The organism is Agathobaculum sp. LCP25S3_E8, from assembly GCF_052117165.1.
Lineage (GTDB): Bacteria > Bacillota > Clostridia > Oscillospirales > Butyricicoccaceae > Agathobaculum.
Window position 1 is genome coordinate 115,343 of the sequence record NZ_JBQKJR010000002.1, and the last position, 56,357, is coordinate 171,699.

The 56,357-nt window shown below is 56.5% G+C and carries 60 protein-coding genes (2 of these 60 running past the window's edge); 31 read left to right on the forward strand and 29 right to left on the reverse strand.

What is annotated here, in order from left to right:
• On the reverse strand, positions 1 to 623 hold the start of the coding sequence (locus ACTQ34_RS01685) for a stalk domain-containing protein (protein ID WP_441362200.1). 1,117 nt of this gene lie to the left of the window's left edge; 623 of the gene's 1,740 nt are visible here — the first part of the coding sequence; the start codon lies at positions 621 to 623; its stop codon lies off the left edge, out of view.
• Positions 624 to 784: 161 nt separating this feature from the next.
• Here ACTQ34_RS01685 and ACTQ34_RS01690 point away from each other — a divergent pair, with 161 nt between their 5' ends.
• Positions 785 to 1,627, forward strand: coding sequence for a polysaccharide deacetylase family protein (locus ACTQ34_RS01690; RefSeq protein WP_441362201.1), 843 nt, complete (start codon positions 785 to 787; stop codon positions 1,625 to 1,627).
• On the opposite strand, the gene ACTQ34_RS01695 is transcribed toward ACTQ34_RS01690, so the two are convergent.
• On the reverse strand, positions 1,624 to 1,821 hold the full coding sequence (locus tag ACTQ34_RS01695) for a hypothetical protein (RefSeq protein WP_441362202.1): 198 nt from the start codon (positions 1,819 to 1,821) through the stop codon (positions 1,624 to 1,626). The two genes, ACTQ34_RS01690 and ACTQ34_RS01695, sit on opposite strands and share 4 nt — an antisense overlap.
• Positions 1,822 to 1,913: 92 nt before the next feature.
• Here ACTQ34_RS01695 and ACTQ34_RS01700 point away from each other — a divergent pair, with 92 nt between their 5' ends.
• Positions 1,914 to 2,129 (forward strand): helix-turn-helix domain-containing protein, encoded by a 216-nt coding sequence (locus ACTQ34_RS01700; protein ID WP_441362203.1) that lies wholly within the window; start codon positions 1,914 to 1,916, stop codon positions 2,127 to 2,129.
• A 116-nt stretch (positions 2,130 to 2,245) separates the two neighbouring features.
• Positions 2,246 to 3,367, forward strand: coding sequence for a DUF362 domain-containing protein (locus ACTQ34_RS01705; RefSeq protein WP_441362204.1), 1,122 nt, complete (start codon positions 2,246 to 2,248; stop codon positions 3,365 to 3,367).
• A gap of 46 nt (positions 3,368 to 3,413) precedes the next feature.
• Here the strand turns inward: ACTQ34_RS01705 and aroF are convergent, their stop codons facing one another.
• On the reverse strand, positions 3,414 to 4,430 hold the full coding sequence (aroF, locus tag ACTQ34_RS01710; RefSeq protein ID WP_441362205.1) for a 3-deoxy-7-phosphoheptulonate synthase: 1,017 nt from the start codon (positions 4,428 to 4,430) through the stop codon (positions 3,414 to 3,416).
• Positions 4,431 to 4,561: 131 nt separating this feature from the next.
• Positions 4,562 to 5,257 carry a peptidoglycan recognition protein family protein gene (locus ACTQ34_RS01715; RefSeq protein ID WP_441362206.1) on the reverse strand — a complete coding sequence of 232 codons (696 nt, stop codon included), beginning with the start codon at positions 5,255 to 5,257 and terminating at the stop codon, positions 4,562 to 4,564.
• A gap of 538 nt (positions 5,258 to 5,795) precedes the next feature.
• Here ACTQ34_RS01715 and speD point away from each other — a divergent pair.
• The 5 genes from speD to nspC all read left to right on the forward strand — a co-directional run bounded on the left by speD (position 5,796) and on the right by nspC (position 11,502).
• A complete protein-coding gene (gene speD / locus ACTQ34_RS01720; protein WP_302665084.1) occupies positions 5,796 to 6,560 on the forward strand; it encodes an adenosylmethionine decarboxylase in 765 nt (254 codons plus the stop codon).
• 211 nt (positions 6,561 to 6,771) lie between these two features.
• On the forward strand, positions 6,772 to 8,232 hold the full coding sequence (locus tag ACTQ34_RS01725) for an aminotransferase class I/II-fold pyridoxal phosphate-dependent enzyme (protein ID WP_441362207.1): 1,461 nt from the start codon (positions 6,772 to 6,774) through the stop codon (positions 8,230 to 8,232).
• A gap of 17 nt (positions 8,233 to 8,249) precedes the next feature.
• A complete protein-coding gene (gene speE, locus ACTQ34_RS01730; RefSeq protein WP_441362208.1) occupies positions 8,250 to 9,107 on the forward strand; it encodes a polyamine aminopropyltransferase in 858 nt (285 codons plus the stop codon).
• Between the two features lie 3 nt (positions 9,108 to 9,110).
• On the forward strand, positions 9,111 to 10,370 hold the full coding sequence (locus ACTQ34_RS01735) for a saccharopine dehydrogenase family protein (protein WP_441362209.1): 1,260 nt from the start codon (positions 9,111 to 9,113) through the stop codon (positions 10,368 to 10,370).
• Between the two features lies 1 nt (position 10,371).
• Positions 10,372 to 11,502 (forward strand): carboxynorspermidine decarboxylase, encoded by a 1,131-nt coding sequence (gene nspC, locus ACTQ34_RS01740; RefSeq protein ID WP_441362210.1) that lies wholly within the window; start codon positions 10,372 to 10,374, stop codon positions 11,500 to 11,502.
• Between the two features lie 42 nt (positions 11,503 to 11,544).
• On the opposite strand, the gene ACTQ34_RS01745 is transcribed toward nspC, so the two are convergent.
• The 14 genes from ACTQ34_RS01745 to ACTQ34_RS01810 all read right to left on the reverse strand — a co-directional run bounded on the left by ACTQ34_RS01745 (position 11,545) and on the right by ACTQ34_RS01810 (position 24,704).
• Positions 11,545 to 13,200 (reverse strand): ATP-binding protein, encoded by a 1,656-nt coding sequence (locus ACTQ34_RS01745; protein ID WP_441362211.1) that lies wholly within the window; start codon positions 13,198 to 13,200, stop codon positions 11,545 to 11,547.
• The gene (locus ACTQ34_RS01750) at positions 13,197 to 13,883 is read right to left on the reverse strand and encodes a response regulator transcription factor (protein ID WP_441362212.1); all 687 of its coding nucleotides are present in this window, start codon (positions 13,881 to 13,883) and stop codon (positions 13,197 to 13,199) included. The genes ACTQ34_RS01745 and ACTQ34_RS01750 overlap by 4 nt, the downstream gene beginning before the upstream one ends.
• Positions 13,884 to 13,951: 68 nt before the next feature.
• The gene (gene phoU / locus ACTQ34_RS01755; RefSeq protein WP_441362213.1) at positions 13,952 to 14,599 is read right to left on the reverse strand and encodes a phosphate signaling complex protein PhoU; all 648 of its coding nucleotides are present in this window, start codon (positions 14,597 to 14,599) and stop codon (positions 13,952 to 13,954) included.
• A complete protein-coding gene (gene pstB, locus ACTQ34_RS01760; RefSeq protein ID WP_441362214.1) occupies positions 14,599 to 15,354 on the reverse strand; it encodes a phosphate ABC transporter ATP-binding protein PstB in 756 nt (251 codons plus the stop codon). Before pstB ends, phoU begins: the two co-directional genes overlap by 1 nt.
• Positions 15,355 to 15,366: 12 nt before the next feature.
• Positions 15,367 to 16,251, reverse strand: a complete 885-nt coding sequence (pstA, locus tag ACTQ34_RS01765) for a phosphate ABC transporter permease PstA (protein WP_441362215.1) — start codon at positions 16,249 to 16,251, stop codon at positions 15,367 to 15,369.
• The gene (gene pstC, locus ACTQ34_RS01770) at positions 16,248 to 17,117 is read right to left on the reverse strand and encodes a phosphate ABC transporter permease subunit PstC (protein WP_441362264.1); all 870 of its coding nucleotides are present in this window, start codon (positions 17,115 to 17,117) and stop codon (positions 16,248 to 16,250) included. The genes pstA and pstC overlap by 4 nt, the downstream gene beginning before the upstream one ends.
• 102 nt (positions 17,118 to 17,219) lie before the next feature.
• Positions 17,220 to 18,113 carry a substrate-binding domain-containing protein gene (locus tag ACTQ34_RS01775; RefSeq protein ID WP_441362216.1) on the reverse strand — a complete coding sequence of 298 codons (894 nt, stop codon included), beginning with the start codon at positions 18,111 to 18,113 and terminating at the stop codon, positions 17,220 to 17,222.
• A gap of 200 nt (positions 18,114 to 18,313) precedes the next feature.
• The gene (locus ACTQ34_RS01780; RefSeq protein WP_441362217.1) at positions 18,314 to 19,918 is read right to left on the reverse strand and encodes an O-antigen ligase family protein; all 1,605 of its coding nucleotides are present in this window, start codon (positions 19,916 to 19,918) and stop codon (positions 18,314 to 18,316) included.
• A gap of 4 nt (positions 19,919 to 19,922) precedes the next feature.
• Positions 19,923 to 20,435, reverse strand: a complete 513-nt coding sequence (locus ACTQ34_RS01785) for a DUF4330 domain-containing protein (RefSeq protein WP_441362218.1) — start codon at positions 20,433 to 20,435, stop codon at positions 19,923 to 19,925.
• A gap of 99 nt (positions 20,436 to 20,534) precedes the next feature.
• Positions 20,535 to 20,747 carry a hypothetical protein gene (locus tag ACTQ34_RS01790; protein WP_441362219.1) on the reverse strand — a complete coding sequence of 71 codons (213 nt, stop codon included), beginning with the start codon at positions 20,745 to 20,747 and terminating at the stop codon, positions 20,535 to 20,537.
• Positions 20,748 to 20,802: 55 nt separating this feature from the next.
• Positions 20,803 to 21,702: a 4-(cytidine 5'-diphospho)-2-C-methyl-D-erythritol kinase gene (ispE, locus tag ACTQ34_RS01795; RefSeq protein WP_441362220.1), complete on the reverse strand. Its 900-nt coding sequence runs from the start codon at positions 21,700 to 21,702 to the stop codon at positions 20,803 to 20,805.
• A gap of 17 nt (positions 21,703 to 21,719) precedes the next feature.
• Positions 21,720 to 22,517, reverse strand: coding sequence for a histidinol-phosphatase HisJ family protein (locus ACTQ34_RS01800; protein ID WP_441362221.1), 798 nt, complete (start codon positions 22,515 to 22,517; stop codon positions 21,720 to 21,722).
• 17 nt (positions 22,518 to 22,534) lie between these two features.
• Entirely contained in the window at positions 22,535 to 23,428 is an 894-nt protein-coding gene (locus ACTQ34_RS01805; RefSeq protein WP_441362222.1) for a CPBP family intramembrane glutamic endopeptidase, read from the reverse strand.
• Positions 23,429 to 23,498: 70 nt separating this feature from the next.
• Positions 23,499 to 24,704 carry an acetate/propionate family kinase gene (locus ACTQ34_RS01810; protein WP_373164137.1) on the reverse strand — a complete coding sequence of 402 codons (1,206 nt, stop codon included), beginning with the start codon at positions 24,702 to 24,704 and terminating at the stop codon, positions 23,499 to 23,501.
• Between the two features lie 156 nt (positions 24,705 to 24,860).
• On the opposite strand from ACTQ34_RS01810, the gene ACTQ34_RS01815 reads away from it, so the two are divergent.
• The 5 genes from ACTQ34_RS01815 to ACTQ34_RS01835 all read left to right on the forward strand — a co-directional run bounded on the left by ACTQ34_RS01815 (position 24,861) and on the right by ACTQ34_RS01835 (position 28,320).
• Positions 24,861 to 26,066 (forward strand): tRNA(Met) cytidine acetate ligase, encoded by a 1,206-nt coding sequence (locus tag ACTQ34_RS01815; RefSeq protein ID WP_441362223.1) that lies wholly within the window; start codon positions 24,861 to 24,863, stop codon positions 26,064 to 26,066.
• Between the two features lie 41 nt (positions 26,067 to 26,107).
• Complete coding sequence (locus ACTQ34_RS01820; protein ID WP_441362224.1) at positions 26,108 to 26,329, forward strand: PF20097 family protein; 222 nt, start codon at positions 26,108 to 26,110, stop codon at positions 26,327 to 26,329.
• A 126-nt stretch (positions 26,330 to 26,455) separates the two neighbouring features.
• Complete coding sequence (locus ACTQ34_RS01825; protein WP_441362225.1) at positions 26,456 to 26,803, forward strand: PadR family transcriptional regulator; 348 nt, start codon at positions 26,456 to 26,458, stop codon at positions 26,801 to 26,803.
• The gene (locus tag ACTQ34_RS01830) at positions 26,787 to 27,488 is read left to right on the forward strand and encodes a permease prefix domain 1-containing protein (protein WP_441362226.1); all 702 of its coding nucleotides are present in this window, start codon (positions 26,787 to 26,789) and stop codon (positions 27,486 to 27,488) included. The genes ACTQ34_RS01825 and ACTQ34_RS01830 overlap by 17 nt, the downstream gene beginning before the upstream one ends.
• An 85-nt stretch (positions 27,489 to 27,573) precedes the next feature.
• Positions 27,574 to 28,320, forward strand: a complete 747-nt coding sequence (locus ACTQ34_RS01835) for a DUF554 domain-containing protein (RefSeq protein ID WP_441362227.1) — start codon at positions 27,574 to 27,576, stop codon at positions 28,318 to 28,320.
• Between the two features lie 35 nt (positions 28,321 to 28,355).
• On the opposite strand, the gene ACTQ34_RS01840 is transcribed toward ACTQ34_RS01835, so the two are convergent.
• Positions 28,356 to 29,444, reverse strand: a complete 1,089-nt coding sequence (locus tag ACTQ34_RS01840; protein WP_441362228.1) for a PTS transporter subunit IIC — start codon at positions 29,442 to 29,444, stop codon at positions 28,356 to 28,358.
• 219 nt (positions 29,445 to 29,663) lie between these two features.
• Between ACTQ34_RS01840 and ACTQ34_RS01845 the strand changes: the two genes are divergently transcribed.
• Complete coding sequence (locus ACTQ34_RS01845) at positions 29,664 to 30,071, forward strand: hypothetical protein (protein WP_441362229.1); 408 nt, start codon at positions 29,664 to 29,666, stop codon at positions 30,069 to 30,071.
• A gap of 46 nt (positions 30,072 to 30,117) precedes the next feature.
• Here the strand turns inward: ACTQ34_RS01845 and ACTQ34_RS01850 are convergent, their stop codons facing one another.
• On the reverse strand, positions 30,118 to 31,479 hold the full coding sequence (locus tag ACTQ34_RS01850; protein ID WP_441362265.1) for an MATE family efflux transporter: 1,362 nt from the start codon (positions 31,477 to 31,479) through the stop codon (positions 30,118 to 30,120).
• Positions 31,480 to 31,669: 190 nt separating this feature from the next.
• Here ACTQ34_RS01850 and ACTQ34_RS01855 point away from each other — a divergent pair, with 190 nt between their 5' ends.
• Both ACTQ34_RS01855 and ACTQ34_RS01860 read left to right on the forward strand, forming a co-directional pair.
• Positions 31,670 to 32,368 (forward strand): response regulator transcription factor, encoded by a 699-nt coding sequence (locus tag ACTQ34_RS01855; protein ID WP_441362230.1) that lies wholly within the window; start codon positions 31,670 to 31,672, stop codon positions 32,366 to 32,368.
• Complete coding sequence (locus ACTQ34_RS01860) at positions 32,355 to 33,965, forward strand: sensor histidine kinase (protein ID WP_441362231.1); 1,611 nt, start codon at positions 32,355 to 32,357, stop codon at positions 33,963 to 33,965. The genes ACTQ34_RS01855 and ACTQ34_RS01860 overlap by 14 nt, the downstream gene beginning before the upstream one ends.
• Before the next feature lie 43 nt (positions 33,966 to 34,008).
• Here ACTQ34_RS01860 and ACTQ34_RS01865 read toward each other — a convergent pair whose 3' ends face one another.
• Positions 34,009 to 34,806 (reverse strand): DeoR/GlpR family DNA-binding transcription regulator, encoded by a 798-nt coding sequence (locus ACTQ34_RS01865; protein ID WP_441362232.1) that lies wholly within the window; start codon positions 34,804 to 34,806, stop codon positions 34,009 to 34,011.
• A 414-nt stretch (positions 34,807 to 35,220) separates the two neighbouring features.
• On the opposite strand from ACTQ34_RS01865, the gene ACTQ34_RS01870 reads away from it, so the two are divergent.
• The 14 genes from ACTQ34_RS01870 (at position 35,221) to ACTQ34_RS01935 (ending at position 48,941) form a co-directional block, all read left to right on the forward strand.
• On the forward strand, positions 35,221 to 36,219 hold the full coding sequence (locus ACTQ34_RS01870; RefSeq protein ID WP_441362233.1) for a Bug family tripartite tricarboxylate transporter substrate binding protein: 999 nt from the start codon (positions 35,221 to 35,223) through the stop codon (positions 36,217 to 36,219).
• 93 nt (positions 36,220 to 36,312) lie between these two features.
• Positions 36,313 to 36,780, forward strand: coding sequence for a tripartite tricarboxylate transporter TctB family protein (locus ACTQ34_RS01875; RefSeq protein WP_441362234.1), 468 nt, complete (start codon positions 36,313 to 36,315; stop codon positions 36,778 to 36,780).
• A gap of 12 nt (positions 36,781 to 36,792) precedes the next feature.
• On the forward strand, positions 36,793 to 38,304 hold the full coding sequence (locus ACTQ34_RS01880; protein ID WP_441362235.1) for a tripartite tricarboxylate transporter permease: 1,512 nt from the start codon (positions 36,793 to 36,795) through the stop codon (positions 38,302 to 38,304).
• A 24-nt stretch (positions 38,305 to 38,328) separates the two neighbouring features.
• Entirely contained in the window at positions 38,329 to 39,252 is a 924-nt protein-coding gene (locus ACTQ34_RS01885) for a DMT family transporter (RefSeq protein ID WP_441362236.1), read from the forward strand.
• A 30-nt stretch (positions 39,253 to 39,282) separates the two neighbouring features.
• Entirely contained in the window at positions 39,283 to 40,407 is a 1,125-nt protein-coding gene (locus ACTQ34_RS01890) for an iron-containing alcohol dehydrogenase family protein (RefSeq protein ID WP_441362237.1), read from the forward strand.
• A gap of 12 nt (positions 40,408 to 40,419) precedes the next feature.
• Positions 40,420 to 41,256 (forward strand): transketolase, encoded by an 837-nt coding sequence (locus ACTQ34_RS01895; protein ID WP_441362238.1) that lies wholly within the window; start codon positions 40,420 to 40,422, stop codon positions 41,254 to 41,256.
• Positions 41,256 to 42,206: a transketolase family protein gene (locus tag ACTQ34_RS01900; RefSeq protein WP_441362239.1), complete on the forward strand. Its 951-nt coding sequence runs from the start codon at positions 41,256 to 41,258 to the stop codon at positions 42,204 to 42,206. Before ACTQ34_RS01895 ends, ACTQ34_RS01900 begins: the two co-directional genes overlap by 1 nt.
• Before the next feature lie 48 nt (positions 42,207 to 42,254).
• On the forward strand, positions 42,255 to 42,734 hold the full coding sequence (locus ACTQ34_RS01905; protein WP_441362240.1) for an RpiB/LacA/LacB family sugar-phosphate isomerase: 480 nt from the start codon (positions 42,255 to 42,257) through the stop codon (positions 42,732 to 42,734).
• Between the two features lie 195 nt (positions 42,735 to 42,929).
• Positions 42,930 to 43,394: a hypothetical protein gene (locus tag ACTQ34_RS01910; RefSeq protein WP_441362241.1), complete on the forward strand. Its 465-nt coding sequence runs from the start codon at positions 42,930 to 42,932 to the stop codon at positions 43,392 to 43,394.
• A gap of 42 nt (positions 43,395 to 43,436) precedes the next feature.
• Complete coding sequence (locus ACTQ34_RS01915; RefSeq protein WP_441362242.1) at positions 43,437 to 44,954, forward strand: amino acid adenylation domain-containing protein; 1,518 nt, start codon at positions 43,437 to 43,439, stop codon at positions 44,952 to 44,954.
• Positions 44,951 to 46,276 (forward strand): diaminopimelate decarboxylase family protein, encoded by a 1,326-nt coding sequence (locus tag ACTQ34_RS01920; protein ID WP_441362243.1) that lies wholly within the window; start codon positions 44,951 to 44,953, stop codon positions 46,274 to 46,276. Before ACTQ34_RS01915 ends, ACTQ34_RS01920 begins: the two co-directional genes overlap by 4 nt.
• The gene (locus ACTQ34_RS01925; protein ID WP_441362266.1) at positions 46,209 to 46,370 is read left to right on the forward strand and encodes a phosphopantetheine-binding protein; all 162 of its coding nucleotides are present in this window, start codon (positions 46,209 to 46,211) and stop codon (positions 46,368 to 46,370) included. The genes ACTQ34_RS01920 and ACTQ34_RS01925 overlap by 68 nt, the downstream gene beginning before the upstream one ends.
• Positions 46,371 to 46,373: 3 nt before the next feature.
• Positions 46,374 to 47,966, forward strand: coding sequence for an MBOAT family O-acyltransferase (locus ACTQ34_RS01930; RefSeq protein WP_441362244.1), 1,593 nt, complete (start codon positions 46,374 to 46,376; stop codon positions 47,964 to 47,966).
• A 15-nt stretch (positions 47,967 to 47,981) separates the two neighbouring features.
• Positions 47,982 to 48,941: a hypothetical protein gene (locus ACTQ34_RS01935; RefSeq protein WP_441362245.1), complete on the forward strand. Its 960-nt coding sequence runs from the start codon at positions 47,982 to 47,984 to the stop codon at positions 48,939 to 48,941.
• Positions 48,942 to 49,001: 60 nt separating this feature from the next.
• Here the strand turns inward: ACTQ34_RS01935 and ACTQ34_RS01940 are convergent, their stop codons facing one another.
• The gene (locus ACTQ34_RS01940) at positions 49,002 to 49,763 is read right to left on the reverse strand and encodes a 4Fe-4S binding protein (RefSeq protein WP_441362246.1); all 762 of its coding nucleotides are present in this window, start codon (positions 49,761 to 49,763) and stop codon (positions 49,002 to 49,004) included.
• Positions 49,764 to 49,920: 157 nt separating this feature from the next.
• Here ACTQ34_RS01940 and ACTQ34_RS01945 point away from each other — a divergent pair, with 157 nt between their 5' ends.
• Entirely contained in the window at positions 49,921 to 50,955 is a 1,035-nt protein-coding gene (locus ACTQ34_RS01945) for an alcohol dehydrogenase (RefSeq protein WP_441362247.1), read from the forward strand.
• A gap of 80 nt (positions 50,956 to 51,035) precedes the next feature.
• Here ACTQ34_RS01945 and ACTQ34_RS01950 read toward each other — a convergent pair whose 3' ends face one another.
• The 7 genes from ACTQ34_RS01950 to rpiA all read right to left on the reverse strand — a co-directional run.
• Positions 51,036 to 52,559, reverse strand: coding sequence for a 4Fe-4S dicluster domain-containing protein (locus ACTQ34_RS01950; RefSeq protein ID WP_441362267.1), 1,524 nt, complete (start codon positions 52,557 to 52,559; stop codon positions 51,036 to 51,038).
• A 198-nt stretch (positions 52,560 to 52,757) separates the two neighbouring features.
• Entirely contained in the window at positions 52,758 to 54,032 is a 1,275-nt protein-coding gene (gene obgE, locus ACTQ34_RS01955) for a GTPase ObgE (protein WP_441362248.1), read from the reverse strand.
• 77 nt (positions 54,033 to 54,109) lie between these two features.
• Positions 54,110 to 54,388 (reverse strand): 50S ribosomal protein L27, encoded by a 279-nt coding sequence (rpmA, locus tag ACTQ34_RS01960; RefSeq protein WP_031476960.1) that lies wholly within the window; start codon positions 54,386 to 54,388, stop codon positions 54,110 to 54,112.
• Entirely contained in the window at positions 54,375 to 54,713 is a 339-nt protein-coding gene (locus tag ACTQ34_RS01965; RefSeq protein WP_441362249.1) for a ribosomal-processing cysteine protease Prp, read from the reverse strand. The genes rpmA and ACTQ34_RS01965 overlap by 14 nt, the downstream gene beginning before the upstream one ends.
• A gap of 4 nt (positions 54,714 to 54,717) precedes the next feature.
• Positions 54,718 to 55,029: a 50S ribosomal protein L21 gene (gene rplU, locus ACTQ34_RS01970; RefSeq protein WP_297283272.1), complete on the reverse strand. Its 312-nt coding sequence runs from the start codon at positions 55,027 to 55,029 to the stop codon at positions 54,718 to 54,720.
• A 157-nt stretch (positions 55,030 to 55,186) separates the two neighbouring features.
• Complete coding sequence (locus ACTQ34_RS01975; RefSeq protein WP_441362250.1) at positions 55,187 to 55,789, reverse strand: bZIP transcription factor; 603 nt, start codon at positions 55,787 to 55,789, stop codon at positions 55,187 to 55,189.
• Between the two features lie 56 nt (positions 55,790 to 55,845).
• Positions 55,846 to 56,357 carry the 3' portion of a ribose-5-phosphate isomerase RpiA gene (rpiA, locus tag ACTQ34_RS01980; protein WP_441362251.1) on the reverse strand. Its footprint extends 166 nt past the window's final position, so 512 of the gene's 678 nt are visible here — the last part of the coding sequence; its start codon lies beyond the right edge, outside the window; its stop codon occupies positions 55,846 to 55,848.

Below are 56,357 nucleotides of genomic sequence, written 5' to 3' on the forward strand. Positions count from 1 at the left end.
TCCTTTTCATAGGGCTCGGCATCCAACGTTACCGTTTCCAGCACCGCGCCGGTCGCATTGTCGGACAGCGTCAGCGTATCGCCGCCGAGCGCAAAATCACAGCGAGTGCCGTCCTTCACAGCCGTAATCGCGCCGCTGTCGTAATCGACTGCCGTGCCCAGCGTCTCCGCAATCGCGCGGAACGGCACCATGGTGCGGTCATGGACCATTTCCGGCTGCGCGTCCGGAAAAGCGACCGTCTCTCCGTTCAGCTGCACGGAAACCGGCGGGACATACTCATAAGTATCGAGCTGCACCAGCTGCATGGCGGCATCGCGCAAGAACGCTTCTCGGCTGTCGTAATACTCGTCCACCATCGCCCAGTCCCAGCCATAATAGGCCTGCTCGAACGCCTTTTCCGGGTCGGCTGCGAGTTGAGCCAGATGTGCTTCATACCGTGCGCAGACCCAGTCGTAATCGACCCGGTCAAAATACCAGTCCTGCATGAATGCATCCGCCGATTCGTAGCCCATCTGCTCATAGAGCGGCGTTCCCGTCTCAGCCGCGAACGCCACGGGCAGTGTGCCGCACAGCAGCACCATCGCCAAAACGAGCGAAAGCCAGCATTTCATTTTCCGTTTCATGTTTCATGCCCCCTTCCCTGTCCTTATTCTTATTGTACTCCTGTAACCGCACACGGTCTATTTGTGTTTTCTCCATTTTTGGGGCGAAAAAGCTGTCATTTTGTCCAGAGGCATACGCCGGACGCATGCCGCATACCGTATCATCAAGGGGGCGTTTACTTATGTTCATCACCATCACCCGTGATACCTTGTACCGCATCGGTGCGGCAGCGGGCGTATGCGCGCTGCTTGCCGCGCTGTTTTTCCTTGTGCCGCAGGACGACAGAGGCACGACGGCGCAAACCGCCGCCGACACGGAGCAGGCCGTGCCCACGTCCATCAGCGACTGGGGGCTGTCCTTCCAGACCGAGGGCCAGCCGCCGATCGGCAACGTGCCCGCCGACACGCTGCTGCAATGGAACGCTTACTATGTGGGCGACACCAGCAAGAACACCATCTATCTCACCTTTGACGCGGGCTACGAAAACGGCTGCACAGGTGCGATACTGGATGCGCTGAAAAAGCACAACGCGCCTGCATGCTTCTTTGTCGTGGGCAACTTCATCGACTCCGCGCCCGAACTGGTGCAGCGCATGGTGGATGAGGGGCACATCGTCGGCAATCACACGCTGCATCACCCGGATATGTCCTCGATTTCCGATAAGGAAGCCTTTGCCGCCGAACTGAACGGACTGGAGGAAAAATTCACCGCGCTGACCGGTCAGCCGATGCAGAAATTTTATCGTCCGCCGCAGGGCAAATTCAGCGAGGAAAACCTCAAACAGGCACAGGAGCTGGGCTATACGACCGTGTTCTGGTCGCTGGCATATGTCGACTGGTACACCGACAACCAGCCGACCGACGAGCAGGCGTTCGCCAAACTCCTGCCGCGCATCCATAACGGCGCCATTGTGCTGCTGCACTCGACGAGTGAAACCAACGCGCGCATCCTCGACGAGCTGCTCACCCGCTGGGAGAACGAGGGCTATACCTTCGGCAGCCTGACCGACCTGACAGCCGCTTAATCCGCGCAGGCTGCATCCTCCGCATCGCGCAGCGCCTGTTCGAGTGAGCCGCGGACATCTGCAAGACTCATGCCGCTGTCCGCGGCTTCGATGCGCTCAGCCAAACCGGCTATCGCGCCGAACAGATGCAGATAAGCGGCTTTGTAGTGCAGCTCGGACGCGGATTCCGACGGTTTTTCATGGATTACATTCATTTTTATCACCTCACCTCTATTTTGTGTCATTTTGACACAAAATGCAAGTGTATCTTTTCTGAAAAGTATACTGATACATACGAGGTGGTAACATGAAGCTGCGAATCAAAGATATGCGCGAAGATCGCGATTTAAGCCAAGAAACTGTCGCACAGGCGCTGCATATCCCGCGTGCCACCTACTGTAATTACGAAGCCGGCCGCCGAAATATCCCCAATGATGTACTATGCAGTCTTGCCGACTTTTATAATGTCAGTCTGGACTACCTGCTCGGCCGTTCGGACGACGGTACGCCCTTCCGCAAATAACCGCACCGGAAATCCGGTGCGGCTCTTTTTTGTCCGGCCGCATTCTCACTTGTTTTACCATATTTTCCTGTGCTATACTACTATTACAAGGCAAGACAAGAAAGGAAGGAACCTCCATGGACAAATCCAAGGTTTATTTTGCGGATTTCCGCACCACGCTGACCGAGAATTTGCAGCAGAAGCTGACCCGCCTGATGAAAGCGGCGGGCATGGACAGCATCGACTTTGACAAGAAATTCACCGCCATCAAAATCCACTTCGGCGAGCCGGGCAACCTTGCATTCCTGCGTCCGAACTGGGCCAAAACGGTCGCGGACTTCGTCAAGGAGCGCGGCGGCAAGCCGTTCCTGACCGACTGCAACACGCTGTACGTCGGCGGACGCAAGAACGCACTCGACCACCTGGATTCCGCTTATCTTAACGGCTTTTCGCCGTTCTCCACCGGTTGCCATGTCATCATCGCAGACGGTCTGAAGGGCACGGACGAAGCGTATGTGCCGGTCGAGGGCGGCGAATACGTCAAGGAGGCTAAAATCGGACAGGCCATCATGGACGCGGATGTGTTCATTTCTCTGACCCATTTCAAGGGCCACGAGGCAAGCGGCTTCGGCGGCACGCTCAAGAACATCGGCATGGGCTGCGGCTCACGCGCCGGCAAGATGGAACAGCACAACGCCGGCAAGCCGCAGGTGGACCAGAATCCCTGCGTTGGATGCGGCATGTGCACACGTATCTGCGCGCACAGCGCCATCACCATCACGAATAAAAAAGCACATATCGACCACGATAAGTGTGTCGGCTGCGGTCGTTGCATCGGCGTGTGCCCGACCGACGCGATCGGCTGCGGCTACGATGAATCCAACATCGTTCTCAACCGCAAAATCGCGGAATATACCAAGGCGGTAGTGGACGGCCGCCCGTGCTTCCACATTTCGCTGGTTATCGACGTGTCGCCCAACTGCGACTGCCACGCGGAAAACGACGTGGCTATCGTGCCGAATATCGGTATGTTTGCATCGTTTGACCCGGTTGCGCTCGATCAGGCATGCGCAGATGCGGTTAACGCCGCGCCGGTCAATCCGGCAAGCCTGCTGTGCGACGAGCACGAGCGTCACCACATCCACGACCCGAATGACCACTTCCATGCCGTCCATCCGGACACCAACTGGCAGTCCGCGCTTGAGCATGCGGAAAAGCTGGGGCTGGGCACGCGCGAATACGAACTGGTTAAGATTTAACACACGGACAAAACAAAAAGAGGGGCCAAAGCCCCTCTTTTTATATTTATCCCTGAATTTCGCGGCCTTCAAATTCCGCACGGCGCTTGATATCCGACATCACCGTTTCAAACTGCGGAATGTCGAGCGACTGCGCGCCGTCGCACAATGCGTTCTTAGGATCGTTGTGCACCTCGATAATCAGGCCGTCTGCGCCCGCGGCGATCGCCGCACGCGAAAGCGGCTGCACCATATCGCGCCGTCCGGCGGCGTGGCTCGGGTCGATGACGATCGGCAGATGGCTGAACATCTTGACCAGCGGCACGGCGGAAATATCCAGATTGTTGCGAATCAGGTTTTCGAACGTGCGGATACCGCGCTCACACAGGATAACGTTGGTATTGCCGCCCGCGAAGATGTATTCCGCCGCCATGAGGAACTCCTCCATCGTGGCGGACAGGCCGCGCTTGAGCAAAATGGGCTTGTTTGAGCGGCCCAGCTCCTTGAGCAGCATGAAATTCTGCATATTGCGCGCGCCGAGCTGGATGATATCCACATCCGCAAACAGATCCAGATGCTTTTCGCTCATAATTTCGGTCACGATCGGCAGACCGGTCTGGCGCTTGGCCTCGAGCAGCAGTTTGAGGCCCTCAGCTTCGAGTCCCTGGAAGGAGTAGGGCGAGGTACGCGGCTTAAACGCGCCGCCGCGCAGGAAGGATGCGCCCGCCTTTTTGACCGCCTCGGCCACCTCCACGATCTGCGCCTCGCTCTCGACCGAGCAGGGACCTGCCATGACGTTAAAATATCCCGCGCCGATTTTGCGTCCCGCGACCTCGATGATCGTGTCCTCAGGATGGAATTTGCGGTTGACGGCCTTGAACGGCTCGGTCACGCGCTGCACGCGCTCGACCACGTCATAGGCCATAATATCCCCTTCATCGAGCTTGGTGGTGTCGCCCATCAGACCAAGAATGGTCGTATTGGCGCCCTCGGAATAGTTGATTCGCAGCCCCATATCCGTAAAATGCTGCATCAGACGTTCAACACGTTCCTTGTCGCTGTTCTGTTTGAGTACAACGATCACGATAATTCACTCCTTTATCAGTTGAAAATGTAAGCTCTGCCAGTATACCACCAAATTACCCAAAAGAAAAGAGCGATTTACCACAAATCGCCCTTTCTTTTTGGTTTGTTTTCGCACGCAGTTGCACAGCACTAACCGTTTGCCTGCGCCGCTTTGAGTTCTTCGTACTTCTGCTTGACCGCCGCGCAGAACTCATCCCATCGGCCGTCGTTTATCAGTTTTGCCGGACAGACCTTACCGGAAAAGTCCTGATGCTTTTTCAGCGCCTTATCCGGATTGAGGTCGTACTCGAGCAGCAATCGCGCGCACAGTTTTTCGGTGTTGATGAGCGTCTGCTCATAGTTGCCGTCCTCGTTGACGCACATCTCGATGCCCACGCCGTTCATATTGCCGCCATTCTTCTCCATCTGATCGCCCGCGTGGTAGGCGGTTTCGTTGTCCGGCAGATGATGGTAGATCTCATGATCGTCAACCGTATAGTGCCACGAAACAATGCCGGTTTCCGCATTGGCATTCTGATGAATAAAGGAATTATGCGCGGCGGCGTCCGCCCCGGCGGAAAAATTATCCGTTTCATGGACGACCAGATATTTGATTTCGCGGATTTCCCCGGGCCGCGCCCGGCTGCCCTCAGGCAGATAATCCGTGTAAACCGGGATATCCTCAATATAGGACAGACCTGCGTCCGGCTGCGGCGGCCGGCTGATTGCGCTGTGGGTGAACATGCCTGCCAGAAATGAGACGATCACCAGCCCCACCACTACCAGTACACGTCCGCCGCCTGTGCGTTTTCCCTTTCGTTTTGTATGAAACCCTGTTATCTTCACGGTGCATAGACTCCCCATTATGAACTGTGTTTGTTTTATTGTACTACGTTTCGCGCTTTTTTTCAAAGGTTCGACTGTAAACTTTTTGTTTCCACGCAAAATGCATGCCTGTGGCATGTAAAACCTGCAAGAAAGCCTTGCAATCCGGCGTTCTGTACGATATAATAATATTCACTCGGAGAGGCAAAGCCTTTCAGCAGAATTCTTTGACCGCCCTTCCTGTCGGGAAGGTGCCAAGGCCATACGGACAGCCGGGTCAAATGCCGCACTTGGCAACTTTGTTGCCTTATTGAATTTTATAAGTTGGCTGACTAAAAGCCGTGTGCCGCGGGCGCATCACACTTGTGAAACAATCAATAAGAGTAGTAAAAGTAGATTCTTGCTATATAGACTCTTTCCTCTTCCAGATACAGACTGTCCGGAACAGTCCGGATAAAGAGAGAGATTGCCTTCCTCAAGTGGAAAAGTACGTCCCGTCATTCGCGGGGCTTTTCTTTTGCTTGAGGATTTTTTATTTTTATTGTGAGGATAATCAGATATGCAGAACAAACTCAGACTCTACGGCTTTAACAACCTGACCAAGGCACTTTCCTTCAACATCTATGACGTGTGCTACGCCAAAACCGAGCGCGAACAGCGGGATTATATTGCCTATATCGATCAGCAGTACAATTCCGAGCGTCTGACCGGCATTCTGGAGCGCGTTACCGAAATGATCGGCGCGCATGTGCTGCATATCTCCAAGCAGGATTACGACCCGCAGGGCGCATCGGTCACGTTCCTTATCGCGGAAGAGCACATGAAGCCCGCCCTGGAACCGGACACCATTGTGGCACATCTGGACAAGAGCCATGTCACCGTCCACACCTATCCTGAGTATCATCCGGATACCTGCCTTGCGACCTTCCGCGTAGACATCGATGTGGCGACCTGCGGCGAGATTACGCCGCTGTCCACGCTCGACTATCTCATCGGATCGTTCGACTCGGATATCATTACCATGGACTACCGCGTACGCGGCTTCACCCGCGATATTGAAGGCAAAAAGTTGTTTATGGATCACCATATCACCTCGATTCAGGACTTTATCGACCCCGCAACCCTCGACCGCTACGACGCATACGACATTAACGTCTATCAGTCCAACCTGTTTCACACGCGCATGCTGCTCAAAGAGGTCGATTTGCAGAACTACCTGTTCAACACCGATATCTACGAACTGCCGCCCAAAACACGCCTTAAAATCCACTCTGATCTGCGGCGCGAAATGATCGAGATTTTCTCGGGCAAGAACGTCTATTAAAGTATAGGGGACTTCGCAAGTCCCCTATATACGAAAGCCGGTTCCGAAGAAACCGCCTTTTCGATACCCGAACAACGCGGCCCAAGGCCGCTGGGTCGGGGTATCAAAAGCACGGGCAAAGCTCGCGCTTTTGATGGAAATACCGCATTGCGGCATTTCCAGTCAAATACGCGCTGTGCGCGCAATATTCCCGCCGAAAGAAGGCATGACTATGGATCAGTCCCGTGCGCCCATCAAGGAGGCGCTCGAACACTTTAAAGATATGCGCATCGTGCCGTTTGATGTCCCCGGACACAAACGCGGACGCGGCAATCCCGAACTGACGCGCTTTCTGGGCGAGCAGTGCATGACCGTGGATGTCAACTCCATGAAACCGCTCGACAATCTATGTCATCCCACAAGCGTCATCCGCGAAGCGGAAGAGCTGGCCGCCGAAGCCTTTGGCGCAGCGCACGCTTTCCTGATGGTCGGCGGCACGACCTCGTCGGTGCAATCGATGGTTTTAAGCGTCGTTGCCCGCGGGGATGAAATCATCCTGCCGCGAAACGTGCACCGCAGCGTCATCAACGCGCTGGTGCTGACGGGCGCCATTCCGGTTTACGTCAACCCGCAGATGAACGACCGTCTCGGCATTTCGCTGGGCATGTCGGTAGCGGATGTGAAAGCCGCCATCGAAAAACACCCGTCTGCCAAGGCCGTGCTGGTCAACAACCCGACCTATTACGGCATCTGCTCGGATATCAAGGAAATCGTGCGGCTCGCGCACGAAAAGGGCATGAAGGTGCTGGCTGACGAAGCGCACGGCACGCATTTCTACTTCGGCGAAAACATGCCGGTGTCCGCCATGGCCGCGGGCGCCGATATGGCGTCGGTTTCCATGCACAAATCGGGCGGCAGCCTGACGCAGTCGAGCTTTCTGCTGTGCGGTCCGTCCATGAACGCCGAATATGTTCGCCAAATCATCAACCTGACGCAAACCACGTCCGGCTCGTACCTTTTGATGGTCAGCCTGGACATTTCACGCAAAAATCTCGCGCTCTACGGCAAGGAGATTTTCCGCAAGGTGACGCATCTGACCGAATACGCCCGCGACGAAATCAACCAGATAGGCGATTATTATGCCTATGGCCGCGAACTGATCAACGGCGACACGGTCTACGACTTCGACGTGACCAAGCTCGCTGTCAACACGCTGGATGTCGGCCTTGCCGGCATCGAAGTATACGACGTGCTGCGCGACTTTTATGATATCCAAACCGAGTTTGGCGATTTGGGCAACCTGCTCGCCTATGTCTCGGTCGGCGACCGCGAGCGCGACCTCGAACGGCTGGTGGCCGCGCTGGCGGACATCCGCCGCCGCTATAAGCGGGACAAGGCTACGCTCATGCGGCAGGAATACATCTCGCCGCAGGTGGTTGCCGCCCCGCAGGAAGCCTTCTATGCGGACAAGCAGACGATTGCGCTGGATAACTCGGTCGGGCGCATCTGCGCCGAGTTTGTCATGTGCTATCCGCCCGGTATTCCAATTCTTGCGCCGGGTGAGCGCATCACGCGCGAAATTCTCGACTATATCCGCTATGCCAAAGAGAAAAACTGCATGCTGCTCGGCACCGAGGACCCGGATGTGAACAACCTGCAGGTGATTCGGGGCGTTATCAGCCCCTGCGACTAACGCAAGGAGTCTTATTCATGCGATTAACCTTTACCGAAATGCACACGCCGACCGTCGGCCTGCAAATTCAGGTCGACCGGCAGCTTTACACCGAGCAGAGCGACTTTCAGCGCATCGACGTATTCGAGTGCGAGGAGTTCGGCCGGTTTCTGACGCTCGACGGCTACATGATGCTGACCGAGCGCGACGAATTCATCTATCACGAAATGATGGTGCACGTCCCGCTTGCCGTACGGGGAGATGCCATCAAAAAAGTGCTTGTCATCGGCGGCGGCGACGGCGGCTGTGTACGTGAGCTATGCCGCTATCCGCACATCGAGCACATCGACCTGGTCGAAATCGACGAGCGCGTGGTCGCGGTGTGCAAGGAATTTCTGCCAACTGTGGCGTGCAGTCTGGACGATGCGCGCGTGCATATTCTCTATCAGGACGGACTGAAATATATCCGCCGCATTGAGGACGAGTACGACCTCATCATCATCGACTCGACCGACCCGTTCGGTCCGGGCGAGGGCCTGTTCACGATGGAGTTTTACGGCAACTGCTACAAGGCACTCCATGCGGACGGCATTCTGGTCAACCAGCACGAAAGCCCGTTCTACAAGGGCGACGCGCTTGCCTGCCAGCGTGCGCACCGCAATATCGTGCACTCGTTCGAGCTGTCCCGTCTGTTTCAGGCGCATATCCCGACCTATCCGTCCGGGCACTGGCTGTTCGGCTTCTCGTCGCGCGGCGTGCATCCGGTTCACGACCTCGACGCGGACACATGGAACGCCCGCGGCATCGAAACCAAATACTACAACACCAATCTGCACAAAGGCGCGTTTTATTTACCGAATTACGTTCAAAAACTACTGGAAAAAGTGGAGGAATGATTTATGGGAAAAGCACTCATTATTGGCTGCGGCGGTGTGGCCTCGGTTGTCATTCACAAATGCTGCCAGAACAGCAGCGTATTTGAGGAAATCATGATTGCCTCGCGCACCAAGTCCAAGTGCGACGCAATCAAGGAAAAGCTGGAGGGCACCACGCCCGCCAAAATCCGCACCGCGAAGGTCGATGCGGATAACGTGGACGAGCTGGTGGCACTCATCGACGAATACAAACCAGATATCGTCATGAATATCGCCCTGCCCTATCAGGACCTGACCATCATGGACGCATGCCTCAAGTGCGGCGTCAACTATATGGATACGGCAAACTATGAGCCGGAGGACACCGACGACCCCAAGTGGCGCGAAATCTACGAAAAGCGCTGCAAGGAAGAGGGCTTCACCGCCTACTTCGACTATTCGTGGCAGTGGGCGTATAAAGAGAAGTTTGAAAAGGCCGGCCTGACCGCGCTTCTCGGCTCGGGCTTTGACCCGGGCGTCACGCAGGCCTACTGCGCGTATGCTCAGAAGCACCTGTTTGACCAGATCGACACCATCGACATTCTCGACTGCAACGGCGGCGACCACGGTTATCCGTTTGCCACCAACTTTAACCCCGAAATCAACCTGCGCGAGGTTTCCGCCCCCGGCTCGTACTGGGAGAACGGCCACTGGGTCGAAATCCCGGCCATGTCCATCAAGCGTGAATACGACTTTGATCAGGTTGGCCACAAGGACATGTACCTGCTGCATCATGAAGAGATCGAATCGCTGGCGAAGAACATCCCCGGCGTTAAGCGCATCCGCTTCTTCATGACCTTCGGCCAGAGCTATCTCACCCACATGAAGTGTCTGGAAAACGTCGGCATGCTGTCCACCACCCCGATTGAGTTCGAGGGGCATCAGATTGTGCCGATTCAGTTCCTCAAGGCGCTGCTGCCCGACCCCGCAACCCTCGGTCCGCGCACCAAGGGCAAGACCAACATCGGCTGCATTTTCACCGGTAAGAAGGACGGCAAGGAAAAGACTGCCTATATCTACAACGTCTGCGACCATGAAGAATGCTATCGCGAGGTCGGATCGCAGGCCATCAGCTACACAACGGGCGTGCCCGCCATGATCGGCGCTGCCATGCTGATGACCGGCAAGTGGAACAAGCCCGGCGTATATACGGTCGAGGAGTTCGATCCCGATCCGTACATGGAGGCCCTGAACAAGTGGGGCCTGCCGTGGCAAATCAACGAAAATCCGGTATTGGTGGACTGATATGAAATTTACCGAACTGCCCACCCCCTGCTTTCTTGTAGACGAAAACCGTCTGGTGCAGAATCTGGCCGTCCTGCGCGACGTTGCCGACCGCACGGGCGCAAAAATTCTGCTGGCGCAAAAGGCGTTTTCCATGTTCTCGGTCTATCCGCTGCTGCGCGAATATCTGGCCGGGACAACCGCGTCCGGTTTGTATGAGGCGCGCCTCGGTCACGAGGAATTCGGCGGCGAGACGCACGTCTACTCTCCCGCCTATGCCGAGGGCGAATTTCAGGAAATTCTGCACTATGCCGACCATATCGTGTTTAACTCGTTCCATCAGTGGAAGGCGTACGGCAGCCTTGCGCGTGCGGCGGGCAAAAGCTGCGGCCTGCGCGTCAACCCCGAGTGCTCTACCCAGCCCGCTGAGCATGCTATTTATGATCCCTGCGGTCCGGCTTCACGCCTGGGCATCACGGAGGAGAACTTCCAGCCCGAGCTGCTCACCGGCATCGACGGTCTGCACTTCCATACCCTGTGTGAGCAGAACGCGGACGATCTGGTACGCACCGTCGAGGCGTTCGAAGAGCGCTTCGGCAAGTATATGGAAGGTATGAAGTGGCTCAACCTCGGCGGCGGCCACCACATCACGCGTGACGATTACGACGTAGAAACGCTGGTACAGTGCGTCAACTATCTGCGCGAAAAGTACAATGTGCAGATTTATCTGGAACCGGGCGAGGCTGTTGTTCTCAACGCAGGGTATCTGGTTTCCACCGTGCTCGAAGTGATGAAAAACGGCAAGGAGATCGCCATTCTTGACACATCTGCGGCCTGCCACATGCCGGATGTGCTGGAAATGCCCTACCGTCCGCCGGTGTCTCGTGCGGACGAACCGGGCAAAAAGGCGTTTACCTATCTGCTCACCGGCCGCTCCTGTCTCGCGGGCGACGTGATCGGGGAATATTCCTTCGACAACACGCTGCGTCCGGGCGATCAGGTTATGTTTGAGGACATGGCGCTGTACACCATGGTCAAAACCAATACCTTTAACGGTGTGCCGCTGCCGCTCATCGCGATTCGCCGCGCGGACGGCACGGACGAAGCCGTGCGCATGTTTGACTACGACGACTTCAAAAACCGTTTATCTTAACAAAAAAAGCATCCCGCAGGGAAATTCCCTGCGGGATTTCTTTTATTCTGCTTTGGGAAAACGCAGCGTAATTTGAGTGCCCTCACCCAGTGTGCTGTGCAGGTCGATCTGCGCGTGATGCAGCGCCGCGCCGTGCTTGACAATCGACAGGCCAAGGCCGGTACCGCCGGTCTGCTTGCTGTGGCTCTTATCCACGCGGTAAAACCGCTCAAACACGCGCGGCTGATCGGCAGGCGCAATACCGATACCGGTATCCGACACGCATACAAACGGCACGCCGTTTTCCTCGCCTGTTTGGAGCGTCACCGAGCCATGCGGCTTATTGTACGCGATAGCATTATCCGCCAGATTAAAAACCATCTGTTCGAGCGTACGCCGCTCACCGGACACCGTAACCGGCTTACCCGTCAGATGCAAGGTTATCTTGTGCTCTGCTGCCTTGTGCGCGAGACGATCGCGCACCGTACCGCACAGTGCGGACAATTCCACCGGCTCGAACGGTACGGACGACCCCTCGTCCAGCTGGGACAGGCGGATAATATCCTCGATAAGTGTCAGCAGACGCATGGCTTCGCTTCGAATTTTACCGGCAAAGCGGCCGATATCCTCCGGCCGAACGATACCGTTCTCCATAATCTCTGCAAAACCCATGATGCTGGTCAGCGGCGTTTTCAGCTCGTGCGAAACGTTCGCCGTAAATTCCTGCCGCTGACGCTCAGCCTGCTCGCGCTCAGTGATATCCACCACGAACAACACCGCCGCATGACTTTGCCCCTCTCCAGCGACCGAACTTGCCGTCAGCGAGTACACGCGCCCATCTTTTCCCATCCGTCCGTGCGCGCTTTCGCCGCCAAGCGCCTTTTCCACCACGCGGATATACTCTGCATCGCGGCACAGCGTCATGTATCCTCCGGTCGCACTGTCCTTGGGAAACAGTACCCGCACCGCACGATTGGCAAACAAAATATCGCCCTCGGCAGAAAACAGCACCAACCCTTCATCCATGCGGGCGGTGATGTCGTCAAATTCCGCCTGCCGCCGTTTGAGTTCGCACAGCTGCGACTCTATCTTGCGGTTTTGCTTATCCATCCGGTGCAGCAGCGGCGACAACTCATCATACGCATCATTTTTGAGCGGCTCACGCAGATCGAGCGTCACAATCGGCGCCAGAAACACATGGGTCAGCCAGCTTGCCAGCAGTGCGGCCACCAGCAGCGCCAGCAGCACGACGAGCACAATCCACGGCGACGCGGATGATAACGCGCCGAACGCACTGTCCGCCGTCGAAGAGACCCGCAGCACCGTGCCGTCTGCCAGCCGGATTGCATAGTAATAGGTCTGCTCCGCCAGCGTATCGGACAGACGGCTGGACTCGCCCACGCCTTTTTCCTGCGCCTGGGCAATTTCGGGACGCGAAGCATGGTTTTCCATCTGTGCTGCGTCGCTCTTGTTATCATATAGCACGGTGCCGTCCGTGTCGACCAGCGTAATACGGTCGGCATACACATTGCCGATACGCTGCAGCTCCTGTTCCTCTCCAGAGGCAGCCGCTGCGGCAATGTAGTTGCACTCCTCGCTCAGACGCTCCCGCAAATCCTGCGACAGCCCGGAATGCACCGCCACCAGCAGCAGGGATACCGTAACAATCAGCGTGACCAGCGCGGTGAGAAAAATGCTGCCGAAAACGCGCTTTCTCATGCATGTTCCCCCATGCGATAGCCAACGCCGCGCACGGTTTCAATCATCGAACCCGCCGCGCCCAGCTTTTGCCGCAGGGTGCGAATGTGCACATCCACCGTCCGGGTTTCACTCTCGTTGCCATAGCCCCAGATATTCTCGAGCAGCACGTCGCGTGTGAGTACCGCACCGCGGTTTTTCATCAGCAGGCACAGCAGTTGGTACTCCTTGAGCGTCAGCTGCACCTCCTGCTCACCGACAAACACGCTGTGCGCACGCTCGTCTACACAGATATCCCCCGCGACCAGCAGCCGTGCTTCCTCTCCGCCGCCCGGCTCGGTCTGCGTGCGGCGCAGCACCGCGCGGATGCGCGCCACCAGCTCCATCATGCCGAAGGGCTTGGCGACATAATCGTCCGCACCGCTGTCCAGCCCAACCACCTTGTCATATTCCGTATTTTTTGCCGTCAGCAAAATGACCGGGATAGCCGCCGTATCCTGTGTTTCGCGCAGCCGGCGCAGGATGGTGATGCCATCCTCCCCCGGCAACATGATATCGAGCAGAATCAACTGCGGCTTTTTCTCACGCAGCGCCGCAAACAGCGCGCTGCCATCCTCCAACCCACGGGCTTCCATACCCGTGTTTTGCAGTGTATAGACGACCAGTTCCCGGATGCCTGCATCGTCCTCCACGCAATAGATCATTGCGTTTCCTCCTCAAAGCTGCCTGGAGCAGCTGCATTTCCAAACCTTTTTAACGATGATACCGCACCTCAGTCGGCCGGTGTCTTGTGTGTGCCGGTGATGGAGAACTCCACCCACTCGGCGATGTTGGTTGCGTGATCCCCGATGCGCTCCAGATACTTGGCAATCATCAGGATATCCAGCACACGTTCGCCGTCGTCCGTATTCTGTGCAATTTCCGCAATCAAATCCTTCTTGCACTCGGCAAACAGATTATCGACCACGTCATCGTACTCAATTACGCTCCACGCGAGCGTCAGGTCTCGGCGCACAAAGGCATCCAGACTGTCGGTCACCATTTTGATGGTCGCCTGCGCCATCTCCTCGATATGCTGGTTGTGACCGCACGCGCCGGACAAATAAGTGACAATCTCTGCGATATCGCTTGCCTGATCGCCGATGCGCTCAATATCCGTAATCATCTTAAGGACAGATGAAATCAGGCGCAGATCACTTGCCACCGGCTGCTGCTGCAGCAGGAGCTTGAGACACATGGACTCAATCTCACGCTCCTTGCGGTCGATTTCCTGATCGATGCGGATGGCGGACGCGGCCAACTGGGTATCGCCGCCGAGCAGCGCCTTGACCGAACTTGCAATGGCGTTCTCGCACAGTGCCCCCATGGCAATCAACTCGTTGTTCAGCTCCAAAAGCTGCGAATCAAAACGGTTTCTCATCAGCCAAACCTCCCCGTAATGTAGTCTTCAGTGCGCTTGTCCTTTGGCATAGAGAACAGCTTTTCGGTGTCCCCGACTTCAATCATATCGCCAAGCAGGAAGAACGCGGTGGTATCGGATACGCGGGTGGCCTGCTGCATATTGTGCGTGACCATAACGATAGTATAATCTTTTTTCAGCTCGAGTACAAGGTCTTCAATCTTCGCGGTGGAAATCGGGTCGAGTGCGGAGGTCGGCTCGTCCATCAGCAGCACTTCCGGGTTTGCCGCGAGCGCGCGGGCAATGCAGATACGCTGCTGCTGTCCACCCGACATGGACAGTGCGGACTTTTTCAGACAATCCTTGGTTTCGTCCCAGATGGCGGCATGACGCAGTGAAGTTTCGACAATCTCGTCCAGCTTAACACGGCTCTTAATGCCGTGCGTGCGCGGACCGTAAGCAATATTGTCGTAAATGGACATCGGGAACGGATTGGGCTTCTGGAACACCATGCCCACGCGGCGGCGCAAAATATTCACATCACAGTCGTGATAGATGTCCTCTCCATCCAGACGGATATCACCCGTAATCTTGCAGCCCTCGACCAAATCGTTCATGCGGTTGAGCGAGCGCAAAAGCGTTGACTTGCCACAGCCGGAAGGCCCAATGAACGCTGTAATCTCATTGGCCTTGATATCCAAATCAATATCATGCAGGGCATGAAAATCCCCGTAATAGAGGTTCATGTCCCGAATCTCAATTTTATTCTGCTCCATAGCTTCCTCCGATTACTTTTTGGTCAGCTTTTTGGCAACAATCGCCGAAATCGTGTTCATCAGCAGCACAACCACCAGCAGAACCACCGCGGTGGCATAGGCTTCATTCATATTCAGGCCCTCGCCGGACAAAACATACATATGAATGGCAAGCGTACGGCCGGACTGGAACAAGCCCGGAATCTGCGCCATCGTACCGGCCGTGAAAATCAGCGCTGCGGTTTCGCCCACGATGCGGCCAATTGCCAGAATGATACCCGACAGGATGCCCGGCATCGCACTGGGCAGTACGATGCGGAACACCGTGCGCAAACGCCCCGCGCCCAAACCAAGCGAGCCTTCGCGATAGGTATCCGGCACCGAGATGAGCGCCTCTTCCGCCGTGCGCATGATAAGCGGCAGAATCATAATGGCCAGTGTCATTGCGCCTGCGAGCAGCGAGTATCCCCAGTGCAGCTGGGTGACGAAAAACAGCATGCCGAACAGACCGTAAACGATGGATGGAATACCGGACAGCGTCTCGGTGGTGATGCGGATGATGTTCACCAGCTTATTACCGCGGGAGGCATATTCGTTCAAATACACGGCGGTGAACAGGCCGAACGGCACCGCCAGCAGCAGCGCAAGCAGTGTCATCTCCACGGTTGTGATGATGGCCGGCATCATGGATACATTGTCTGAATTATAGGTCCACTCAAACAGCGACGGTTTAAGATGTGGCACGCCGTTAATCAGAATATATGCAATCAGGAAAATCAGCACGGCAAAGGTCAGGATTGCCGCACCGTACACCAGCCCTTTTTGCAGGCGTGCTTTGCCGCGGCCATATACCCGCGGTCGCTTTTCCGCCGTTTGGACTGCGGTTTTCTTGACAGCAGTCGTCGCTTCGCTTGTCATGCGTCCTTCCTCCTTTTCAGCACCGAGAAGGTGAGGTTAATCAGCAAGATGAACACGAACAAAACCACACCCGTGGCAATCAGCGCCTCGCGGTGCAGGCCGGTCGCGTACCCCATTTCGATGACGATGTTTGCCGTCATCGTGCGGATGCCCTTGAGCATGCTGCCTGTCAGTCTCGGCTGGTTGCCCGCGACCATGATAACCGCCATCGTCTCACCGATGGCGCGGCCGATGCCGAGCACGATACCGGCCAGCACGCCGGACTTCGCAGCCGGCAGCATGACCGAGAAAATCGCGCGCTCATGGGTGGCGCCCATGGCGACCGCACCCTCATAATAGGCGTTCGGCACCGCGCGCAGCGCCGCTTCGGATACGCCGATAATGGTCGGCAGTATCATGATGCCAAGCAGAATGGATGCAGATAGGATGGTTGACCCAGAGGATATCTTTGAGCCGCAGAATTTGGCTACATCGAGTACCACCGGCGCGATAACCACCATGCCGAAAAAGCCGTACACGATGGACGGAATGCCCGCCAGCAGCTCGGTGCAGGGTTTGAGCACACCGTAGATGCGCTTCGGGCAATAAAATGCCATAAAAATCGCGGTCAGCAGGCCGATCGGCACGCCGATGACAATAGCACCGGCTGTGATGTAAATGCTGCCGACAATCATCGGCAGGATGCCGTAAATGTCGTTGCCCGGCTTCCAGGTTGTACCGGTCAGAAAGTCCAGCACACCAATTTCGCGGATGGCGGGAATGCCGTTGGCAAACAGAAAAATGCAGATCAGGGCTACCGCAAGAATGGACGCGAGCGCGCAGACAAAAAACACGCCGTGCATCACCTTTTCAAGCAGGTTTCTCATGCCGCCCTTCTGCCGGGTTGCGGATTCGTTCATGTTTTCACCCCATAGACAGTGGGAAAGGGCGAAACGGATTTCGCCCTGATTTCCCGTGTTCGGTTATTCTTACGCGGCTACGTCGGCCCAGTCAGTGGTCTCGCCGGTGTAGATGCTCTTAATCTGGTCCATCGTCAGGCCCGTGATCGTGTTAGCCGGGTTCACAACAACTGCGATGCCGTCCAGTGCGATGGAGGTGGGGGTCAGTTCCGCCTTCTCCTCATCCTTCAGCTCACGGGAAGCCATGCCGATGGCAAAGGTGCCGTCCATTGCGCCGGTCATACCGGAGGTGGAGTCCGAGGTCTGCAGCTCAATCTTAGCCTTGGGGTTGACCGCCTGATAAGCCTCAATCAGCTTTTCCATTACCGGAGAAACCGAAGAGGAACCGCCAACTGCAATCTGACCTTCCGAACCGTCCGTGGTGAAGGCTTCCGCTGCATCGTTGACCTTAATGTAGCCTTCTTCTTCCACAATTGCCTGACCGTCAGCGCTCAGAATGAAGTTAATGAAGTCCTTGGCAACGCCGGTCGGCTCACCCTTGGTGGCAATGTTGAACGGACGGGACAGCGTGTAGTCGCCGCTCTTGACGTTCTCAACCGTAGCATCTACGCCGTCTACCTGAATCGCCTTGACGGTATCATTCAGAGAGCCGAGCGATACATAGCCGATGGCGCTCTCGTTGCCGGCCACACTGGTCAGCACCACATCGGTCTTGTTGGCGATTTCCGCGTCAACCGTGGTGTTATCGCCGTTGTCGTCCTCCACGCCGGTCAGCTCAACAAATGCGCTGCGCGTGCCCGAACCGTCCTCACGGGAAATAACCGTAATCACACCGGACATGCCGGTAGAGGCGCTGTCATCCGTACCGCTTTCGCTTGCACCATTGGAGCCATTGCCGCCGCAGCCGGCCAGCGCGCCGCACAGCATCAGACCTGCCAGAAGCAGGGATACACTCTTTTTCATAATTTGAATTTCTCCTTTTCATTCAGATCTTGTTTTTCGTTACAAGCATATCTTACGGGGACAATGTAAAATCCAAAAGTCCGTGTTTGTAAAATCCGTGTAAAGCAGAAAGGATTGTGTAAAGTGCGCAAAAAAGGACGGCAAAACCGCAGTTTTGTCGTCCTTTTTATAGATTATGCTGTTTTCTTTGCAAAAGTCGGTCAACGTTTCCCCGACGGATCCTGTTTGCGTTTACGGAAATATCCCAGATACAATATCGCCGCCGCCATACTCCAGAAGTAGGCCATCATGTACGGCACTTCGAAGATATTCTCGAAATAGCAGTGCACCAATACGCCGCACATGCCCGCAAACATCGACACCGCAAGCACGCGGGTGCGGTCGGTCTGGTTAAAATTCGTCCGACCGATTGCGCGCAGACACCAGAGTATCATACCGATCAGCAGAATGATGAAGAAAATCAAGCCGAGGTAGCCCATCTCCACCAGCGTTTTCAGATAATAGTTGTCCATGTAGAAATACTCGAAGGTGTCCGTCTCTTCGATGATTTTATTCTGCATGGCAACCGCGCCGCCGAAGCGGCCCAGTCCGAAGCCCAGCCATGAATTGGACTCATGCAGCAGGTTAAGACCGGTCTCCCAGCGCACCATACGTCCCGCCCGTTGGCTGGCCTCCATATAATCCGCCGTGAACATATAGGTGATGCGGCTGGCAATCGATGGGATGGCCAGCAGTGCACCCGCACCGGCCACGGCCATCAGTGCAATCAGGCGGCGGTCCAGGAAGATGGCGAACACAATCACCGCAACCGCCAAGCCGCCCCACGCGCCCTTGGAGAAGGTGAAGATGCAGCACAGGCACATCATACCGGTCACGCCGATAGCCAGCACCTTGACCCACATCTTTTTGCAGTAATACGCCAGGCCTGCCGCCATGGGCGCGAACAGCACCAGCAGACTGCCCATGATATTCGGGCTGCCGGTCAGCGAATAGACGCGCGTGCGCACGCTTTCCTCGGTCTGGGACACCCAGCCCGCCGGAATGGGCGCGGCGACAATATACTGATAAATGCCGTGCAGCGTAATCGGGATCGCCATGGCAAGCAGCGCGCCGTAAAAAATGGCAAAATCGCGGTCATCCTCAATCAGTCGTGTGACGAGGAAGAACCAGAACAGGTACTGCACCACCGCGCGCAAGCCAGCCACCGCAATAGACGGATAGGGTGACACTGCGCACATCAGGAAAAAGCCCACGCCGATGAACAGCAGCAGATAAGCGTCCACAGGCGTTGCACGCGACTGCAGCGGCGCACGACGCATCGCGGTGTGCCACAGAATGTAGGCAAACGCCGCAAGCATCAGGCATTCATCCCATACCGAACCGATAACGGCAATCGGGATAAAGTTGCGGATAAAATAATCCAGCGGCAGATACATGGCCAAACATACGAGCAGCAAACCGCGCACGCCGAAAAACCGGCATACCCGACCGACCACGCCGCCGCCGAGAAAGTTCGAAACCGGCTTCCAGATGGCAAGGCAGATTCGGTAAATCAGGCTTTGCGCCGCCGCATCGCCCAGATGTTCGACAAAACGCCGCAGCGCAGCAATGATGCGCGCATAACGGCTGTTAGCCGCCGTACAGATGGGCGCGGCACAAAAACCGTCCCACATCCGGCGAAACCGGGAATCCGGATACGCGTCCGCGACCTTCCGGAAAAATCCCGCGATTGCGCCCTCGTGATACCATTCACGCAAGCGCAGCGCTGCCCGTACCAGCAGGCTGTTTTGAAAAATCGCTTTCATAGGCTTATTCCGCTGAATCCGCGATATCGACCATGTCGATGTTGCCGGTCGTCTCAAAGTCGTTGGTCTTTACAATAAACGTACGGCCCGCGCGCACCTCCTGCGTGCCGATGGCAGGCGCCGCCGTTCCTTCTGCTACTGTGGTTTCAATCGTGAACACCAAATCACGCTTATCCGGGTCGCGCGCGGTAACAATCTGACCGTCCGCCGTGGTTACCTGCTGGTCGTACGGCTCAATCTGCATGTCCGTAATCACCGCATCGGTATACGAGCTGCCGCTGACGATTTTCTTGCCAATCTGACTGTTGCGCTGCACTTCTTGCACCAGGAAGGGCGTTGCGCCGCGCACACGAACGGTGACGGTCATAGGGACCTGTTTTGCAGCTGCATTGGCAATCTGCGGCGCAAACAGCTTATAGCCTACGCCCGCAATCACAGCGATAGCCGCCACCAGCACAAGCAGGTCGACGATGTTGATGATGCCGAACAGCTTGCCCTTTTCATTGATAATCTTCATGTTTTTCCTCCGTTGGTAGGTTTGCGGCCGGTTTTCCGATACGAAACAGGAATGCCGCTTTGCGGCTATTATACCACAGAGGGACAGGGGCGGCAAGTTTTATCCCGTGATCTCGTACCACCAATCGACCAATTTGCATCGAAATGTAACCGAATTTCCATTTTCAGACGGTGCCGCCGCCTCATCACAGGTGACGGCAAACGCTGTGCACCACCATGCGCTGCGTATCTGCTGCGGCGCAAACGCCCCTGTCAGCAGGATACTACACGCGGTCACCACCGCGATTACCGCCTGTTTGGTCTGTTGTGTCATAAAAATACCGCCTTCCGTCATCTGGTGTCCCCAGTATGCCCGGAAGGCAGGTTCATTATACCGTTTCGGTCAGGAAAGTGTCCGCAAAGCGGCGAGACAGCATTTTCGCCGCAGTCTTGGCGCGGCCCTCATCCGAAAATAGGCCGAATACCGTCGGTCCGGAGCCGCTCATCAGCGTACCGTTCGCGCCGTTTTCCTCGAGGCACGCCTTGATTTCTCCAATCTGGCGGCGCTTGGTGGCCGTCACCAATTCCATGACATTGCTCAGACGTTTGCATACACCTGCAAAGTCGCCGTTTTCCAGCGCGCGAATCATGCCCGACGCATCCGGCCGGTTTTTCAGCTCCACCGAGTCGATTTCGGCATAAACCTCCTTAGTGGAAACCCCAAACGGCGGCTTGCATAGCACAACCCAGCAATGCGGCATGGGCGGCAGTGCGGTCAGCTCCTCGCCAATACCCTCAGCCAGCATCGTGCCGCCGCGCAGGCAGTACGGCACATCCGCGCCGAGTTTCAATCCCATCTCGCACAGCTCGTCGTCGCTCAGTCCGGTCTCATGCAGCGTATTGAGCGCGCGCAGCACCGCTGCCGCGTCAGTCGAACCACCAGCCAGCCCCGCGGCCACCGGAATGCGCTTTTCAATATGAATTTCGCACGTTTCCAGCAGTGTTCCCGTCTTTTGATAGAACAGATCCGCCGCGCGATACGCCAGATTGCGCTCGTCCAACGGCAGATAGGGCAGGTTGCAGCTCAGTACAATGCCGCGCGGCTTTTTTTCGCCGTGGGTCACAACAACCTGCACATCGTCATGCAATTCGACCGACTGCATCACCATTTTGACCGTATGATAGCCGTCGTCCCGGCGGCCGGTCACATCCAGCGTCAGATTGATTTTTGCGTGACCCTGCACGGTGGTTTCGGCGTGCGTAATTTCGTTTTTATTATGAAATAACATGATTTCTCCCTGCTTATTTATATTAATGACACCTGTTCCGGCTTGCGTCCACGGAACACGGTAACGGTTGTGAACCCTGCGTCCAGCGCGTTCGCTGTACAGTCCGCCACACCGCGGCCGACCGTGTCCAGCGTGTGGGAATCCGATCCGATCGAGATGCGTTCGCCGCCCATGCGGCGGTATTCATACAGGATATTCTGTGGCGGGCCGACTTTTTTCTGCCAGCCAGCCAGTCCTGCAGCGTTCAGCTCGAGCGCATAACCATGGTCGATGCAGGCGCGCAGCACCTGCTGCACGCGATCCATATACTGATCGAACGACGGCACATAGTCGCCGTGCTTCATCACGCGCAACGGATAGTCGATGTGCGCCAGCACGTCAAAGCCGCCGTGCGCCTCCATTTCCAACACCTGATCAAAATATTCCTGCAAAAACGCATCGCAGTCCAGATGCTCGTAATCGTGAAAATAGATGTCCAGATCATTGGGCATCGCGTGCAGCGAGCCAATTACCATGTCCAACTGGTGCCCACGCACAAACGCATCCGCCGCGGTATCGGCATGAATCTGTCCGATTTCAATCCCAACCAGCACCTCAATTCCTTCCGCCGTTTCCTTAGCCGCCCGCACGTCGCGCAGGCAGGCTTCCGCGTCCCGGTTTTCCGCCGGGCCATGGGTACGGTAAAAATCCAGATGGTCGGTAATGCCGATGATGTCCAGCCCTGCCGCGCGGCAGGCGCGCACTTTATCCGCCACCGTCTGCGGGGAAGCAGCATCCGCCGAATACCCCGTATGCATATGCAAATCCACTCGCATTGCTGATTTCCGCCTTTCTAGTAAACATACATGGTTGCCGCCTGCACAAAACAGAGGATAATAGCCAGAGCCATACCGACACTGCCGAATACCGTCCGCATAGACGGCGCGCACGGACCATGCGCCCACAACTGCCGCTTTCTGCCGCGCACCAGCAGCACCGCGCCCACAATGGTCAGCACCGGCCAGCTCAGCCCGTACAGCACGGGCAAGACCCCGTCCTCGGGCAGCAGATAGATGACAAACGACCCGTAAAAATTAAACAGCATATGCAGCACGACCGATGTTTTGAGCTTTCCGGTGTAAAAATACGCATAGGCCAGCAGCAATCCCAGCAGAAACGCATAGAAAAACTGCGACAGGTTCGCGTGATACAGGCCGAACAGCAGTGCGGAGATAAACGCTGCCGGTTTTTGTCCATACCGCGCCAGCCGTCCGGCTATCAGATCACGGAACAACAATTCTTCACATAGCGGACCAAGCACGCATGCGCCCAGCAGCATAACCGCCAGCGGCATTTCGTTAAAGGTTTCGGTCACCAGATCGACGGTCTCCAGATTCGCTATCTGATAGACCAGATCATTGAGCCACGATCCGATCAGGGACCCCACCCACATCAGCCCGATGCCGATGACAAACCAGCGCACCAGCAAACGCACGGTCAACGGACGCTGCACCCGCTCGGGCACGGGTATCCGGCGGCACAGCCAGTAGGACAGCGGCAGCGCGAGCAGATAATACCCCACAAGCGCCAGCAGCATATATGTACTCTCACCGCCAGCCAAACGTCCGGCCAGCGACAAAGCCATCAGCCCCACCTGCCACACCAGCATGATCACGGTGGTCAGCACCAGCGCCCAGCCCAGCCGCGCGCAGTATTTCCGTTCCTGTCGAAGTGCGTTTTCCTGCATATTATCCTCCCTGACGGCAGAAAAACAGGGCAAAGCCTTGTTGCCCCGCCCCGTTTTTCCGTTTTCTTTGTTACTTTGCTTCGTTTACCAGACGCTCGGTATCCTTGGCGATCATCAGTTCCTCATTGGTGGGGATGACCAGCACACGCACACGCGCCCAATCGATGGAGATATCCATCTGTGTGCCGCGGTACTTGTTCTTCTCCGGGTCGATCTTGATGCCGAGATACTCCATGTGTTCGCAAACGTCCCAACGAACCGAACGGTCGTTTTCGCCTACGCCCGCGGTAAAGATGATAGCATCTACACCGCCCATCTCCGCGATGTACGATCCGATAATCTTTTTAACCGACAGGTTGAACATTTCCTTGGCCAGCGCCGCACGCGCGTTGCCGTCGGCAATGGCAGCATCCAAATCGCGGAAGTCGGACGAAACGCCCGAAATACCCAGCATACCAGACTTCTTGTTGAGAATATTGATAACATCTGCCGCAGAGATATTCTCATGCTCCGCCAGGAACTCAATGATAGCCGGGTCCAGATTGCCCGCGCGGGTACCCATCGGCAGACCATCCAGCGGCGTGAAGCCCATCGAGGTATCATAGCTCTTGCCGCGGTTAATCGCGCAAATGGAAGAACCGTTGCCCAGATGACAGGTGATAAGGCGCAGCTCCTCGATCGGACGGCCGAGCATCTCAGCAGCCTGCTGGGAAACATACTTGTGGCTGGTGCCGTGGAAACCGTAGCGACGAATCTTGTACTTCTCATAGTACTCATACGGAATCGCATACATGTAATGCGACTGCGGCATGGTCTGATGGAACGCGGTGTCGAATACCGCAACCATCGGAACATCCGGACCCATAACGTCGCGGCAAGCCTGAATGCCGATGAGGTTGGGCGGATTGTGCAGCGGTGCGAGCGGTACGCAATCCTCGATCGCCTTGATGACCTTTTCGGTGATGATGACGCTGTCCGAGAAGAACTCGCCGCCGTGTACCACGCGGTGACCGACCGCGTCAATCTCGCTCATCGAGGAGATAACGCCCTTTTCGGGATCCAGCAGTACGTCGATAACCGCCTGGATCGCTTCTTTATGCGTCGGCATTGCGATATCAAACTTGAATTTCTCATCCGACTTGTTGCCGGTGTGGGTGAGCACGCCGTCGATGCCGATGCGCTCACACAGGCCCTTGGCCATGACCTCGCCGGACTCCGTGTCGAGCAGCTGATACTTGAGCGAAGAGCTGCCGGCGTTGATAACCAGAACTTTCATTTGCAAAACTCCCTTGTGCCGTATTTGGCGGCTTGCACAAAGCCGCGGAAGCCGATATAATAATATTACACTCTTATATTACACGATTTAGCGCAAATGTACAAGCCAAAATTTATACTGCGCCCCTGTGTATTTGCGATTTAAAGGAGCCTGTTTATGACCGTCTGCGGCATTGTTGCCGAATACAATCCGTTTCACGCGGGACATGCGCACCATCTTGCCGAAACCCGCCATGCGCTGGGCACGGACACGGCCATTGTGTGCGCGATGAGCGGCAATTTCGTCCAGCGCGGCGACCTTGCGGTCATGGAAAAGTACCGCCGTGCGGAAGCCGCCGTGCGGTGCGGCGTGGATCTGGTGCTGGAAACACCGCTGTCCGCCTGCCTGTGGTCGGCGTCCGGTTTTGCGTTCGGCGCTGTCTCACTGCTGGATGCGCTGGGCTGCGTGACCCACTTGTCCTTCGGTGCGGAGCAGGCCGATCTTGCCCTGCTGCGCCGCGCGGCCAACCTGTCGCGCGCGGAAGGAGAACACGCAGACGCGCTGCGGCAGGCGCTTGCAGCCGGGCTGCCCTATGCCGCTGCTGTGCAGCGGGCAGTCTGCGCAGCCGACCCGCAAGCCGGCGCGCTGCTGACAAGCCCCAACAACACCCTTGCAGTCGAGTATCTGTGCGCGCTGGACACGCTCGAGAGCACGATGCAGCCGCTTGCCGTCTTACGTGCAGGCGGCGCGCACGACAGCGACACCCCGGCGGACGGTCTGCCCTCAGCGTCCTATCTTCGCAAGCTGATTGCACAAGACGATGCAGATGCCTGCCGTTCGCTGATGCCGGAGGCGTCGTTTGCAACACTTACGCAAGCGATAAAGCAAGGTGCAGCGCCGGTAACACGAAACGCGGCAGATCAAGCCATCCTCGCACATCTGCGGCGGCTGACGCCCGATGCGCTTGCCCGCTATTGCGGCGGCGATGGATTGGAACACCGGCTGCGTGCCGCCATTCGCGACAACACGAGCTTTTCTGCGGTCTGCGCTGCTGCGCAGACCCGCCGTTACCCACTCGCGCGGGTACGCCGTGCGCTCATGCGGGCGTGGCTCGACCTGCCAACCAGCGTCCCGCCCACCGCGGACTATATCCGTTTGCTGGCTGTCGGTGCGCGCGGTCGGGACGTCCTGCGCCGCATGAAAGACACCTGCACGCTTCCGGTTATCGTCAAACCGGTGACCGAACGCACACTGCCGGACGCACTGCAATCCGCTCTCGCACACGATGCGCTTGCGGATGACCTGTATGCCCTCGCCTATCCCGACCCGACGCTGCGCGTCGGCGGCGACCACTTCCGCAAATCCCCATTCTGCCTGTCATGACCTGTTCCACCCACTGATATCTTTTAAGGGAGGTATGACCGATGATGCAATGTCCTTACTGCGGAAAAGAAATGCTCGACGGCAAGCTGTTGGGCGACCACAAAGCGCTGCGTTGGCAGCCGCAAGACAAGAAAATGCTGTTTGGCCTGTGGGCCTGCGGAGGACTGACCGTCGGCTCCCACGCACCCACGCAGCGCGCCGAGGCGCGTGCGTGGCATTGTTCCTACTGCAAAAAGCTGATTATTGATCTGGAAAACTGCTGAAACGACGCAAAGAGCGACCCGCCGGGCCGCTCTTTTTCTTTTGCAAAAGACTACACATACTACTTGATCTGTCGTAGTAATTATGTTATGATTACTGCATCAGATGAAGTAGAAAGGAGGCACGCCATGCTGGGCAGCGATGTGATGCGCGGTTATAACGATATGCTGATTCTGTGCCTGCTGTGCGAGGGAGACTCCTACGGCTATGCAATCTCTCGCGAGATCGAGCGGCGCAGCGGCGGCGAATACCCGATCAAGGAAACCACGCTGTATTCCGCATTTGGACGGCTGGAAAAGCAAGGCTACATTGTGCCCTATCAAGGCAGCGAAACGCAGGGCCGACCGCGCACCTATTACACCGTCACAGAGAAAGGACGCCGCACCTATGCCGCAAAATGTGCGGAATGGCGCGTGCTTCAAACCGTAATCGACCGTTTTGCAAAGGAGGATATGGGAAATGGAAACGATTCGTAACTATATAGAAGCATTGTTCGCTACACTGCCACAGAACGCGGACACGCAGCGCATCAAAGCCGATATGCTGTCAAATTTGGAAGAAAAGTATCACACCCTGTTGGAAGAGGGCAAAAACGAAGCCGAGGCGACCGGCATTGTCATTGCATCCATTGGTTCAGCCGATGAACTGCGCGAGACATTCGGCTTTACCGATGAGCCCGCGTCCGCAGAGACGGACGCTGTACTGCACGCGGAAAGCGCACAGCCCGACCCTGCCGTTGTACAGGAGTATGGCCGCTACCAAACGCGCAAGCACATTATGATTGCAACCGCGGTCGCGCTGTTCATCCTGTCGCCGTTCACCCGCTCTTTTTTTAATGATGCGCTGCCCCGCGAAACACCCGGCACCTTTGTGATGTTCGCCATGATCGCGGCAGGCGTGGCTTTGTGCATCCTGTCCGGCCGCAAAGATGGCTACTACCGTGAACTGTACGGTCTTGGCCGCCATGGCGATAAGGATGCTGACGACCGAAAACATCCGATCAGTTCGTTGTTCGCCTCGATTGTGTTTCCGGTTGCGGCGGCCATATATGTATGCATCGGCGTGTTCTTCGGTCTGTGGCATCCGGGCTGGGTGATCTTCCTGTTCTGTTCTGTAGTCACCGCTGCGATTGCAGCCTATGAAGAATACCGCCGCACCTAAACACCGGAAAAACATTTGACTTTGGCCCTGTTTTGCCGTACAATTCAATTTAGTACAGTAAAGCAAAAGAGGGGTAATACACAACATGATCGGACTGGGCACCATTGTCAACTGCGCTACCATCGCCGCAGGCACCACACTCGGCGTTTTTCTCAAGGGCGGATTGCCGCGGCGTTTTGAAACCACCATCATGCAGGCGCTCGGCCTATGCACATTTTTCATTGGCATCGGCGGCGCAGCAAGCGGCTTGCTGACCATCGAGGATGGCGTGCTTTCCACGCAGCACACCATGCTGCTGGTGCTCAGTCTGGTGTTGGGCGCGGTCGTCGGTGAAGCGCTGGATATCGAAACACGGCTCAATGATTTCGGATCGTGGTGCCAAACCCGCTTTTCCGGCAGCAGCGAGGATGGCAAGTTCGTGCAGGGCTTTGTGGCCGCGTCTCTGCTGTTTTGCGTGGGTGCAATGGCGATTGTGGGCGCGCTCGAGGATGGGCTGAACGGCAACCCGTCCATTCTGATTGCCAAAGCGGTGCTTGACGGTGTATCCTCCGTGATTTTTGCAGCGTCACTGGGCAAAGGTGTTTACCTGTCCATCCTGCCGCTTTTCATCTATCAGGGCGGCATCACACTGCTGGCGCGGTTCATCCGCCCGTGGCTGACCGACGCGCTCATCAGCCAGATATCCTGCATCGGCTCTGTGCTGATTTTCGCCATCGGCTTCAACCTGATGTTTGACAAAAAGGTCAAGGTCGGCAACCTGCTGCCTGCCGTGCTTTTTCCCATCATTTTTTTCTTTCTCGCGCGTTTTTTCCCTGCGCTGGGCACACTGTAAGCATAAAAAGAGGAGGCCTCACAGCCTCCTCTTTGTTATAATGTCATATCGCCGTCTTTCACCCAGCCGATGCGGCGCAGCGCCAGATTGATGAGCGGACACAGCACTGCGGGCAGTATGAACGAAATCAGCAGCAGTCCGACCCAATCCTGCGCGGTAACCGCCGTCTTGACGCCGGCAGCCACGTCATCCAACCAGCCGGTATACACACCAATCTGCCCCACCAGACCGCAGGTGCCCATGCCGGAAGATACCGGCGGGCCGTTCATCTCCAGCCGGAACAGGCAGGTTGCAATCGGACCGGTGATGGCCGAGGTCAGAATGGGGGCAATCCAGATGCGCGGGTTCTTCACAATGTTGCCCATTTGCAGCATAGAGGTGCCGATGCCCTGCGACACCAGACCGCCCCAGCGGTTTTCCGGAAAGGACATGACCGCAAAGCCGACCATCTGCGCGCAGCAGCCCGCAACCGCCGCACCGCCGGCCAAGCCGGTCAAGCCGAGTGCCGCACAGATAGCGGCGGAAGAAATCGGCAGCGTCAGCGCCACGCCGACCAGCACGGACACCAGAATGCCCATCAGGAACGGCTGTAGATTGGTCGCCCACATGATGAGGCTGCCCACCTGCATCGCCGCAGCGCCCAGTGCAGGCGCCCACCATGCGGAAAGCGCTACGCCCACACCAATCGTCACCAGAGGCGTGACCAGAATGTCAATGCGGGTTTCTCCTGCGACCGCCTTGCCAAGCTCCGCTGCGATGATTGCCACGAACAGCACGGCGAGCGGTCCGCCCGCACCGCCCAGCGCATTGGACGCAAATCCTACGCTGATGAGTGAAAACAGCACCAGCGGTGGACAGCGCAGCGCATAGCCAATGGCAACCGCCATCGCCGGACCACTCATGGCCGAAGCCAGTGAGCCGACCGTATACGCCGTGTCGTTGACCGTTGCGACCGTCATCGTCAGAAACGGGATGCCCAGCTGCTTGCCTACCGTGTCGATGATGGTGCCAATCAGCAGCGAACAGAACAGGCCCTGCGCCATCGCGCCGAGCGCGTCAATACCGTATCGTTTGACCGAAATCACGATATCCTTGCGTTTGAGAAATTCTTTTACTTTTTCCATATTACCCCTTCTTTACCGCGCCGCGCGGCAATGTGTCAATTTTACTGTCAAGACAACTTTCCGACCCATTATATCACATGCGCCGGCAGATGCCCAGCTTTTTTTCACCGGACGGTCAAATTTCTATCCTGCCCTTGCACGTACCCCCGCGCAATGCTATACTGAGGGTAGCAGAACGGTCATTTCACCCGCTTTTCGTTTGCCAAAGGAGGCGGTCTTATGACAAAATTCCCAAACCACGCCCATTTTCTATTACCCGCAGGCTATCTTGCCGTCTGGCTGCTCGCCCTGCTGTTCTTCTGGTGCTTTACCGGCGCGACCGACGGCATGGCATACGGCTTGCTGAGCATGTGGCTGGTACTGCCCGCTGCAACCTTTGTGTTTTCCCTGCTGGTTGCGAAAACCAATTGCTGGGGCAGGGGGTTCTGGCTCTGCCTGCCGCTGTGCGGCGTGCTGTACATGCTCGCGCCATACCTGACATTTACGCTGGCAAACATGCTGTCCACCCACCGCCTGTACGCTCCCGACTGGAGCGCGCTGCTCATCGGTGCGGCCATTTCCCTGCCGGGTCTGGCAGTCGGCCGCGTCCTGCACACCTTCTACACACAGGCTGCATCCCACCACTGAAAAACAAAAGAGCGTGCAAACCGGAAAACGGTTTGCACGCTTTTTTTCATGCGGCCTGCTCTGCAGCTTTGGGAAAGACCCGTCGCCGTACCACAAAGTAACACACCAGATGCGCGCAGATGGTCAGCGCCCACGAAATCGGATAGGACACATACAAGCTGAACAGCGTGTGCTGCCACTGGAACACAGTAAAAATCCAGATGATACGGAACACGCACGCACCAGCCAGCGATACCAGCATCGGCAGAATGGAATACCCAAGGCCGCGCACACTGCCCGCAACCACATCCATCATGCCGCACAGGAAATAGGTAACGCTTACCACGCCCAGACGCATCATGCCGTAGGCAATGACCTCCGGATCGGTCGAATAAATGCCCAGCAGACTTTGTCCCAGCAGATGCGCACCGTTGCCCAGCACCACGCCAATCAAAACAACCATCACTATGCAGCGCACCAGCACCTGATCGATGCGGCGGTACTGCTTTGCACCGAGGTTTTGGCTGGTGAAGCTGAGTGAGGTTTGATACAGCGCATTCATCGAAGTATAAACAAAGCCCTCAATGTTGCTTGCCGCAGTGTTGCCCGCAACCACAATCGCGCCGAACGAGTTAATCGACGACTGAATCAACACGTTTGAAATGTTGAAAATCACACTTTGCAGACCCGCCGGCAGACCGACCTGCATAATGCGCGCAAATTTATCCCGATGGAAGTGCATCCGCTTGAGATTGACGTTGCACATGCCGTCCACCCGCATCAGACACAGCACGATCAGCACCGCAGAAATCACCTGCGCAATCACGGTAGCCGTGGCAACGCCCGCCACACCCATGTGCAGCACAATGACAAAAAACAGGTTACATACCACATTCACCACACCGCTCAGCAGCAGAAAATACAGCGGCCGCCGGGTATCGCCCACCGCACGCAGGATTGCTGCGCCGAAGTTATACAGCATGGTCGCGGGCATGCCGATAAAATAGATACGCATGTACAGCACCGCTTGGTCGAGCACCTCGGCCGGCGTCGCCATCCATTCCAGCATGGGCCGCGCCAGACAGATACCCAGCACAACAAGAATCACGCCGCCCGCCACTGCGGTAATCAAAGCGGTCTGCACGGTTTCCTGCGCATCATCAAAATCATTCGCACCGCAAAAGCGCGCCACCAACACGTTTGCACCAACCGAAATACCGATAAAATAATTGACCAGCAGGTTGATGAGCGAGCTGGTGGACCCGACCGCAGCCATCGCATGACTGCCTGCAAATCGACCGACCACTATGATGTCCGCTGCGTTGAACAGCAGCTGCAGCACACCCGAACAAATCAGCGGCAGCGCAAACAGCAGCAGCCGGCTAAGCAGCGGCCCGCGCGTCATGTCGATTTCATAGGATTTCCTCATTTCCATACATCCCTTCTTCCCTTGCATAATCTTAAGCCCTGCCGAAAGGCTCTGTCAATCCTTTTCCCGCCATCGCTCTTGCTATTGGCGAAAGATTATAGTAGTATTAGAAAAAGTACGCAATACACCTGTCAATAAAAGGATTTTCCGGCGGATATGTCTGCCGGACAGCGGAAACGGAGAGAGAATCTTGAAGTATACCATTCTGATTGCCGAGGACGACCTCGACATCATTGAACTGCTGACACTGTATCTGAGCAGCGAATTCACCGTGCAGTCCGTCATGGACGGCGCCGAGGCGCTTGAGCGCATCCGGGCGGGCGGAATCTCGCTGGCACTGGTGGATATTATGATGCCCGGCCTGAATGGGTATGAACTGATCCAGCGTGTGCGCGAATTCAGCAACCTGCCCATCATCATTTTGTCTGCCAAAAGCATGGACACCGATAAGGTGCTTGGACTGAACATCGGCGCAGACGCTTATATCACCAAACCCTTCAATGCGTTTGAGGTTGTTGCCTATGTCAAATCAGCGCTGCGTCGGTATTATCAACTTGGCGCAGACAATGTGGTCGCTGCTGCGCCGCGTGTGCTTACCGTCGGTGAGCTGGAACTGGACACGGATAAATTTGTGCTGCGAAAAAACGGACTGACCGTACCGCTGACTTCGACCGAGCTGAAAATCATCGCGGAGATGATGCGCTGCCCCGGCCGGGTATTCACCCGCGCGCAGCTGTACGAATGCGTGGGCGGCACCTTTTACGAGAGCGATGACAGCACCATGATGGTGCATATCTCGAATCTGCGCGCCAAGATTGAGCACGATCCGGCCAATCCACAGTATATTAAAACAGTCAGGGGGTTGGGCTATAAAATTGAAGACCAATAAACTGCTGCTGGGCAAGAGTTTTCTGCGCACCTGCATTTCCTATTTTATCCTCTGTTCGCTGCTGGTATTTCTCAGCAACGCCGCACTTAACGCACTGATCTCCAAACGGCTGGACAACGCCTTTCCCTCCCTTGGCACAATGCTGCAATACCGCGACGCACTGGAACAGGATGATTTTGCCTCCATTCCCATGCGTCGCTTCAACGGCTGCGCTTTTATGGTGTTTGATGCGGACAGTAAAGCGCTTTACGCCTCAGACAACGAATTCAAAGAGCATTTTCACGCAGATGACCTCTGGATGATTAACGAATATGACTCCGACCTGTACTATACCGTACAGGAAATGGCCGACATGCCAAGGGACGGATATTACTATATCGCCTTGCACCGCTATGACAGCGAAACCGGTGAGGCGGATTTTCTGGATTATTGCATCGTCGACGAGAATTACCGGATTGTCGAGGGAGACCTGTTCCCATGGCTGGATCAGTTAACCGATCGAGAGTTCGAGCTGCTGCAAGGCATTTATCAAAGCCAGGGGGAAATTACCAAGGCGGTTTACAGCACCATCACCGGCGAAGAACGCACGCTGGTCTTTGTTTGCCCGCGCTTTACCGAAACCGCCTATCTGAAAGCACTGGAAAGTGCCAACCGGCTGTCGCTGCTCTCCCTCCCTATTATTTTGGTGATCATTTTTCTGCTGGCCATTCTGTTCAGCCGTAAAATCCGTCGTGCCATCCTGCCGCTGCACAAAGCAATTGTCGCTTACGGCGCTGGCCGTCGGGTGGAGGTCAACATGGATACGCTTCCCATTGAGTTCCGACAGGTGACCGACAGCTTCACTCATCTGCTCGACCGGCTGGAGCAAGTCAGCGCAGAAAAGCAGGCGGCCAACGAGGACAAACAGCGTATGCTTGCCGACCTGTCACACGATCTGAAAACGCCGCTGACCGTTATCCAAGGCTATGCACAAGCGCTGGTCGACGGCGTAGTCCCGCCCGACAAACAGCGGCAGTACCTGGAAACCATCTGCCGCAAAGCCTCGGACAGCACCGTACTGATGAATTCCCTGTTTGATTATGTCCGTCTCGACCATCCGGACTATGTTTTACAGGCGGAGACTGCCGATTTGTGCGAATTCTGCAAAAGTTATCTGGCGGAAAAGTATCCCGAAATCGAGTCGCGCGGCTTTTCCTTATCGCTCGACATGCCGGATGAATCGGTTACGGTTTCTTTTGATCCGCGTCTGCTCCGGCGGCTGCTGGAGAACCTGACCAGCAACGCCCTGCAATACAATCCCGCCGGAACCATGCTGTTCTTTGGGCTGACGGATACCCCCGATGCCGTCCGTCTGACGGTGGCGGACAACGGTGTCGGCATTCCCCCGGAGTTGGCAGACACCCTGTTTGAGCCGTTCGTCACTGGAAATCGGGCGAGAACTTCGGGCGGCGGCACGGGACTTGGCATGGCGATCGTCAAAAAGGTGGCGGAGCTACATGGCGGTTCTATCCGACTGGTCCGTCCGCCGCGCGACGGCTGGCACACGGAATTCGAACTGACACTGCCCCGAACGACAGCGCCAACCGAACTCACATAAAAACAAAAGGTAGACGGCATCCCGTCTACCTTTTTTTATGCTTTCAGTCCGATGTCTCCATCGAATCCGGCTGCTCCGCATCGGCATAGATGAGCTTGATATGATATCGTTCAATTTGCTCCAATATGCTCTCCGGCAAAGTCGGTCCGGTGGTGATGATGGTATCTATCTTGTCCGCATCACAGAAATTAAACATCTGGCTGTGATAAAACTTCTGGTTGGCTGCCACGACAATGACCCGCCTCGCCGCCGCGATCATTGCGCCTTTGACAGCAGCCTCCGCCTTCAGCCCGGTTGTCAAACTGAGGTTATCCCATACGCCAGAAAGGCCGATAAACGCTTTTTCCGCCTGAATACTGCGGAAAAAATGCTCGGCATCCGAGCCTGCGGTACACAGGCTGTGATTGAGCATCTGCCCCCCAGCCACACTGATCAAATGGTCGCTGTCTGAAAGGGTGTACGGAATGCTGATCGAATTGGTGGCAATATTGACCGGCGGCCGGCCGCGAATCTCAGTAGCGATTGCCAGAGTGGTGGTGCCTGCATCCAAAATAATCGTGTCATCCCGGTCGATCATGGAAGCTGCCACCTGCGCAATGCGTTTTTTGTCATCAATCTGCGAAATGGAACGCATGTTAAATGGCAGATAGGATTGCTGTGTGGAGATCGGCAGCGAAATTTTACCGTGCTGCCGCACAATCAGATTTTGCACGGCCAGTGCACGGACATCCTTTCGGATGGTTACCAGCGAAACTCCCAGCTGCTCGGATAACTCTGCCACGGTTAATGTTCCACGACCCCGCAGCGCACTCAGGATATACTGACTCCTTGTATTTCCCATATTCCACCTCTGTGATAATTCGAAAGAAAATTCGAAAGTTTGGAAGTTAAAACCGTTTCCTTTTCTGCATTATAGCATATCATAGAAAGCATTGTCAACCAGCGAACAGAATAATAATGGTAAAGATATACAATGTTGGTTTTTGATTCCGTTTTCTCTCCGCTCGTAATTAAAACCGAACGTAAGGCCCATCTATTCGTACCCTTTCCCACAGTATTTTTTCGAATTTATCAAAAAACAGAATACACAATTTTTCTTTCGAAATTTATACGAAATCAAATACGAAAATAAATTGACACCTTATCACAATTATGGTATATATAAAACATAGAAGAAAAACGAATACTCCTTTTAGCTTTCGTATTTCGTAAATTTTAGTTTCGTATATTTCGAAACAGTATGGAGGAGAGCGAAATGAAAAGATTTCTTGCTATGTTGCTGGCCCTGACCATGACTGCATCGTTGGCTGCGTGCAGCAGTTCAAATGGCGGCACAAGCGACACCGCCGATTCCGGCAATGATACCGCCGGTTCAGATTACCCCTCCAAGGGAATCGAAGTCATCGTTCCGTATAAAGTTGGCGGTACAACCGACCTGGCGGTGCGCGGCGTGTTGGACGCCATCCCCAAGGAAGTGATCGACCAGCAGATCACGGTGACCAACAAGGAAGGCGGCTCCGGCCTCATCGGCACCGAGGACTTCCTGACACGGGATGCGGACGGCTACACACTCGGTCTGGTCAACTGTGACCTCGTGCTCAATTACGTTTCCGGCGCAACCGACATCAACCCGACTGAAGCCATGATCCCGCTGGCTGCAGTAGAACAGGACCCGTATCTGCTTCTTGCATCCAAAGACGCACCGTTTACCAGCTTTGCAGAGTTTATTTCCTATGCTGAAGCGCATCCGGGTGAACTGGCCGTTGGCGTCACCGGCGTCGGCACCGTGCCCAACCTGCTCGGCTCCATTCTGACGGGCGCCGGCCTTCAGGTTTCTTCCGTTCCGTATGACTCCGCACCGGATGCCATTGCGGGCGTGCTGTCCGGCGAAGTTTCGCTGTGCATCTCCGCTATGGCGCCAGCAGTCGGCAACATTGATTCCGGCGATCTGGTCCCGATTGCCGTCACCTCCGCCGAGCGTTCGACCGCATCTCCGGATGTCCCGACCATGGCGGAAACCGATGACCGCTTTGCCGATGTAAACCTGCTCAGCTGGATTATGATCGCCGCTCCGGCAGGCACTCCGGATGACATTGTTACATTCCTGCAGGACGCACTGAGCGAAGCCGTTGCTTCCGATCAGTATGCGCAAACCCGCGAAGGCTTCTACTTTGAGCCGATCACCATCGGCGTTGACGATCTGGCCGGCTTTATTGCAGAGCAGTCGGATTATTATACCACTCTGGTTGGCTGACCCAGCCATATAGCATATCGGTAACAGCGGGGCGCGAACCGAACACTCCGTGTTGGGTTCGCGCCCTATTTGTATCCTGCGAGGTGAAAGCGTATGAAAAAATACAACATCGGGATCTCGGTTGTCCTGATCCTGCTGTCCGCACTCATGATCCGCAGCAGCCTGCAAAGCGGTGCAGCGGTACAGGGCACAGCCATGGGACCGGGTGTCTGGCCAATGATCCTCAGCGTGGCAATGATTCTATTGTCCGTCATTCTGATCATACAAACACTGGTCCGCCCGCGTCCGGACGGAGAAGAAAAGCCGATTGATTTCCGCTCCGCCGGCATGAAGCGTATCTATATCCTAATCGGCCTGCTGGCCTTATTCTGCCTGCTGCTCAAACTGTTCGGTTTCTATGTAGCAATCATCTACCTAATCCCCTCGGTCATGTTCCTGCTGGGCGAGCGTCGTCCATTGGTGCTAATCGGGCTGACGGCCGGTATTGTGGTGTTCATCGTTATCGTTTTTGTCATGCTGCTGCAATTGAAAATGCCGGGCGGCATCCTTCTTTCGTTTTAAGGATGCGAAACTATGTTAGAAAGCTTGATTTCAGTCATCGGTGTCGTCCTACAGCCGACGAACCTGCTCATTATGCTGCTGGGTACCTTTGTCGGTATCTTTGTCGGCGCAATGCCCGGCCTGTCCTCTATTATGGGCCTCAGCCTGATGCTGCCGCTGACCCTGCGGTTTGAAGGCTCAACCGGTATCCTGATGCTGTTGGGCGTTTTCTGCGGCGCCATTTACGGTGGTTCCATCACGGCAATCCTTGTGAAAACCCCCGGCACCGCGAACTCGGCTGCCACTGTGCTGGACGGCTATCCGCTGACCCAGCGCGGAGAAGCGGCCCGCGCACTCGGCATTTCCACCTTTGCATCCACCTTCGGCGGCTTGTTCAGCGCAATTATGCTGCTGTGGACCGCGCCGCTGCTTTCCAAGGTTGCGCTGTCCTTTACCTCCCCGGAATATTTCTCGCTGGCTATCTTCGGTCTGAGCATGGTCACCAGCCTTTCCTCCAAGGACGTCACCAAGGGCCTCATCAGCGCCGTGATCGGCCTGATGCTTGCCACGGTCGGCATGGATGCGCTGACCGGCGCCAAGCGTTTCACCTTTGGTTCGACTTATCTGCTGGCAGGCATTGCCATGGTGCCGGTGCTGATCGGCCTGTACGCCTTTTCTCAGGGTCTGTTTAATGCAGAAACCATTTCACAGACAGCCGAGCGCAGCAAAGCCAAACTGCGCCGCACCTTCCCAACCTTCAAGGATATCCGCACGACTTTCCCGACCATGCTGCGTTCGAGCATCATCGGCACGCTGGTTGGCGCCATCCCGGGCACAGGCGGCGATATTGCTTCCTGGCTTGCCTACAATGAGGCGCGCCGTTGGAGCAAAAACCCCGAAGAATTCGGCACCGGCCGCATTGAAGGCGTCGCTGCACCGGAAGCGGCAAACAATGCGGTTTCAGGCGGCGCACTCATCCCGCTGCTGACGCTGGGCATCCCGGGCGACGCCGGCACCGCCGTCATGCTGGGCGCCCTGATGATGCAGGGCATCGTCCCCGGTCCGCTGCTGTTCACCTCGGAACAGTCCAAGGTATACACCATCATTGTCGGCCTGTTCATCGCCAACCTGTTCATGGGTCTGCTGGGCTTTGGCGGTATCCGTCTGTTCGCCAAGATCGGCGACGTCCACAACAAATACCTGACCCCAATCGTGTTTGTATTCTGCATCGTCGGCACGTTTGCGCTTAACAACAGCGTCAACGATATTTTCCTGATGATGATCTTCGGCCTTATCGCCTTTTTCCTCATCAAGCTCGATTTCCCGATGCCGCCTATCATTCTCGGCCTGATCCTCGGCAACACGCTGGAAAAGAACCTTCAGCGCGCCCTCCTGGTCAGCAAGGGAGATTTCTCGATCTTTTTCACCCGTCCCATCTCGCTCGCACTGCTGCTCATCGCTTTCGGTTCGGTGTTCCTGCCGGTCATCCTGCGTAAGATCAACGCAGCGCGGGAAGCCAAGCAAGCGGAGAAAAACGCGCAGTAAGCGGGAATCGCAGGCGAAACGAATATGAAACCAAAAAACCTAATCCCTTTACTCTCGCTTGCCGTGATCTGGGGTACCTACTATGTGGCCAGCAATAAAGCTGTCGAATCCATGTCGGTTTTCAATGTCGGTATTATTATTCGGCTGCTGACTATGCTGTTTTTAACCCTAATCATGCTCGGAAAAGGCGAGATGCACACCTTGCTGCACACGCGCGGCGTGCGGTTCCGACTGTTCCTTATCGGCCTGATGGGCTTTCTGCTGGACTATACGGCGTTTGTCGGCCTACAGATGTCGGCCTCCGCCGGGATTGGCACGGCGCTGCTCAAAACAGACATCCTGTTTGTCAATCTGATCAGCGTCATCCTGTACCGGCAGCACTTCAGCCGCCGCGAATGGCTGTACACGTTTGTGATGCTGTTCGGCGTGCTGATGGTGATGGGGCTTGGCTTATCCAGCTTGTCACAAATCGACCCCAGCTGCCTGTTTTTCATTCTCAGCGCACTGTTTGTCTCGATCAACGCTTTTCTTATCAAGAGCGTACAGCGCAGTCCGGTCAATCCGTTTTCCAACCGAGTGATTGCGTACTACAACAACTTCATTACCATGCTGTTTTTCCTCGCTACCGCTGCGGCAATGCACACCTTCGATCAGTTTGCGCGCATCGGCAGCAGCCGCCCGCTCGCGCTTGCCCTGCTTATCGCGGGTCTGGGACAGACACTGGTATACATCGTCTATTACTACAACCTTTCCCATTTCCCCGTCTGGCTGGTTAAAATCTTTTTGCTGTTCATGCCGGTCGTCTCCAGCGTCATCTCGTTTGTCCTGTTTGATGAACAGCTGGGAGGCAAGCAGATTGCCGGAATGCTGGTCGTGCTTGTCGGCGCGCTGGGCATTCTTATCGAACAGCGCAGAAAAGAGGAAGGCGAACTGGCAAACCAAATGTAACTCCTCTATACAAGAAAGGAAGCAAGCAACATGAATTCCGAATTTCGCTTTTGGATGCCCGCGCATATCCGCTGCGGGCAGGGTGCGGCACGCAATATGCTCGATGAAATCCGCGGCGACAGCGTGCTTATCATTTCCGACCCCTTCCTGTATCAAAATGGAACCGCGGAACGGATCGGCAATGCGCTGACCGGCAAAACCGTGACCTATTTTTCCGAAATTGAGCCCAACCCAAGCACAACCAGCGTAGATGCCTGCGCTGCGCTCGCGCGGCAGGCCGGCGCGCAAACCATCATTGGTCTGGGTGGCGGCTCCAGTCTGGACGTAGCCAAGGTTGTCTCCTGCCTGACCACCAATGAGGGCAGCATCTATGACTATTACGCGGGCGGCACCAAGCAGTTTGCACCGCGTACCACCCGTCTCATCCTCATCCCGACAACCGCGGGCACGGGCAGCGAAGTGACCAATGTCGGTGTGTTCACCGACCCGCGTGCAGGCATTAAAATGCCGTTTGTCTGCGGCGAGTTCTGGGCGGATGTGGCGCTGATAGACCCGGAAATGACCTATACGCTGCCCAAGGGGCAGACCGCTTCGACCGGCATGGACGCTTTCTGCCACGCCATCGAAGCCTATTGGAACCGCGAAAGCCAGCCGATGTGCGATTATTTGGCGATGGGCGCCATGAAAACCATTCTGGAAAATATTCGCGCCGCTTATGATAAGCCGCAAAATGCACAGGCGCGCGCGGCGATGATTATCTCCGCACTGACGGCGGGCGTGGCATTCAGCCAGACACGCACCACCGGCGTACATGCGGTCAGCTTCCCGCTGACAACCGAATTCCACGCCAACCACGGCACCGCCTGCGCCATCACGCTGCCCGCTTTCATCCGCGTCAGCACCGAGATGGCGGCAGACAAAATGCAGGCGCTCGCACAGTTCCTCGGCTATGCCGATGTGCAGGCGCTGGCCGACGGCATTGAACATCTGATGGTCGGCATGGGGATGCCCGTGCGTCTGTCGCAGTTGGGCGTGACCGATGCGGATATTGAGCATATTGCAGCGGTCGGCATGGGTGCTGCCGCACAAATGCAGCTGACGCCCGCCACCATGACGCAGGAGACGCTGTGCCGCCTGCTCCGCACGATTTTATAAGGAGGCTGCCAAATGGACATGCAAACCAGCCGGATGCTGCGCGAAAAGGCGCAGCTGATCCGAAAAATGACCATCCGGGAAATCGGCGAACTGTCCGCCGGACATATCGGCGGTTCGGTCGATTTATGCGAACTGCTCGCAGTGTTGTATTTTCACGCGATGCATATCCGCCCCGAGCAGCCGGATTGGAACGATCGTGACCGCTTCGTACTGTCCAAGGGACACGGCGGCCCGGCGGTATATGCGACGCTCGCGCTGCGCGGCTATCTGCCGGAGGAAGCGCTCGCCACGCTCAATCGTCCCGGCACGCAGCTGCCCAGCCATTGCGATATGCAGCGCACCCGCGGCATTGACATGACCACCGGTTCGCTCGGACAGGGCTTCAGCTGTGCGGTCGGCATGGCAATCGCCGCCAAGATGGACGCACTGCCCAGCTTCATCTATGCCTGCATCGGAGACGGCGAAAGCCAGGAAGGTCAGGTGTGGGAAGCCGCCATGCTGGCGGGCAGCCGGCATCTGGGCAACCTCATCGCCTTTACCGACTACAACAAAATGCAGATTGACGGCTGCATCGAGCAGGTCAACGGACTGGAACCGCTGGACGCCAAGTGGCGCGCGTTCAACTGGCATGTGCAGACGGTGGACGGCCATGATGTGGATGCCATTGCGCACGCAATCGACACCGCTCAGAAAATCCAGAGCCGCCCGTCCATGATCATTCTGGACACAATCAAGGGAAAAGGCTGTGACTTTGCGGAAAACCGTCTTGGCAGTCATAACATGAAGGGGATAACCACGGAAATGTGGCAGAATGCAATCCGCAAGCTTGAACAGCAGGAGGTGCAATGATGGCAAGAGAACTGGAAACGCAGGGTCTGCGTGAAGTATATTCCGACCTGCTGATCGAATACGGCAAACAGGACCCCCGCATTTGCGCGGTAGACGCCGACCTGATGAACGCCTCTTCCGTACTTCGGTTCCAGACAGTTTTTCCCGAACGCGCGATTGATGTCGGCGTTGCCGAGGCCAACATGATTGGTGTCGCCGCCGGACTTTCCGCCATGGGCAAAATCCCGTTCACGCACAGTTTCACCCCGTTTGCCACCCGCCGCTGCTGCGATCAGGTAACGCTGTCGGTCGCCTATGCCGGACTGAATGTCAAAATGGTCGGCAGCGACCCCGGCATCACCGCCGAACTCAACGGCGGCACCCACATGAGTACCGAGGACATTGCGATTATGCGCAATATTCCCGGCATGGTGGTCTATGAACCGGTGGACGGCACCCAGCTGCGCGCTGCTTTCCCGCAAATCCTTGCACACGACGGACCGGTGTACATCCGACTGCTGCGCAAACAGGCGGTACATATTTACGACGAAGGCACTCCGTTCACGCTCGGCAAGGGCAATCTTTTGCAATCGGGCAGCGACGTTTCGATTTTTGCCAGCGGCATCATGGTTGCAGAGGCACTCGACGCCGCAGAGCTGCTGCAAGCCGAGGGAATTTCCGCCGAAATCATCAACATCCACACCATCAAGCCGCTTGATGAGGAACTGGTGCTTGCCAGCACCGCGCGCACGGGCTGCGCCGTCACCGCAGAAAACGCCAGCATCCTCAACGGGCTTGGCGGTGCGGTAGCCGAATGCCTTGTGGAACACGCCCCCTGCCCGATGGAACGCGTCGGTTTCCGCGACCGGTTTGGCGAAGTGGGCAAAATGGAGTATTTGCGCGAAGCCATCGGGCTGACCGCACAGGATATCGCAGCTGCCGCGCGCCGTGCGGTTGCGCACAAACAATAGTAGACAAACAACGCATCAAAGGAGGAAAGGCGATTTTCGCCGCAAGCAATGAAAAAAATTATTGTAGCATCCGATCGCGCAGGCTTTACACTCAAAGAAGCGGTCAAGGAACATTTGGCGGAACTGGGATACGAAGTGACCGATGTGGGCAGTAAGGACACCGGCGAGGGCGGCATGGCCTATTGGCAAGCCGCAAAGAATTTGGCGCCTCGTGTCAGCAGCGGTGAGTTTGAGCGCGGCATTCTGGTATGCGGCACAGGCATGGGCATGAGCATCGTTGCCAACAAGTATCCGAATGTATATGCTGCGCTTTGCGAAAATACCTTCTGCGCACATAACTGCCGCGCCGTGAACAACGCCAACGTGCTGACCATGGGCGGCTGGATCACGCCGCCGTATACCGGTATTGCCATCACCGACACGTTCCTGAACACAGAATTCCTCGAAGGCGTCACCGAGTGGCAGACGGAAAACCTGCCAATCTTCTTGAGCGAAGTGAAAAATATCGAAAAAGAAAATTTCCGCTGATTTCATCCTCTCTTCTGATACCTCTCTATATACTATCCCCTTTTCTAAGGACAGACCCTTTTTCACGGGTCTGTCCATTTTTTTGCTTTCTTTAGATTTTTTTAGGTTTGCTGAAGAGTCTATAAATACTGCCATAGTATCTTAACATCATCAAGAGCAAGCGCTCTTCATCAAACACCAAAGGAGATCATACACATGAAGTCAATGAATCATAAAACCGCAAAAGGCGTTGCCGCTATTTCTCTGGCCATGATGATGGCGCTGCCCGCGCTGACCGGCTGTTCTTCGCTTGTCAAGTCCGACCAGAACGCCGAACCCGCGCAGGAGGCAACCACGCAGACACAGACGCAGACAACCACTACCGATACCAAGGACACTTCCAGCACAGATGCAAAGAGCAAGACCAGCTCCTCTACACAGAAGAAAGCAGCGGTCAAGCAGTCCGGCGGCACCAAATCCGCCAAGAAGAGTGTGAAGAAGTCTTCCAGCAAGTCCTCTTCCACTCAGAAGGCTGCAAAGTCCTCCGACAAGACCGCATCCACCCAGAAGACTGCGAAGTCCTCCGACAAGACCGCATCTTCCAAGAATACTGCGAAGTCCTCTGACAAGACCGCATCCACTCAGAAGGCCGCCTCCACATCGGCTGCCAACAAGAAATAAGCATTCCGCCGCAAACCGGCACGAAGCAAAAATGAGGTAATTATGAACAACATCCTGGAACTTTTGGAGCACACTGCCGCCGCGAGGCCGGAAAAAACCGCCGTCATTGACGAAAACGGCGCAGACCGCTTTGACACGCTGCTTGACCGCAGCCGCCGCTGCGGCACCGCGCTTGCCGCGCACCTCTCCCCCACCGCACCGGTTCCGGTGCTGCTGGACAAGAGCCGCGAAGCTCTGTACGCCTTTTTCGGCGCGGCGTACGCAGGCTGCTTTTATGTTCCGCTCTCTCCCGCGCTGCCGCAGCCGCGGCTGACGCAGATTCTCTCGGTCCTGCAAGCCCCCTGCATCGTGACCGACCGGGAACATGCCGCGCTGGCCGCGCAGCTGCCCGGCGTGGGACGCATTCTTCTGGTCGAAGAGCTGCTGCAAACGCAGCCTGACGATACCCTGCTGACGCGCATCCGCCATAGCGCTATCGACGGCGACCCGCTGTACTGCAATTTCACCTCCGGCTCGACCGGCACGCCCAAGGGCGTGGTTGTCAGTCACCGCTCCGTGCTGGATTTCATTCTGCCCTTCACCGAATTGTTCCGGATTGGTCCGGATGATGTCATCGGCAATCAGGCGCCGCTCGACTTTGATGTTTCGGTCAAGGATATTTATTCCGCTCTGTACACCGGCGCCACGCTCGTGCTGCTGCCGCGGCGGCTGTTCTCCCAACCGTCCGCGTTGATGGATGCGCTCTGCACGCACCGGGTCACCACGCTCATCTGGGCTGTGTCCGCGCTGTGCCTGGTATCCTCCTTCCATGGTCTGGACTACCGCACGCCGGAAACGGTAAACAAGGTGTTATTCAGCGGCGAAGTAATGCCGCCCAAGCACCTGAAAAGCTGGATGGAGCATTTGCCGCACGCGGATTTCGTCAACCTGTACGGCCCCACCGAGATTACGTGCAACTGCACGTACCATAGGATAGAGAGTGATAGAGATTATACAGCGGGTATCCCGCTCGGGACGGCGTTCCCGAACGAGCGGGTGTTCCTGCTGGACGAGGCGGGACAGGAAATACATACGCCGGATCAGGCGGGCGAAATCTGTGTCAGCGGCGCAGCGCTTGCGCTCGGATACTACAACAATCCCGCGCAGACGCAAACCGCATTCATGCAACACCCCGGCCACAGCCGCTATTTGCAGCCAATCTACCGCACGGGCGACCTCGGACGATGGAGCGCCAAAGGCGAGCTGTACTTCCTCGGCCGGAAGGATTTTCAAATCAAACACATGGGCCACCGCATCGAGTTGGAGGAAATCGAACGCGCGGTGCAGGAGGTCGATGGCGTCAGCCGATGCTGCTGCGTATATGACGCGCAGAAAGAACGGCTGCACGGCTTTTATACCGGCGCGGCCGATAAGGCTGCGGTCCGCGCCGCACTCGCGCAGCGGCTTCCTGTTTTCATGCTGCCGCGCACGCTAGAACCGTTGGACAGCCTGCCGCTGACCGAAAACGGCAAAACCGACCGCAAGCGACTGCTTGCCATGGCAAGAAAGGAGATCGTATGACCGAACATCAAATTGAAAACCTCACTGCACAATATGGCTCTCCGCTGTATGTGTTCGATGTGCAGGCCCTGCGGCAGCGCGTAGCACTGCTGCGGCGCAGCCTGCCGACCGGTGTCGGCCTGTGCTATGCGATCAAGGCCAATCCCTTTCTGCTGCGCGAGCTGTGTGGCCAGGTAGAGAGTTTTGAGGTCTGCTCCCCCGGCGAGGCTGCAATCTGCCGCCGTCTGCATATCCCTGCCGAATCACAGGTCATCTCAGGCGTCTACAAAACCCCGGCAGATATCGAGCGTATGATTGCACAGAAAGGCGGACCGCGGCTGTTTACCGTCGAGTCGGCCCGTCAGTTTGCACTGCTCAGCCAACTGGCTGCGCGTTACCGCGTCACCATTCATGTGCTGCTGCGTCTGACCAGCGGCAGCCAGTTCGGGCTGGAAGAACAGGAAATCATCCAAATCATTCGCAGCCGTGCCGACCATCCCTTTATTCTTATCCGCGGGCTGCAATATTTCTCCGGTACGCAGAAGGCGTCGCTCAAGCGCCTGCAGCGCGAGTTGGACGCACTGGACGACTTTGCCTGTTCGCTGGCAGAAAAGCTGGGCTTTATCGTGCACGAACTGGAATTCGGCCCCGGCTTTCCGGTGCAGTATTTCTCGCCCGAGAGCTTTGACGAAACCGAGTTTCTAGCCGGTTTCTCCGCCATGCTGACAAATCTGCGCTGCAAAGCGCATATCACGCTGGAGCTTGGACGCAGCATTGCCGCCAGCTGCGGCACCTATCTGACCCGTGTGGTGGATGTGAAGCGCAACAAGGGACAGAATTACGCCATTCTGGATGGCGGCATTCACCATCTGGTCTATTACGGACAGCGCATGGCCATGCAGCTGCCCCCCCACAAGCTGTATCCGCCGCGTCTTGGCGAAGCGCAGCCGTGGAACCTGTGCGGCTCGCTGTGCACCGTTAACGACATTCTGGTCAAGCAGATGCCGGTATCCGACCTGAAATGCGGCGATCTGTTCGCTTTTTTGAATACCGGCGCCTATTGCATGACCGAAGGCATTTCCCTTTTCCTCAGCCGTGCGCTGCCGCGCATTGTACTGCTGATGCCGGACGGCCGTTCGCTTCTCGTGCGCGACGCGCTGCCCACAGACGAAATCAACTCACCCTCTTATGAAAGGACGGAACATTATGGAACAACTGCTTGCAATTCTGGAGGAACTTCAACCCGGCGTGGATTACACCACCTGCCGCACGCTGATCGATTCGCACTGTCTGGATTCGCTGACTATTCTTGCTCTGGTCGCCGAGCTGGAGGAGGCGTTTGACATCACCATCCCAACCGTTGAGATCATTCCCGCCAACTTCAATTCCGCCGAGGACATGTGGGCCATGATCGTCCGTCTACAGGAGGAAGGCTAAACGATGACATCCTACTGCTCGCTGCTGTATCTGGCCGTTTTTCTGCCGGCGGCGGTCCTCGTTTACCGTATCCTGCCGCAGCGTCTGCGCTGGGTCGCACTTCTTGCGGCAAGCTATACGTTTTTCTGGTCGGTCAGCGGCAAGCTGTTGGTGTTTCTGCTGTTTTCCACCGTATCCATTCACCATTTCGGCCTTTGGCTGACCGCCGAGCAGCAGGACCGTGATCGCTGTCTTGCCGCTGCCGCCCCTGCCGAACGCAAAGCCATTCGGCAGCGCTTCACGCGGCGGCAGCGGCACATTCTCCTGTTTGCGTCGCTCCTGCATGTCGGCATCCTTATCACACTCAAATACGCTGTCTTTTTCAGCACAAATCTCAACGCATTGCTGCACGCGCTGCGTCTTCCGGTTTCTCTGCCCGTGCCCGCGTTTTTACTGCCCATCGGCATCTCATTTTATACTCTGCAGGCCCTTTCCTATCTGCTCGATGTCTACCGCGGCACGATCCGCGCCGACCGCAATCTGGCGCGCCTCGCACTCTTCCTCGGCTTTTTCCCGCAGATCATGGAAGGGCCAATCTGCCGCTATGGGCAGACCGCGCAGCAGCTCTGGGAAGGCCGCCCGGTCACCTGGCAGAACCTGACCTTTGGTATACAGCGCATTCTGTTCGGTCTGATTAAAAAAATCGTCATTGCCGACCGACTGAATCTGCTCATCAAAACCGTTTTCAATGATCACGCCACTTACAACGGCGGCATCATTGCGCTGGCGATGGTGTGTTACACCTGCCAGCTTTACATGGATTTCTCCGGCACGATGGATGTGGTCATCGGCAGCGCCGAGATTTTCGGTGTACGCCTGCCCGAAAACTTCCGTCAGCCGTTTTTCTCCCGCAGCATTTCCGAGTTCTGGATGCGCTGGCACATCACGCTGGGCACATGGTTCAAGGACTATGTGTTCTATCCGCTGTCCATGTCCGGCCCTCTGAAAAAGCTGACGGGCGCAGCGCGCCGCCGTCTTGGCAACCACTACGGTCCGCTGCTCTCCGGTTCGTTCGCGCTTGGCGTAGTCTGGCTGTGCAACGGCCTGTGGCACGGCGCAGGCTGGCACTACATCTTTTTCGGCCTGTATCACTTTGCGCTCATCCTTGCAGGAAGCCTGTTTGACCCGATTGCACAGCGCGTGACCAAATTTCTGCACATTGACCGCGCTTGTCTGCCCTACCGTATCATGCAGATTGTGCGCACCGCGCTGCTGGTCTGCGTGGGCGAACTGTTCTTCCGTGCAAACGGCCTGCGGACGGGACTGGCAATGTTCCGCACAATGGTTACCGATTTCTCGCTTGACTCTTTTTTCGACCGCAGCTTCCTGACGCTTGGCATGGACAAAATGGACTTTGTTATCGTTGCTGTTGCTGTCGGACTGGTGCTGCTGGTCGGCATCCTGCGAGAGCGCGGCGTCCCCCTTCGCGAGACGATCGCCCGCCGTCCGCTCGCACTGCGCTGGTCGATTTACTATGCCGCTTTCTTTTTCCTGGTCATTTTCGGCGCATACGGCGTCGGCTATGTGCCGGTTGATCCGATTTATGCCGCATTCTAAGGAGGTGTGTCCCACTTGAAAAAATATATTGCACTCTTTGTCAAAGGTGCCTGCTTTCTGACGCTGCTGTGCGCACTCATGCTGGCCGCCTCCTATCTGTTCATGCCCAAGAACAACCACAAAGCCTTCGGCGTGAACGATGCCGAAATGCTGGCCAGCGGCATACTGGGTGAGAAAGAAAACTCCATCGACGTGCTGGTTGTGGGCGACAGCGAGGCCTACAGCTCAATTTCCCCCATGCAGATGTGGGAAGAACGCGGTTTTCGCTCCTATCTGTGCAGCACTCCGGCCCAGCCGCTTTATGATTCCTATCGTTTCCTGCGGCAAGCGTTCGAACGGCAGAGCCCCTCGGTTGTTATACTGGAAACCAACGCAATCTTCCGTCCGTACAAGCTCAACGACTATCTGCTCTCCCGCGCGAAAAATCTATTTTCCGTACTTCGATATCATGACCGCTGGAAAGCGCTCAAGGTCAACGACTTCGGCCGTCCGGTGGAATACACCTGGACGGACGCCCTTAAAGGCTTCCGCTACAATTCCGCTGTCTCGGCCGCAAGCACCAAAAACTACATGGTGCCAACCGACGCATCCGCACCGATTCCCACGCTCAACGAATCCTGTTTGCAGGATATGCTTGCACTGTGCGAGGAAAAAAATGCCGAGCTGATTTTGGTCAGCACGCCGAGCACCATCAACTGGAATCAGGCGCGACACAACAGCATCGCGGCTTTCGCAAAGGAAAACAACCTGACTTATCTGGATTTGAACACCATGCCCAAAGAGGTTCCGATTGACTGGGCGCGCGACACACGCGACCGCGGCGACCATCTCAACTACGTCGGCGCGGTGAAAGTTACCACTTTCCTCGGCAAATACCTGCAGGAAACCTATTCGCTGCCCGATACGCGCGATGCCGCGCATGACAGCAGCTGGAATGATGCACTTAGCCGATACCGCAACATTGTGCGCGGTTAATCTCTCCCCCCCTACAGCAAAGGAGGCTGCACCCGATACGGAGCAGCCTCCTTTGCATTTTTACAAATAAAGTTCATTCTCCGGATGCTTGTGCACAAACGGCGCGAGCTTTTGTGCCAGCATATCCTGCACCTGTGCGGGCAGTGCACGCGCTTTCACCGGACAAACCGTCACACACCGCATGCAGGTGATGCACCGCGTCTTATCGGTCTGCGACGGATTCTCGAGCGGAATGGCCTGCGCAGGACAGACATTTGCACACTCTCCGCACTTCACGCAGGCGTCGCCGGCCATAGGCACGACCGGCATGCCGGCCCACTCCCGATACGGGCGGTTGCCCGGCACCTGCGGTGGATTTGCATCCCCCTTATCGAGTTTTTCCGCAATGCGTGCGCCGAATCCAGCCAGCTGCACCGCGTCCTGCGCATCCGGCCGACCGACTGCCAGCGTATGTGCGATTGAATGCTCGGCCAGCAGTGCCGTCCCTGCTGCAACACAGAATCCCTGTGCTTCCAGAAGGTCATCCAACTCAACCAGCGCATCTTCATAGGCTCGACCGCCGTAAACCGCTGCGGACACCGCGCGCGCACCGCCTCCGGTATAGTTCCGCAGACGCTCGACCATCAGTGCAGGCAGCCGACCGCCGTAAACCGGTCCCGCCACCAGCACCACATCCTGCGGCATGAAGGTTTTTTCCTGGGGCTGCGGCAGAGTCAGGTCAATTTCCTCCACCTGTGATGCAATCCGTCCCGCAAGCAGCATCGCGGCGCGCCGTGTGCCGCCTGTCGGGCTGAAATGCAGCACGGTAATCTTTTCCGGCATGTCCATCCTTCCTTTTCCGTTTGATTGCATTATTATACCACAGAAGCCGTATGATGTCAGCCGCACGTGTATTTCCTTTTGCCAAAAAGCGCCTGCATTTGACTTTATTCGCGCCGTGCTCTATAATAAATGCAATCGGAAAGGGGCGGAAAAAAGCATGCTTGCATACACCTATGTGGAACCGGGGCACTTTGCCCTGCTCGACAAACCCAAACCGGTTCTGCGCGATGTACGCGACGCCATTGTTCGTGTCACCCTCTCCAGCATCTGCACCAGTGACCTGCACATCAAACACGGCTCGGTACCGCGCGCCGTTCCCGGCATAACCGTCGGACACGAGATGGTGGGCGTGGTTGAGCAGGTCGGTGAGGCCGTGCAGACCGTCAAACCCGGTGACCGGGTCACGGTCAATGTGGAAACCTTTTGCGGACATTGCTTTTTCTGCCAGAACGGCTTTGTCAACAACTGCGAGGACCTGGACGGCGGCTGGGCGCTTGGCTGCCGCATCGATGGCGGACAGGCGGAATACGTCCGCGTACCCTATGCCGACCAAGGTCTGAACCGCATTCCCGACGGCGTGTCCGACCGACAGGCGCTGTTTACCGGCGATATTCTTGCGACCGGCTTCTGGGCCGCCCGTATTTCGGAAATTCGCCCAACTGATACCGTATTTATCATCGGCGCGGGGCCGACCGGCATCTGTACACTGCTCTGCACCATGCTGCACCGTCCGCGCCGCATCATCATGTGCGAAAGCGACCCCGTACGGCGGCGGTTTGTGCAGGAGCACTATCCCGACGTGCTGACCGTCTCGCCCGCACATGCGCTTGAGTTTGTACGGCACAACAGCGGACATGGCGGCGCGGATGTGGTGCTCGAAGTCGCGGGTACCGAGGACAGTTTCCGGCTGGCATGGGAATGCGCGCGCCCCAACGCCATAGTCACCATTGTTGCGCTGTATGAACGCCCGCAGGTGCTGCCGCTGCCTGATATGTATGGCAAAAACCTGACCTTCAAGACCGGCGGCGTGGACGGCTGCGACTGTGCCGAAATCCTCCGCCTCATCGCAGCGGGCGAGCTGGACACAACCCCGCTTATCACGCATATTTTCCCGCTTTCGGAAATTGATGCGGCCTACGCGCTGTTTGAAGCGCGGCGCGATGAGGTATGCAAAGTCGCTATCACAACCTGAATGCTTTTATCCAATAAAAAGAACCGCCAAATGGCGGTTCTTTTTTGCTCTGATGGGAAGGTGTGCCTTTCCGTGAAACATTAGTCGACGAGCTTGTCCAGTTCCTTGACATACTCGGTGCCGGTCGCAGTCCGGTGCTCTGCCTGCTTGGCGTACAGCCCGACCACGGCCGCCGACTTCTTGATTGCCTGCATGGTACCCGCACCGGCAACGCAGCCGCCCGGACAGGCCATGCCTTCCAGCAGGTAACCGTTGTACTTGCCGGCCTTAGCTGCCTGCAGCATCTTGCGGCACTCGCGCAGACCTTCGGCATTGACCACATTGATCTCGCGCTCCGGGTATTTCTCCTTAATGACGTTGACAACTGCCTGCGCCACGCCGCCCGAAACAGCAAAATTACGGCCGTCGGTGGAGGCGTCGTTAACGCCGTGCGGATCTTCAGGCAGGGACTCGAGATCGACATGACGTGCGTCGAAAATGCCGGTCATTTCTTCAAAGGTCAGTACGAAATCGACCTCGCTGCGCACGTCTTTCCGCATAGCCTCCAGCTTTTTCGCTGCGCACGGGCCGATAAAGGCGACCTTGGCATCCGGATGATGGTGCTTGATAAGGCGCGCGGTCAGCGTCATGGGCGTCAGCGCCATGGAGATGCACTCCGCCTGATCGGGGAACATCTTCTTTGCCATCACAGACCATGCCGGGCAGCAGGATGTGCCCATATACGGCAGCTTTTCCGGCACTTCCTTGACAAAGTCCTCCGCCTCCTGCGCTGCGCACAGGTCTGCACCGATGGCAACTTCCAGAATGTCGGCAAAGCCGAGCTGCTTCATCGCAGCGCGCAGCTTGCCCGGTGTCACCTTCGGACCAAACTGACCGACAAAGGCCGGCGCAACAGCTGCATATACGCGCTCGCCCGCCTGAATCGCGCGAATCATCTGGAAAATCTGAGATTTGTCCGCAATCGCGCCAAACGGGCAGTTGACCAGACACATGCCGCAGGAAACGCATTTTTCATAGTCGATATCCGCTTTGCCGTTCTTATCGCTGCGGATCGCATCCACACCGCAGGCTGCGGCGCACGGGCGCACCTGATGAATGATGGCGTGATACGAGCAAACGTCCACGCAGCGACCGCACTTGATGCATTTTTCCTGATCGATGTGCGAGCGGCCGTTATAGCGGTCGAGCGTGATGGCGCCCTTGGGGCAAACCTCTACACACGGATGTGCCAGACAGCCCTGACAGCCGTCGGTGACCATAATCTCATTTTCCTTGCATGCATTGCAGGCAAACTTGATGATATTCACCAGCGGCGGCGTATAATAAGTTTCCTCACGGGTCGCAGCTTCGATGTTGTCCGATACCGGCGAATGCTCCGCCGCGCTGCGGCAGGGCAAGCCCATCGCCAAGCGCAGGCGTTCGCCGACAATGGCGCGCTCGAGGAAAATATCGTTGCGGAAATTGCCGATTTCGCCCGGAATAATTTCATACGGGAGCGCTTCGATTCGCCTGTCCGTCGGCCACTCCGTGTGGTAAGCCATGCGGGCCACCTCGCGGAAAATGCGACGGCGGATCTCTTGAATGCGGGTCTCTACGCCTCTCATAATTTTCATATCCCCCTTGTATTCAAGTCGTTCGTTTGGATGCAGGGCGGTACGCCATCCCTTGACAGCGCATATCCATACCTATTATCAGGATACCGCAAAGCGGGAATCTTGTAAAGACATAAATTGTAGAAAATTTAACAATTTTCCGTATCCACTTTTTACGCATTCCGTTTTGCGGGCAAACCCGACAAGCCATCAATAAACGTACTCAAATTCCAGATCGCCGATGACGACAAAATCGCCCTCCTGCACGCCCATCTGCTCGAGTTTGTCATATACGCCCGCGCTCTTAAGCATGCGGTCCATATACTGGCGGGATTCGTAGTCGTCGATGTTGACCGAACCCATGATCTTGTCCACCCATGCACCCGAGACAACGTAATAATCGTCCACCTTTTCGACCGTCCAGTCGCGCTCGCCCGTGGTATCCTCGGGCGTTTCGACAAACTCCGGCTCATAGGTGAACACCGGCGGCAGCTGCTGCAGCTCGTTCCACGTCAGACGCATCAACTCCGCTACACCCTGATTGGTTGCCGCAGACAGCTCCGCGAACAGAAAGCCGTGCTCTTCCGCGTATTTCTTGAGCTTTTCGACCGGCTCACGGTCATCGCCCAGCAGGTCTACCTTGTTTGCCACGATAATCTGTGGGCGTGCGGCAAGAAATTCGCTGTAACCGGCCAGTTCCGCGTTGATTTTCTTGATGTCGTCGAGCGGATCACGCCCCTCGCTGCCCGCCGCATCCACCAGATGCAGCAGCAGGCGGCAGCGGTCAATATGGCGCAAAAAGTCATGCCCCAGACCCGCACCCTCGGCCGCACCCTCAATGATGCCGGGGATATCGGCCATGACAAAGCTCTGCTCTTCTCCGACCGACACCACACCCAGATTGGGAACCAGCGTGGTGAAGTGGTAGTTTGCGATCTTGGGGCGCGCGGCGGAAACCATGCTCAAAAGCGTCGATTTGCCGACATTCGGGAAGCCAACCAGACCCACATCCGCGAGCAGCTTGAGTTCCAGGATAATATCGCGCTCGACGCCCGGCTGGCCGGGCTTGGCAAAGCGCGGCGCCTGACGGGTCGGGGTGGCAAAGTGCGTGTTGCCCCAGCCGCCGTTGCCGCCCTTGGCCGCGACGAACGGCTCGTCATCCGACAGATCCTTGATAACCTGACCGGTTTTCTGGTCGCGGATGATGGTGCCGCGCGGCACGCGGATAATCAAATCCGCGCCGTCCTTACCCTTGCAGCGCTTGCTGCCGCCGTTTTCACCCGCGCCGGCAACATATTTCTTCTTATAGCGGAAATCAAGCAGTGTGGACAGATTATCGTCCACCTTGAAAATGACGGAGCCGCCGCGGCCGCCGTCGCCGCCGTCCGGTCCGCCGGACGCGACATACTTCTCGCGGTGAAAGCCGACCTTGCCGTCGCCACCCTTGCCGGACACGATTTTAATTTTGGCAATATCAATAAACACAGGGAAGTCCTCCTTTCATGTGGTTGTTAAAACAAAATCCCAGACAACCGTCTGGGATTTTGTCTATACTCAATTGTTTACTGCGGGTAAACGGAAACCTGCTTGCGGTCCTTGCCCAGGCGCTCGAAACGAACAACGCCCTCAACCTTTGCAAACAGAGTGTCGTCCTTGCCGCGGCCCACGTTCAGACCCGGATGGATCTTCGTGCCGCGCTGACGGACGAGAATGTTGCCCGCCGGAACGGTCTGGCCGTCCGCGCGCTTAACGCCAAGGCGCTTTGCCTCGGAGTCACGACCGTTCTTGGTCGAACCTACGCCCTTTTTATGAGCGAAAAACTGTAAGCTAATCTTCAGCATCTGTGTGCACCTCCATTACGCTCAAAAATTCCGAATAATTCTGTTCCAGCTCGGTAAAATGCAGCCAGAGCGCTCGAAGCGCGTCCTGTCCGCGTTCCATCCCCGCGCCTTCGGGCAGGGTGATGCGGATATGCGCGCCGTCATCCTCAATCAACGTATCGACCGGGATGCGCTGTACGTCAAACAGCAAAGCATGGGTCAGCATGACCGCGCTGGAAATCGCCGCGCAAACGATGTCCTCCCCCTCGTCCGCGTAGCCCGCGTGACCGAGGATGTCCACCGAAAGGAGTTTGTCCCCCCGCGACGAAAATGTGACCTTCGTCACAGCCTTACGCCTTGATGGACGCGATGGTCACCTTGGTGTACGGCTGGCGATGGCCCTGACGCTTGCGGTAACCCTTCTTGGGCTTCATCTTGAAGATGTTGATCTTCTTGCCCTTGCCGGTCTTCTCAACCGTACCGGTTACAGCGGCGCCGGAAACGTAAGGAGCGCCGACGGTCAGCGAGTCGCCCTCGCCTACAGCCAGAACCTCGTCAAACGTAACGGTCGCGCCGTCCTCTACGCCGAGCTTCTCCACGTAGATCACGTCGCCCTCAGATACCTTGTACTGCTTGCCGCCAGTTTTCAAAATGGCATACATGTTGGTTTTCCCTCTCTTTCGTTGTAGAGTCACGCTTGGCACGGCGGCGACCGGGATTCGGGCGCACTTAACAGAAGCCAATGCACAATGCGGCTTTTAGTAGCATAACACAAGCGGCAGGACCATGTCAAGTCCTGCCGCGCGTTTTTTTGTAATTTTATGCGAAGAAACTCGCCACAAAGGCGTACATTCCGCTCGGTACCGTCGTTGCGCTGCCGGTAGCGGCGCGGTCCATGCTGACAAAGCCTTTATCGCCCTCCGCCAGACCGATAACCCGGTCCGGGAACAGCACCCAGCAGGTGCAGGCAGGCGCATCGCCTTCTACAACAGAATACCCCTCCGCATTGTCGCGATAAGCAGTCAGCTTATCCTGCAGATAGCCGGTGGGCACGCTCAGATACTGATACTGCGATCCGGTGCTGCGCACCACATACACGCCCTCGGTCAGCTGCGGGATGAGGGCGGTCAAATCATCAGTCTGTGCCGTGGTTGGGTCAGGCAAAGCAGCCGTCAGCCCCGCCAGCATGGTCTGATTGTCCTGTGTCAGGGTATTGACCTGCTCGGACAGGCTGGCTTTTTCTCCATTGAGCGTTTCCACCTGCTTGTTCAGCTCATCAATTTTGCCGCCGCGCGACAAAAACAGAATGAAAAACAGCAATGCCAGCAGGAAAAACGCCAAAACAGCAATGCAAAGCAGCATGCGGTAATTCAGCTTCATCGGCTTTGCAGATGAGCGGCGGCGTGCCGGCGTCCGCTCCATGGGAGTACCTCCAATTCGGTCTCCAATCCGGTGTCCGGATGCTCGTCTATCGCCCATCACTTTGCGGGGTTCTCGATGACCTTGACCTCGCCCGAAGCGCAGCCAACAATCATCCGTTTGCACATGTTGAGGAACAGGCCGTGCTCCAGCACGCCCACGATGCCGCTGATTTTCTCGCGGACATCCTCGATATCAAAGCCCGCGCCCAGGTGCAGGTCGGCAATGAAGTTGCCGTTATCGGTGACGAAGGTCTTGCCGTCGCGCACGCGCAGCACCGGATGAAAGCCGTACTCCTCCATCTTGGCCATCGCCTGCTTGGAGCCGTACTGCGCAATCTCAACCGGCAGGTGGAATGCGCCGATTTTGTCAACCAGCTTGCTTTCGTCCATAATCCAAATGACTTCCTTGGCGAGCGTTGCCACAACCTTCTCGCGGTACAGCGCTCCGCCGCCGCCCTTAATGGCGTTAAACTGCGGGTCGATCTCATCCACGCCGTCAATATCCAGATCGACATGATCGACCTCATCGATCGTCAGCAGCGGGATACCCAGTTCGCGCGCCTGCGCTT

Coding starts and splice junctions, on each gene's coding strand:
- ACTQ34_RS01690 (WP_441362201.1), top strand. CDS start 785: ATGTTCATCACCATCACCCGTGATACCTTGTACCGCATCGGTGCGGCA.
- ACTQ34_RS01695 (WP_441362202.1), bottom strand. CDS start 1,821: ATGAATGTAATCCATGAAAAACCGTCGGAATCCGCGTCCGAGCTGCAC.
- ACTQ34_RS01700 (WP_441362203.1), top strand. CDS start 1,914: ATGAAGCTGCGAATCAAAGATATGCGCGAAGATCGCGATTTAAGCCAA.
- ACTQ34_RS01705 (WP_441362204.1), top strand. CDS start 2,246: ATGGACAAATCCAAGGTTTATTTTGCGGATTTCCGCACCACGCTGACC.
- speD (WP_302665084.1), top strand. CDS start 5,796: ATGCAGAACAAACTCAGACTCTACGGCTTTAACAACCTGACCAAGGCA.
- ACTQ34_RS01725 (WP_441362207.1), top strand. CDS start 6,772: ATGGATCAGTCCCGTGCGCCCATCAAGGAGGCGCTCGAACACTTTAAA.
- speE (WP_441362208.1), top strand. CDS start 8,250: ATGCGATTAACCTTTACCGAAATGCACACGCCGACCGTCGGCCTGCAA.
- ACTQ34_RS01735 (WP_441362209.1), top strand. CDS start 9,111: ATGGGAAAAGCACTCATTATTGGCTGCGGCGGTGTGGCCTCGGTTGTC.
- nspC (WP_441362210.1), top strand. CDS start 10,372: ATGAAATTTACCGAACTGCCCACCCCCTGCTTTCTTGTAGACGAAAAC.
- ACTQ34_RS01745 (WP_441362211.1), bottom strand. CDS start 13,200: ATGAGAAAGCGCGTTTTCGGCAGCATTTTTCTCACCGCGCTGGTCACG.
- ACTQ34_RS01750 (WP_441362212.1), bottom strand. CDS start 13,883: ATGATCTATTGCGTGGAGGACGATGCAGGCATCCGGGAACTGGTCGTC.
- phoU (WP_441362213.1), bottom strand. CDS start 14,599: ATGAGAAACCGTTTTGATTCGCAGCTTTTGGAGCTGAACAACGAGTTG.
- pstB (WP_441362214.1), bottom strand. CDS start 15,354: ATGGAGCAGAATAAAATTGAGATTCGGGACATGAACCTCTATTACGGG.
- pstA (WP_441362215.1), bottom strand. CDS start 16,251: ATGACAAGCGAAGCGACGACTGCTGTCAAGAAAACCGCAGTCCAAACG.
- pstC (WP_441362264.1), bottom strand. CDS start 17,117: ATGAGAAACCTGCTTGAAAAGGTGATGCACGGCGTGTTTTTTGTCTGC.
- ACTQ34_RS01775 (WP_441362216.1), bottom strand. CDS start 18,113: ATGAAAAAGAGTGTATCCCTGCTTCTGGCAGGTCTGATGCTGTGCGGC.
- ACTQ34_RS01780 (WP_441362217.1), bottom strand. CDS start 19,918: ATGAAAGCGATTTTTCAAAACAGCCTGCTGGTACGGGCAGCGCTGCGC.
- ACTQ34_RS01785 (WP_441362218.1), bottom strand. CDS start 20,435: ATGAAGATTATCAATGAAAAGGGCAAGCTGTTCGGCATCATCAACATC.
- ACTQ34_RS01790 (WP_441362219.1), bottom strand. CDS start 20,747: ATGACACAACAGACCAAACAGGCGGTAATCGCGGTGGTGACCGCGTGT.
- ispE (WP_441362220.1), bottom strand. CDS start 21,702: ATGTTATTTCATAATAAAAACGAAATTACGCACGCCGAAACCACCGTG.
- ACTQ34_RS01800 (WP_441362221.1), bottom strand. CDS start 22,517: ATGCGAGTGGATTTGCATATGCATACGGGGTATTCGGCGGATGCTGCT.
- ACTQ34_RS01805 (WP_441362222.1), bottom strand. CDS start 23,428: ATGCAGGAAAACGCACTTCGACAGGAACGGAAATACTGCGCGCGGCTG.
- ACTQ34_RS01810 (WP_373164137.1), bottom strand. CDS start 24,704: ATGAAAGTTCTGGTTATCAACGCCGGCAGCTCTTCGCTCAAGTATCAG.
- ACTQ34_RS01815 (WP_441362223.1), top strand. CDS start 24,861: ATGACCGTCTGCGGCATTGTTGCCGAATACAATCCGTTTCACGCGGGA.
- ACTQ34_RS01820 (WP_441362224.1), top strand. CDS start 26,108: ATGATGCAATGTCCTTACTGCGGAAAAGAAATGCTCGACGGCAAGCTG.
- ACTQ34_RS01825 (WP_441362225.1), top strand. CDS start 26,456: ATGCTGGGCAGCGATGTGATGCGCGGTTATAACGATATGCTGATTCTG.
- ACTQ34_RS01830 (WP_441362226.1), top strand. CDS start 26,787: ATGGAAACGATTCGTAACTATATAGAAGCATTGTTCGCTACACTGCCA.
- ACTQ34_RS01835 (WP_441362227.1), top strand. CDS start 27,574: ATGATCGGACTGGGCACCATTGTCAACTGCGCTACCATCGCCGCAGGC.
- ACTQ34_RS01840 (WP_441362228.1), bottom strand. CDS start 29,444: ATGGAAAAAGTAAAAGAATTTCTCAAACGCAAGGATATCGTGATTTCG.
- ACTQ34_RS01845 (WP_441362229.1), top strand. CDS start 29,664: ATGACAAAATTCCCAAACCACGCCCATTTTCTATTACCCGCAGGCTAT.
- ACTQ34_RS01850 (WP_441362265.1), bottom strand. CDS start 31,479: ATGAGGAAATCCTATGAAATCGACATGACGCGCGGGCCGCTGCTTAGC.
- ACTQ34_RS01865 (WP_441362232.1), bottom strand. CDS start 34,806: ATGGGAAATACAAGGAGTCAGTATATCCTGAGTGCGCTGCGGGGTCGT.
- ACTQ34_RS01870 (WP_441362233.1), top strand. CDS start 35,221: ATGAAAAGATTTCTTGCTATGTTGCTGGCCCTGACCATGACTGCATCG.
- ACTQ34_RS01875 (WP_441362234.1), top strand. CDS start 36,313: ATGAAAAAATACAACATCGGGATCTCGGTTGTCCTGATCCTGCTGTCC.
- ACTQ34_RS01880 (WP_441362235.1), top strand. CDS start 36,793: ATGTTAGAAAGCTTGATTTCAGTCATCGGTGTCGTCCTACAGCCGACG.
- ACTQ34_RS01885 (WP_441362236.1), top strand. CDS start 38,329: ATGAAACCAAAAAACCTAATCCCTTTACTCTCGCTTGCCGTGATCTGG.
- ACTQ34_RS01890 (WP_441362237.1), top strand. CDS start 39,283: ATGAATTCCGAATTTCGCTTTTGGATGCCCGCGCATATCCGCTGCGGG.
- ACTQ34_RS01895 (WP_441362238.1), top strand. CDS start 40,420: ATGGACATGCAAACCAGCCGGATGCTGCGCGAAAAGGCGCAGCTGATC.
- ACTQ34_RS01900 (WP_441362239.1), top strand. CDS start 41,256: ATGGCAAGAGAACTGGAAACGCAGGGTCTGCGTGAAGTATATTCCGAC.
- ACTQ34_RS01905 (WP_441362240.1), top strand. CDS start 42,255: ATGAAAAAAATTATTGTAGCATCCGATCGCGCAGGCTTTACACTCAAA.
- ACTQ34_RS01910 (WP_441362241.1), top strand. CDS start 42,930: ATGAAGTCAATGAATCATAAAACCGCAAAAGGCGTTGCCGCTATTTCT.
- ACTQ34_RS01915 (WP_441362242.1), top strand. CDS start 43,437: ATGAACAACATCCTGGAACTTTTGGAGCACACTGCCGCCGCGAGGCCG.
- ACTQ34_RS01920 (WP_441362243.1), top strand. CDS start 44,951: ATGACCGAACATCAAATTGAAAACCTCACTGCACAATATGGCTCTCCG.
- ACTQ34_RS01930 (WP_441362244.1), top strand. CDS start 46,374: ATGACATCCTACTGCTCGCTGCTGTATCTGGCCGTTTTTCTGCCGGCG.
- ACTQ34_RS01940 (WP_441362246.1), bottom strand. CDS start 49,763: ATGCCGGAAAAGATTACCGTGCTGCATTTCAGCCCGACAGGCGGCACA.
- ACTQ34_RS01945 (WP_441362247.1), top strand. CDS start 49,921: ATGCTTGCATACACCTATGTGGAACCGGGGCACTTTGCCCTGCTCGAC.
- ACTQ34_RS01950 (WP_441362267.1), bottom strand. CDS start 52,559: ATGAGAGGCGTAGAGACCCGCATTCAAGAGATCCGCCGTCGCATTTTC.
- rpmA (WP_031476960.1), bottom strand. CDS start 54,388: ATGCTGAAGATTAGCTTACAGTTTTTCGCTCATAAAAAGGGCGTAGGT.
- rplU (WP_297283272.1), bottom strand. CDS start 55,029: ATGTATGCCATTTTGAAAACTGGCGGCAAGCAGTACAAGGTATCTGAG.
- ACTQ34_RS01975 (WP_441362250.1), bottom strand. CDS start 55,789: ATGGAGCGGACGCCGGCACGCCGCCGCTCATCTGCAAAGCCGATGAAG.